We start from the raw sequence: 47,141 nt of genomic DNA on the forward strand, positions 1-47,141 counted from the left end.
TTAGTCTGTGTTCCTATAATAGGGCTTTTACGGGCTGTTAGTCACCTGAATAGGTTTCTTTTTTCCTCAAACTTTTTAAAGTGGGGTCTTACAGCCCGTTAATCTGCGGAAAGGTGATAATATGCAAATTCAACAATTAAACATACAGCTCGTCAATACAATAAATGAGTGGGATCCTTTTGGAATGGGTGCAGGCAATTATGAAACGGAAATTGCTGATATTGTTCAGGCAGTCCATGATTTAGATGATCAGAATAAGCTAGCTAGAAAAATTCAGGCCATTTTTGAATTTTCCTTTGAAAAGCTTCTAGCCATTGAGGAATGCTCAGAAGTCGCTCGTAAACTTCTGGCTATTAAAGATGATGGAGTGTGTACAATTTAGAGAAGGGTGACTCTTTTGCAGATTCACCCTTTCTTATTAAATTCCTTTATATATTGGAAAACCTCCTCCGGTCTTTCCTCTGGAAGGAGGTGGCCGGTTTCTTTTAAAACAATGAGCTTCGAATTATTTAGATCCTGTTGCAGCTGTTTGCCTATTTGCAGTGGAACTACTTTATCCTGCTCTCCCCAAATTAATAAGCAGGGTACTTGAATTTCTTTTAAGATATCTGCAGACAAATCTCCCTCGCGGTCACGGATTAGCTTTGCCAGGGCTAAGAATATATCGTCTTTTAAAAATGGGGCTAAATATCCTTCTGCCATTTCTTCATCGATTATAGATTGGTTGTAAACAACGAGCCGTAAATTATTTTCTAATCCTGAACGCTCCAGCCACCTCTTAACGAATAGGTGAGAAAATGGAAGATAAGTCGCAAGAACAAGCTGGAGCTTTGATTTTTTTAAATAGCCTGAGCTGCAAAGAAGTACCACTTTATCAATTAGATCTGGACGTAAATGAGCGATGTATAAGGAAATTTGTCCACCCATAGAATGGCCAAGTAATATGATTTTATTTAATTGTATACTTTCAATGAGCTGTATAACGGTCATCGCCATATTTTTATATGAATATTTGTAACGGCGGGATTTTCCGCTTTGCCCAAATGGGGGTAAGTCAATAGAAATGACATTATATTCATTTATTAAATATGGGATAAGCCTCCGGAAGCTAAAGCTTGAGGATAGAAAGCCGTGCAGCAGGACAACGGTTTTCTTTGAGGATGAGTGTCGCTGAAAGCTTTCATAGTAAATATGATTTCCATTTATATGTACGTCTTGTTTTTCCATAGTATTCTCCATGTATATCCCCTCAATGTCAGTATACCTTATTTTCACCGAAGGAATTGAAATCAACCAAACAAAAAAAGGACAACCCAAAGGATTGTCACTTCAAAAAGGGGGAATACTAGAAAGTCTTTAAGACCATCATGCCCAACAAGCCTTGCTTTCAAACATCAAATCACAAAAAACATCTTATCCAATAAAACTTGCCTGTTTAGATTAAATAATAATATTAATTACGAGCAAAATAGAGAATATCAAGACCGAATTAATTACTTTTTGAAAAAAGGCTTGAACTGTGGTATAATTTTTAATTGCGAATAAAAAGGATAAAAATTAATAGAAATTAGGAGTGTTTCCATGTCTGAAAAAATCGAAGTAGGCAGTGTTATTAAAGGTAAGGTGACAGGAGTTCAACCGTATGGTGCGTTCGTTGCGCTGAATGAGACTACTCAAGGGCTTGTTCATATTTCTGAGGTTACTCATGGATTTGTTAAGGATATTAATGAACATCTTAAAGTTGGAGATGAAGTAGAAGTTAAAGTTTTATCTGTTGATGAGGCATCAGGAAAAATTGGATTATCGATCCGTGCTACACAAGAAGCGCCAGTCGAGGCTGAAGTAAAAGCGAAAAAGCCGCGTAAACCTCGCCCAGTGGCTCCAATCCATGTGGAAAACGATACGGCACAAGGATTTAATACACTTAAGGATAAACTTCAAGAGTGGATTGACCAATCTCAACGTGAAGATTTGATTAAGAAATAAGAATGGAAACCGGGCTTAGCTCGGTTTTTTACTTTTTTTGGTCAAAGGGAACCTGAATACTTGCTTAATCTCTATCGAATAATAACTCTTGTTATTAGTAAGAAGGGGGAATTTCACATGGCAGAACAAACACTTTATGAAAAAGTCGGCGGTGAAGAGGCAATTGTAAAGGTTGTCGACTACTTTTATTCTGAATTAGTCCTAAAGGATCCAACGGTAAACCAATTTTTTGAGAATACAGATATGGAAAAGCAGCGCCGACATCAAACGAAGTTTATTAGCTTTGCCTTAGGTGGACCTAATCAATATTCGGGAAATTCGATGGCAAAGGCTCATAAAGGGATGAATCTGCAGCCCGAGCATTTTGATGCCATTGCCACACATCTGGGAGAGGCTCTCGCTCATTTTGGGGTTGGTGATGAAGATATCGCCCAGGCTTTAAATAAAGTCAATACGCTTAAAGACGATATTCTATATCAATGAAGAACAAAAACTCGCCAATCGGCGAGTTTTTTATATTCCCTTGGCTTCCTCTTTCCTAATCTGGTGCTTTTTAAGCCGATATTGCAGATTTTGCCGGCTCATGCAAAGAGATTTTGCGGCTTGGGTAATATTATATTGATGAAGCTGTAACACTTTTTCTAAATAGCTTTTTTCTGCTTCATCCATATAATCTTCCAAGGACTTAAATTGACTGCTTGATTCATTCTGATGATGTGTTAGGCTGATCGGTGTAAAAATATCATTTTTAAATTGCGGCTTATTGCGGAAATGGATCGGCAAATGAAGATAACCAATGTGCTCCTCATGAACAATTAAATTCATCGCACCTTCTATAACATGCTCTAGTTCCCGTACATTTCCAGGCCAATCATACTGTTCAAATACACTTAAAACATGATCGTCAATCCCTTGAACCTTCATGCCAAAAAGGTGATTGTATTTTTCAATAAAGAAACGGACAAGATCTTGAATATCCTTCCTTCTATCCCGCAAAGGAGGGATGAATAAAGAAACAACGCTCAATCTGTAATATAGGTCTTTTCGCAGTCTTCCATCGGAGATCGCATCGATAGGATCCTCGTTTATAGTAGCAATGATCCGGACGTCTACCTTACGATCTTTTGTGTCTCCAATTCGTCTAACCATTCGTTCCTGTAAAACCCTTAAAAGCTTCGCCTGCAAGGCTGGATTTAGAGAATTGATTTCGTCAAGCAGCAATGTTCCGCCTTCCGCCTGTTCGAAAAGACCTGGACGTTCAATCGCACCTGTAAAAGCCCCTTTCTTTGTCCCGAATAACAGCCCCTCAATCAAGCTATCAGGCAAGGCAGCACAGTTCTGAGAGATAAAGGGCTTTGAAGATCGATTGCTTCCATTATGAATGCTTTGTGCGAATAGCTCTTTTCCTGTTCCTGTATCACCAACGATAAGAATTGATGAACTAGTGCGGGTCGCTCTCTTGCTCGCCTCGATCACATTCTTAATTTCTTCACTGATTCCGATAATGCTATCAAATGTGTAGCGGGTGTTTCCTTTTTTATTCATATTTTCTCTAATCAGCTTTTCTAGTTTTGTCACATCGCGGGCAATTTCCATGGCGCCAATTCGAACGCCTTCCTCCGAAACGGGGAAGGTGTTATTAATCGTTGTTATTTCCTGCCCTTTATTATTAAAATAAGTTTGCTTAGCATTAATGATTTTCTCCCCGTGAGTTAAAGCTCTCAAAAGGGTGCTAGCCTCATCCTTATGAAAGGAGAATACATCCAATAGCTCCTTATCGAGGACATCTGAGTAATCCATTCCCTCCATTTCAGCCATTTTTTTATTATAAATTATCGTTTTGCCTTCGTGATCAACAACGTGGACTCCGATATCTATTTCTTTAAGTATCTGTTGGAAAAACGTATTAATTAATTTCATTTGAGCGAAATTTGGATTATTCATTGTCTTGCTCCTTCATCATTCTTTCCTTCATTTTATGTAAAGAATGGAAGGGGTGCAATGTTTTTTTGCTCCTTAACAGGTGTTGAGAGATCAAAATGCAAAATAATTTTGCTGTTAAGAAAGAAAAAACAACATTTGACGCGGTATACATATTTGGCACATATCTTGCAATGATATATGGATGTAATGAAAAAGTGCTAAGGGGGAAGGAATCATGGTACAAGCATACAAACATGAGCCATTCACAAATTTTAAGTTAGACGAAAACCGTGAGGCATATCTAACAGGCTTAAAAACGGTTGAAGGCTATTTAGGAAAAGACTACGATTTAGTCATTGGTGGAGAGCGTATTTCTACTGAGGAAAAAATTGTTTCTTATAATCCCGCAAATAAAGAAGAAGTGATTGGTCGTGTATCCAAGGCAAGCCAAGAATTAGCCGAAAAAGCCATGCAGGCTGCTGTTGAAGCGTTCAAAACATGGAAAAAGGTAAAGCCGGAAATTCGTGCGGACGTTCTTTTCAAAGCAGCTGCGATTATCCGCCGCCGCAAGCATGAATTCTCTGCTCTTTTAACAAAAGAAGCAGGAAAGCCATGGAATGAGGCAGATGCAGATACTGCAGAAGCGATTGATTTCTTAGAATATTACGCACGTCAAATGCTGCGTATTAAAGATGGTGTTCCAGTAAACAGCCGTCCAAACGAATATAACCGTTATGACTACATTCCATTAGGAGTGGGAATCATTATCTCTCCTTGGAATTTCCCGTTAGCGATTATGGCTGGTACGACAGTTGCAGCAATCGTAACAGGAAACACTGTATTATTAAAACCAGCTTCAACAACACCAATTGTTGCAGCGAAATTCGTTGAAGTCATGGAAGAGGCAGGACTTCCAGCAGGTGTTCTTAACTTCGTTCCAGGAAGCGGTGCAGAAGTGGGCGACTACTTAGTTGACCATAAAGACACTCGTTTCATCAGCTTCACAGGTTCTCGTGACGTTGGTCTGCGTATTTTCGAACGTTCATCTAAGCTGAATGAAGGTCAAATTTGGATGAAGCGTTTAATCGCAGAAATGGGCGGAAAAGACACGATTGTTGTCGATAAAGAAGCAGATCTTGAACTAGCTGCGACATCTATCGTTGCTTCTGCGTTCGGATTCTCCGGACAAAAATGTTCAGCATGCTCTCGTGCAGTAGTTGTAGAAGATGTATACGATCAAGTATTAAACCGTGTCGTTGAATTAACAAATCAATTAACACAAGGGGATCCAACTGATCCAAACAACTACATGGCAACGGTGATCGATCAAAGCGCTTATAATAAAATTATGAGCTATATCGAAATCGGCAAGCAGGAAGGTAAGCTAATGGCAGGCGGAGAAGGTGACGATTCGAAAGGCTACTTCATTAAACCGACCGTATTCGCTGACCTTTCACCAGAATCTCGCATCATGAAGGAAGAAATCTTTGGACCTGTTGTTGGCTTTACAAAAGCTAAAGATTTCGATGAAGCGATTGACATTGCTAACAACACAGAATACGGCTTAACGGGTGCAGTTATTACCAATAACCGTTTGAACCAAGAAAAAGCTCGTGAAGATTTCCATGTTGGAAACCTATATTTTAACCGCGGCTGTACAGGTGCTATTGTAGGCTACCAGCCATTCGGCGGATTCAACATGTCAGGAACTGACTCTAAAGCAGGCGGACCTGATTATCTGCTTCTTCATATGCAAGCAAAAACTACATCAGAAATGTATTAAAAAATTTCCTTTCAGGGTTTAAAGTGTAACAGCTTAACGGTACAATGAAAGGGATTACTCGGACATTAGGAGGAATGTATTCATGACAGCATTAACAAATACAAATTCATTGATTGAACAAACTGAGAAATATGGTGCAAAGAACTATCATCCGCTGCCAATCGTCATTTCAAAGGCTGAAGGTGTATGGGTTGAGGATCCTGAAGGCAATAAATACATGGATATGTTAAGTGCTTACTCGGCAGTAAACCAAGGACATAGACATCCGAAAATTATTCAAGCATTAAAAGATCAAGCAGATCGTGTAACCCTTACCTCTCGTGCATTCCATAATGATCAGCTTGGTCCATGGTATGAAATGATTTGTAAGCTAACAAATAAAGAAATGGCTCTTCCTATGAATACGGGTGCTGAAGCGGTTGAAACAGCATTTAAAGCTGCTCGCCGCTGGGCATACGATGTAAAAGGTGTAGCTGAAAATCAAGCAGAGATCATTGCATGTGTTGGAAATTTCCACGGACGTACAATGACAGCTGTTTCTCTTTCTTCAGAAGCGGAATATAAGCGCGGATTTGGTCCAATGCTTCCAGGTATTAAATTAATTCCATACGGAGATCTAGAAGCATTGAAAGCGGCAATCACGGAAAATACTGCGGCATTCTTAATTGAGCCAATCCAAGGGGAAGCTGGAATCATTATTCCTGAAGAAGGCTTCATGAAAGCTGCATACGAAACATGTAAAGAAAACAATATATTATTCATTGCTGATGAAATTCAAGCAGGTCTAGCGCGTACTGGTAAAATGTTTGCTTGTGAATGGGAAGATGTAGATCCAGATATGTACATCCTAGGAAAGGCATTAGGCGGCGGAGTTTTCCCGATCTCCTGTGTTGTTGCAAATAAGGAAGTTCTAGGTGTATTCAATCCAGGATCTCACGGCTCAACATTTGGCGGAAATCCAATGGCTTGTGCTGTATCTATTGCTGCTATGGAGGTTCTTGTTGAGGAAAACTTAGCTGAGCGTTCTTTGAAGCTTGGTGAGTACTTCGTTAACAAGTTAAAAGAAATCAAAAATCCGATAATTAAAGATGTTCGTGGACGTGGCTTATTTATTGGTGTTGAATTAACTGAACCAGCTCGCAAATATTGTGAGGCTTTAAAGGAAGAAGGCTTATTATGTAAAGAAACACATGATACAGTCATTCGCTTTGCACCTCCACTTGTAATTACAGAGGAAGAGTTAGATTGGGCAATTGAACGTATTAACAAAATTTTAAGCTAATCCAAACTCTGATTATAGATGGAATATAAAAAACAATAAAACTAATAATAATAATAGACTATTCTGTTGTTCGCTCCAACTAGAATATGATTTCGTTTTTCCGTCTACAATGATAGAACAAAAAATCCTTGTACTTATGTGCAAGGATTTTTTGCGTCTTTAGATAGGTCGCTATTTTCGACATTTTTCACTTTGACAGCTCATAAAATGTAAATAAAAGTAGATATATTACTAACGGATGTTTCTTGATTATACGCCTGCTTTCCGTTAAAGTTTAGTAGAATAAAATAGATACTGAAAGTAATCCGGTATGTTTTTATGAAATTACATAATTGGAGGATCAGACATGACATATGTTCGTTTTGATTACTCAAAGGCATTTGCATTTTTCAGTGACCATGAGCTTACATATATGCAAGATGCGGTAAAGGTTGCTCATCACTCTTTGCATGAGAATACTGGACAGGGAAATGAATTTTTAGGTTGGATGGATTACCCTATTCAATATGATAAACAAGAATTTTCTCGGATAAAACAATCAGCTGAAAAAATTATTGGAGATTCTGATGTTTTGCTCGTTATTGGTATTGGGGGTTCTTACTTAGGTGCCCGTGCAGCAATTGAAATGTTAAATCATAGCTTTTATAATGCACTGTCAAAGGAAAAAAGAGGAACTCCGCAAATAATTTTTGTCGGCAATAATTTAAGCTCTTCTTACATGAAAGATGTGATTGACTTTCTTGATGGGAAGGACTTCTCCATAAACGTTATCTCTAAATCAGGTACAACGACTGAACCAGCCATTGCCTTTCGGATTTTTCGCAAGCGATTGGAGGAGCTATATGGTTTAGAGGAAGCACGCAGGAGAATTTATGCAACAACAGATAGGGAAAGAGGGGCCCTAAAAACACTTGCAGACGAAGAAGGCTATGAAACATTTGTTGTTCCTGATGATATTGGCGGCCGATACTCGGTATTAACAGCAGTGGGTTTATTGCCAATAGCTGTTAGCGGTGCCGATATTGGGGAAATGTTGAAGGGTGCTGCCCTTGCCCGGGAAGAGCTGAGCAGTTCAGAGTTGCTTGAAAATATAGCCTATCAATATGCAGCAATTCGCCATATTTTATACAACAAAGGAAAGACGACAGAAATGCTCATTAACTATGAGCCAGCTTTACAATCCTTTTCAGAATGGTGGAAGCAGTTATTCGGTGAAAGTGAAGGAAAGGACTTAAAAGGAATCTACCCATCCTCGGCCAATTTCTCAACGGATCTGCATTCTATTGGTCAATATATTCAAGATGGACGAAGGAACCTGTTTGCGACAGTTATGAAGGTTGATAAACCACGTCAAGAGTTAATCATTGAAAAGGCAGATAATGACTTAGATGATCTAAATTATTTAGCTGGAAAAACGGTGGACTTTGTCAACAATAAGGCGTTTGAAGGGGCTGTACTAGCGCATACTGATGGCGGTGTGCCAAATCTAGTCTTATCCATTCCTAAATTAGATGCCTTTACCTTTGGCTATCTCGTATATTTCTTTGAAAAAGCCTGTGCGATGAGCGGCTATTTATTAGGTGTCAACCCTTTCGATCAGCCAGGTGTAGAGGCTTATAAAGTAAATATGTTTGCTCTTTTAGGAAAACCAGGGTTTGAAGACAAGAAGGAAGAGCTAGAAAAGCGGCTTAGATAAAAAAGGAGTGTTCGTTTAAACGAGCACTCTTTTTTTAATGAAACCTTTATTTTCGGGGAAACTATTTAAAAGAATGGAAAGGAGATATCCTAAATGATTGAAATTCCTTCAGAATTAGAGGGTAAAAGCTTTGATTTGTATAAATTAGAACAGAAGTTAAAACCAATCGGCTATTCAATTGGCGGCAATTGGGATTATGAAAAAGGCTATTTTGATTATAAGGTCGATAACAAGGAGGGCTATCAATTTTTAAGGCTTCCCTTTATGGCAATAGACGGGCAGCTTGATGCGAGAGGATGTACAGTCGAGCTTAGGCGACCGTTTTTGCTCTCACACCTATATGAGGATGGTTTGGACGACCATGCGCATACAGCGGTCATATCTGGATCATTTAACCAATTCTCGGAGCCAATCGAAAAGGATGCTGAACTCCCGGAGAAATTCATGGATCATGGGAAAGCGCTTGTCAAAGAATTGGAAGCAGTGCTCTTGAATGGTTAATTCGTAATGATAATCAATTGATCATTTTCGTGAATATGAAAGGGGGCTGGAGGATTTAATAGCGTTTCCTCCCCTCTTTTTACTCCGAGCAACAGAATTCCGTCTTTAATGAGTAATTGACTAAGTTCCATATAGGACATGTCCAATATGTCTGTTGAAGCCTGCTGAAACGTTAATTTTCGGTTATCCATCTGCCGTAATAAGTCCAAAAAGGATGTTACCAGCTCCTGTGAAAAGATGCTATTAATCATCACAAAGCTTGTTAAAATATTTGTTTGGACAACCTCATCGGCCCCAGCTCTTTTCGCGTTGGCAACTTGCTCTAATGTTAGAATTTCAACGATGCAGGGGACATGAGGTTTAAGCCCTTTTACAGCAAGCAAGGTTAAGATGGAGCCCATGTCAGCATGAAGCTCGCCCTTGTTTGGGTCAGCGGTTATAATCACTTTACTTGCTTCTAATATATTTGCTTTTAACAGCACATCATCAACGTTTGAACGGCCTTGAATAAAATGCACATTTCTGTCAGGCAATGGGTTTTTTTCGAGTGACTCATCAATTAAGGTGATCGCCATTTCTTTATGATTTTTACAAAGTGCCTGAAGAATTTCACGTGAACGTTCATTCCACCCGATAATAATTAGATGTTTTTTCCCTTTGAAAGCAAGCTTCCCTTCAATTAAATCATTCTGTCTTGTTACTGCAACAGTGGCTAGTGTGACAAAATAGGTGGCTAAAAATCCAGCTCCGATCATGATTAAAGCAATCCCGGCAAGTCTCCCAAAAACTGTCTTCGGTGCAAAATCTCCATAGCCAACTGTAGCTGCTGTGACTACAGCCCACCAAATACCTTCGAAAATAGTTTTAAATTGGTCTGGTTCTAATAAGTGAATTATCGTTCCAAATGTAAAAATCAGCGTAAGTGAAATAATTAATACTCGAAATATTAGCGGTAAACGCGCAAAGCTAGTAAATAAATTGTATGACAAAATATGACACCCCTAAAAAAGAATCTGTATTCAGTATGGACTAGTTAGAGGGATTTCATAAATTTAACTTCTATAAAATAGAAAAAAGAGCTAGATCTTCTAGCCCCAATTTAGTAAGAATTATAGGTTGATTAACTAGCTGAATGACCTCTATGGATAGTACGATCACTTAATGAAAAATGCAAAAGGTGAAGGTATATTAAACGGTCTAGCTTTTGGCTATAATTTATCGTTTCAACACTATTCATTCCGGTTTCATGTGCAATTCGGATCATTTCTTTTCTCATTATATTAATGCGCTTAAGGACTAATTTCTCTAATGAATACTTGTTCATCTTCATCTTCTCCTACTAATGTTTTCAAGTATACCTTTATTATAGGAGATATTTCATATTTCGAAATAGATTCGACAAAGGTTCTAAGAAAAAGACATTTTCCTTCATCTTTTACATAAATTTGGTAGCTTAATCAGGACAAAAGTCCTAATAAAATAGCTTCTCTCTGTAAAATATATGGGAGACATTTGTAGCCTTGATTCCTAAATCGCTTTTTGGGAGGAAAAAAGTATTTTTTTTAAAAAAAATCCTTCTCCATCATTCCAATAGGGAGAAGGAAAAGAATTAATTTACTAAGATAAATGGGATTTCAGGAATTCTATGACTTCTTTAAGTGCATCTTGGACAGTTGGGTTATGGAAATCCTTATCGAATACATGCTCTCCATTAGGGATGGTAATTAATTTGCTTTCAACGCTTGCTTTTGATAGGGCTTCGCTCATTAAAACAGATTGTTCGTAAGGGACGTCTACATCTTTCGTTCCATGTAAGAATAAAGTAGGCGGGTAATCCGCATCAATATTGTAAATGGGAGAATACTTTTGAATCGTTTCTTCGTTCATTTGCGGGTTAATTCCAGTTACTTCTTGAATCCAATCCCCAGTTTGTCGTGCATATAAATATAGAAGGAACCGGGGTTGAACAGAAGCTTCTGTAATTATTTGATTAGATACAAGCTGATCGGCAATCTCTTTTGGTACTCTATCTTTTTGGAGGTAGTAGCTGTTAGGGGTTGTAGCCCAATTAGCGCCTATATCTCCATATCCGTAGAAGGATACGATTGCACGCGGCTTGTTTGAAAGTGTACCGGTAGACAGTGCTAGAAATCCGCCTGCTGATCCGCCGATTACGGCTATTCTATCCGGATCAATTGAGAATTGATTAGGTCCTTCAGATTTTATCCAGTTCAGCGCATCTTGGATATCATCAAGGATGCCCGATAGTTTTGTTTCAGGAGCAAGTCTGTAATCAATAGAGAACACGGCAAAGCCATTATTTGTATAAAGCTGTATCATTTCAGCAGAAAGTTCTTTTCTTGTACCCCATAGGAGGCCGCCCCCATGTATATATACGACAACAGGAGCATTTTCACGATCCGGTTCATGGAAATCCGCTTTAAGCGCATAGCCGGCTTCCTCTTTGTAAATAACTGTTTTCATTTTAAAGATTCACGTCCATTCTAGTAGAGATTCTTCGGAAAGTATTTGTGTGTGAATTAACGATATACAGTATACCAAAAAAGAAGAGAAATGGTCATTTAGATGATACTGGAAATGAATGGAATAGGTAACGGTGATATACTCATGCTTCCAGTTTTTGGTGTTATTAAAGGAAAACGCAATTCATGGTGAGGGTTTTGGTAGGAGGAGCTTGAAAATGCTAACAATAAATGCTTCATGGTAAGGGTTTTAGTTGGGTGAGTATGAAAATGCTACCTATGAACGCTACATAGTGAGGGTTTTAGATAGGATAGTATGAAAATGATAATCATGAGAGCCTCATGGTGATGGTATGAAAACACTAGCTATGAGCGCTTCATGGTAAGGGTTTTAGCTAGTACGAAAATGCTAACCATGAAAGTCTCATAGTAAGTGTTATTAACTAAAGTAGTTTACAAAATGCTCAGAACGAACAAAAATAAAATAAAACGAAGGCATCATTCCAAAGACTTGGCTAACACCTTCGTTTTTCCTGAGTACTCAGCTATATGTTAGGGCATGAGTTACGCTTTCGCATATTGTATAACAGCCTCTTCTAAAACATCAATTCCAAGTAAAATGTCGTCTAAATCTGTGTATTCATCTGGATGATGACTTAATCCATCAACAGATGGTACAAAGATCAGCCCAACTGGACCAAGTCTTGTCATGTTCATCGCATCATGGCCAGCCCCGCTCTGCATGACTTCGTATGATAAATTTCTGCGATCACAAATGTTCCTAACTTCTTCAACAAGTTCTCCAGAAAGAATAACTGGCTCCTCTAAACTAATAACATTAGTTTCGATCTCGAGCTGTCTATTTGCTTTTACTGAGGCAATCGTTTCATAGACATGGTTTAACACACGTTCTCTTGATTCGGTAGACGTAGATCGAATGTCAATCTTAAGCTCAACCTCACCTGGAACGACATTCATCGCTCCTGAAGGAATATCCAAAACGCCAACTGTTCCAACAGTTCCGTACGCTTGTTCAAGCATTGCCGCTTTTTCAAGCTCTAAGGCAATTTCGGAAGCACCGAGGAGAGCGTCCTTTCTCATATTCATTGGGGTTGTACCTGAATGTGAGGCCTTTCCATAAATTTTTAGAAGAAGTCTAGCTGGTGCTGCGATCCCAGTTACAATCCCAATTTTTTTCTGATTATTAATGAGAACGGGACCTTGCTCCACATGCAGCTCGAAATATGCCTTGAATTCTTCGTTTGCTCTGCTTGCTTCATCAATACTATTAAAATCAAGGGCACATAGGGCTAATGCTTTTTCCATCGTAAGGCCATCGCGGTCTTTCAGATGCCTGTATTTTTCTTTATCTAGGAGTCCAGCCATTGCCTTACTCCCAAAAGTAGAAACGCCAAATCGGGAGGATTCCTCACAAGCGAAAGAAACGACTTCAATCGGATGATCTGTCACGACTCCCTTATCATTTAATCGCGAAATTACCTCCAACCCAGCTGTCACTCCAACTAAACCGTCATATTTTCCGCCTTGATACACAGTATCTAAGTGAGATCCGATCACAACTGGTGGAAGGCCCTTTATTTTTCCTTCCCTTCTTGCAATTAAGTTTCCGCAAGGGTCAAGGCGAACATCTAATTTTTCATCCATACAAAGCCTCATGAAGGCATGGGTACCCGCCTGCTCTTCATTCGTGTAGGCAACACGCGTTATACCGATATCACCCGAATTGTATTGATTCATTTTATTAAAAAGTATTTCATACCGTTCTCTCAAGTCCATAATGTATCTCCTATTAAAAGTAATATTTGATCGAATGATTAATACATAGATTATATCTATTATTTACTGATACTAAAAGAAAAAACGCAACACGATTGCTGCGTTAATTCAAGAATAATCCATTATGATGTTTTCGAATAAAAACTTTGCATCATCGCCAACCCCTAATAAAAGAGCAGAGCCTCGCCTATGCTGCCAGGGCAGGCCAAGAAAATACAATCCGTCTATATTTGATATTCCTCGTTCGTGAATTACTTTTCCTTTTTCATCAAAAATCTGCGGGAAATCCAACATGGAAAAATTAGTTTCAAAACCCGTAGCCCAAATAATATTATCAGCTTTTAAAGTGGAAGTATCTGTAAATAGGATTTCATTTTGTTTGATGCCAATTGTTCTTCCCTTCATAGATACTTTCCCTAGTTTAATTTTCTCTTTTAATTCCAGACCAAAAATAGGATCGCCTTTTTTCCGAAGCCATTTTGCTATTTTAGAAGTTGAGTTTGCCTTTAATATCCCTAATTGATCTAGCCACCAAAATATACTTTTATTTGTAAGGGTTAAAGGGAAGAAGTGCAGAGCCTCTCCTACTGAAAGATAAGTAGGAAGGGATTTGGAAAGTTCAACAGCAATTTGCGCACCGGAATTACCACCCCCAACGACTAGAACGTTTCCTTCTTTCAGCTGTAAGGGATTTTTATATTGTGAAGAATGTAGTTGTATGACATCTCCCTGAAGCCCTTTTGAAAAAGCAGGAATTCTTGGATGGTGAAAGGGACCTGCTGCGATAACCACTTTCTTGGCCAGAAGAGTAGAATTTTGAGTAACAATATTAAAATATTTATCTGTTCTATATACTTGTTGAACTTTTGTATCAAGCTGTATGGGCAATTGAAAGGTTTCAGCATACTTCTCTAAATAATCAGCTACTTCATTCTTCGTAGGAAACCCATCTGGATCTCCCTCCATCATTAAGCCATGTAAGGAACTATAAGAACGTGGGGTAAACAAGACAAGGGAATCATATCTATTTCTCCATACGTCACCGATGCGCTTATGACTATCAATAATAAGAAAGGACAAGGATGATTTTTTTAAATAGTATCCCATGGATAAGCCAGCCTGGCCAGCTCCGATAATTAACACATCGTAAATCATTATAGACACCTCAATTAATATATGAATATATGCTCATATATAATATACAAGAGAATGAAAAATCTGTCAATAAAGTAATTCATTTGAATAATACATTGACTGCAAAGGCTTATTTTATATTGAACGTCTAGGAGTATGCCTATATACTGATGGAGGTAAATAGAGATAGTTGGGGGTTCACGATGTTTTCAATTATTATAGCAAGTATAATCTTTTTAGCCACTTTAACCTTAGTCATCTGGCAGCCGAAAGGATTAGGAATTGGCTGGTCTGCTTGCGGGGGAGCTGTGCTGGTACTTATTGTCGGAGTCGTGGACTTTCATGATTTCATAGATGTGATATTAATTGTTTGGAATGCCACATTAACGTTAATTGCCATTATAATTATATCGCTTATTTTAGATGAAATAGGATTTTTTGAATGGGCCGCCTTAAATATGGCGAGAGCAGCAAAGGGAAATGGGATAAGAATGTTTGTATATATCACCATTCTAGGTGCTATTGTTTCCGCATTATTTACTAATGACGGAACTGCGCTCATCCTCACACCTATTGTATTATCAATGGTCCGAAATCTGCAATTTAATGAAAAAATGGTTTTTCCGTTTATCATAGCCAGTGGATTCATTGCAGATACAACATCGCTTCCCTTAGTTGTTAGTAATCTTGTTAATATCGTTTCTGCCGATTATTTTGGAATCGGATTTAATGAATTTGCATCAAGAATGATTATCCCAAACTTCTTTTCTCTTGCTTCTAGTATTTTGGTATTATATCTTTTCTTTCGTAAGAGCATTCCAAAGAACTACGACTTATCGGACCTAAAAAAACCAGTAGAAGCAATACGGGACGAAAAAATGTTTCTATTGTCATGGTATGTACTGGCAGTCCTCCTTATGGGGTATTTTGCTAGTGAATTTACTGGAATTCCAGTCTCTATCATTGCTGGGGTTGTAGCTGTTTTCTTCCTATTCATGGCAAGAAGGAGCCATGCGGTGAATACAAGGACTGTCATGAAAGGGGCTCCTTGGGCTATTGTCTTTTTCTCAATTGGGATGTATGTGGTTGTTTATGGTTTGCGAAATGTGGGGTTAACGAATGTTTTAGCTGATGTTATTCAATCAGCTGCCGATCAAGGATTATTTGCCGCGACACTCGGGATGGGATTCATTGCTGCGCTGCTTTCATCTGTGATGAATAATTTGCCTACCGTGATGATTGATGCTTTAGCGATTTCAGACACAAATACAACGGGAGTCATAAGAGAAGCACTCATTTATGCCAATGTCATTGGTTCGGACTTAGGTCCCAAAATTACACCAATTGGTTCTCTAGCCACCTTATTATGGATGCATGTTCTTTCCTTAAAAGGTGTAAAAATCTCATGGGGAACGTATTTTAAAACGGGGATTGTCTTAACGATTCCAACTTTATTTATCACATTGGTTGGTTTATATATTTGGCTGCTATTTATTCATTAATAACGGAGTTAAAATCATGACTAAAAAACAATTTATTTTCTATGTACAGGCAATTCATGCCGAAGCCCAATGGCAGAGGGCTAGGGGAAGAAGTATTTGGCTGATGATTGGAATGTTTATAGTGCAGGAATTGAGGCGTATGTCTTAAACCTAAATGCTGTAAAAGCCATGGATGAAGTGGGAGTAGATATTTCAATTCAAACCTCGGATATCATTGATGCAGAAATTCTTAACAATGCTGATTTAGTTGTTACTTGAAATTGAGGAGATAGTTAAGAGATTTGCAGAAGAAAAGTGATAGCTATTGAAACGCATCTAATATGATGCGTTTTTTTTATGTGCTTTACAAGAATAAGTTATACAACAAAAATATTCTAAAATAACAATTAATTATAACTATAAAAAATATTTAAAATATTCTTTTGTATTAAAGTGAATTATGATAGAATCATAAACAATTACAGTGCAGCAGTAAAAATTCTTCATTTATAGAAAGGGATTTAGTAATGAAGGAAATTTTTGAAAAAATTAAGCAATTACGATTTGAACAGGGAATGACTTTAAAAGAGCTGAGTGAAAAGACGGACCTTTCCGTAAGTTTTTTATCACAAATAGAAAGAGGAACATCTTCACTTGCTATTACGTCATTAAAAAAAATTGCTGATGCTTTTGGTGTAAAGATGATTCATTTTTTTGAGGAACCTGAGAATTTAAATTATGCAGTTAAAAAGGAAAATCAAAAATCTTTTAAGATTGAAAGCTCTGATTCTACTTATATTCGGCTCAGCAATAATTTTACTGACAGAAAGATAGAGCCTTTTCAAGTTACAATGCAGCCGCATCAAAGGGATATAGAAATGGCCAGGCATCCTGGGGAAGAATTTTATTATGTCCTAAAGGGTGCAGTATTAATTACGGTTGATCAGAATGTTTATTATTTGCGTGAGGGAGAAGCAGTCCACTTTCCGTCCACACTCCCCCATATGTGGGAGAATCCGCTTGATCAAGAAACGATTTTATTATCCGTAATTACACCAGTTATTTTTAACTAATAGATTGATAGGAAACCTTGAAGGGAGGAATGCATGTCAATTGCATATACTTAATGTTTTGGCCAACATCCAAATAGGGTTTTAACAGGGAATACAACATAAAAGATGTATTGAAACCGAAAGGGAGGAAGCAAAATGTCGCGTTATCGTCTTGGAGTAGATATTGGAGGTACTTTTACAGATTTGGTTGTGTTTGACCGTCTGAAAAATGTCTATCATACGAAAAAAACTTTAACAACTCCGCATAATCTAGCTGAAGGTGTTTTAGAGGCCATAAGCCATTATATAGGGGATTTATCTGAAATCGAATACTTTGTTCATGGAACAACATCTGGATTAAATGCTTTCCTTGAAAGAAAGGGTGCAAATGTAGCCCTTATAGTAACGAAAGGATTTAGAGATGTGTATGAAATCGGCAGGGCAAACCGGACTGAAATGTACAATATTCAGTTCAATAAGCCAGCTACTTTAGTGGAGCGAGAGCATATTTATGAAATCCAAGAAAGAGTGACATTTGACGGCTCTGTCGTGACACCATTAGATGAGGGCAATCTACACCAAATCATTGGAGAATTAAAGGATAAAAACTATGATGCAGTGGCTGTGTGCTTAATGCACGCTTACCGTAATCCAGATCACGAGGATAAAATCCGCAGCTTCATCGAAAAAGAGCTTGATATTCCGGTCTCGCTTTCTAGCGATATTGCCCGTGAGTGGAGAGAATATGAGCGTGTAAGTACAACGGTTATCAATGCATATATCGCTCCTATCGTAAAAAAATACTTAAATATTTTAGAGAAGGAAGTAGAGAAGAGAGGCTTCAAAAAAGATATTTACATTATGCAGTCTAATGGAGGGGTTATGACATCCAAGATTGCTCAGCGTCTTCCATTGCAGACACTTATGTCAGGACCAGTAGGCGGAACGATTGGCGGAATGAATTTAACAAAGCTGACAGGCGATCCAAACTTAATTTGTGTGGATATGGGAGGAACGAGTTTTGATGTAAGTATGATTATTGATGGACAGCCAGACATTACAGCTGAAATTCATATGGAAGGCTTCCCGATTTTATCACCTATGGTTAATATTCATACGATTGGAGCAGGAGGCGGATCCATTGCATGGGTAGAGGCAGGCGGATTGCGTGTAGGACCGAAAAGTGCAGGCTCCTCACCAGGACCGGCTTGTTATGGACAAGGGGGAAAACAGCCGACTGTGACAGATGCAAATTTAGTACTAGGCCGTATCGATGAAAATAACTTCTTAGGCGGCGACATCAAGCTGGATAAACAAGCAGCGATTGAAGCAGTGAAATCGGTTGCAGATCAAATTGGACTTTCTGTTCAAGAAACAGCTGAAGGAATTTGTGATATTGCGAATGCGAAGATGGCAGATGCTATTCGTACATTAACGGTTAAACGCGGAATTGATCCTCGTGATTTTACATTAGTTGCATTTGGCGGCGCAGGACCAATGCATGCTGTGTTAATTGCAGATCTATTGGATATGAAGAAAGTATTTGTACCGAGCGTATCCGGAACATTCTCTGCATGGGGCATGCTGCAAACAGACATCCGCTTTGATACAGTGCGAAACTATGTATCTAGCATCGAAGAAGTGAATTATAGCCAGCTTGAATCCTTATATGAGGAAATGAAACAGGAAAGCATTGCAGTGTTAAATCAGCAGAACATTCAAACTGAGCATATTCGTTTCCAAAATAGCATTGATGTCCGCTATGCTGGTCAGGAATATACGGTAAATATATTAAACGAAACAAATAATCTTAAGGAAATCGAAGAGGACTTCCATAAAGCCCATTTAGATATTTACGGACATAATAATCCGAAAGGGTCAATAGAGATCGTGAACCTTCGTGCTACAGCCTTTGGAGATCTTGAAAAGGTAGAATATGTGAAGTCGGACGAACGATCTGAAAAACAAGCGGTGCCATCATCAAAACGAAATGTAGTTTGGAATAATGTTGAAGAAGAAACAAAGGTATATTCAACTGAGGAGCTATCCTATGGAAACTATTTCAATGGGCCAGCGGTTGTTGAAGATAAAAACTCAACTTTAGTTATACCGCCAAAACACTATATTCGCATTGATGAATATCAGAATATTGAAATTGTTAAAGAAACAGCTGAACAGGAGGTTTTGGTATGAGCACTCAAACACCAGTATATTTAGAAAATCCGGTTACAACGGAAATTGTAAGGAATGCCCTTATCTCGGCTGCGGATGAAATGAACGCAAGTCTAGCGAGAAGCGCATTTTCACCGATTATTTATGAAATGAAGGATTGTAGTGTTTGTATTTTTAACCGCGATGTAGAGCTATTAGGACAGTCTGCCGGATTGCCAATATTTCTCGGAAACATTGATGAATGTATAAAAGTAACTACCAACGTAATCGGCGGAATTGAAAACTATAAAGATGGAGATGTGTATATTTTAAATGATTCATATATTGGCGGAACGCATTTAAATGATGTTACGGTTTTCTCTCCAATCTTCTTAGAAGGTGAGCTCGTTGGCTTTACAGCAAACCGTGCCCACTGGTTAGATATTGGCTCGAAAGATCCTGGGTATCCAATGGATGCAACAAGTATTTATCAAGAGGGTATCCGAATTCCTCCTACTAAAATTTATGATCAAGGGAAGCCAATCGAAGATGTAATCCGCTTAATTGTTTCGAATAACCGTTTCCGTGAAGCTGCATTGGGAGATTTAAATGCGCAAATTGCAGCCTGCCGGACAGGTGAAAAAAGATTCAAGGAATTAATTGTCCGCTTTGGCATCGACCGAATTAATCGCTGTATTCATGACATTTTTAAACAATCAGAAGAAATGGACCGCAGCGTTATTCGCAATATTCCGGATGGCGTTTATGAGGCAGAAGGATACCTGGATAATGATGGGGTCAAGGATGAACCGATTCTTGTAAAGGTTCAAGTAAAGGTTGAGGGCGATTATATTACGATTGATCTTACAGGCTCTAGCAAGCAGCGCTTCGGACAAACGAACTGCGGCTATGCTCAGACGATTTCAGCCTGCCGTGTGGCATTTAAAGATTTAATTAGTCCGAATTCTCCTGTAACTGGCGGGAACTTTAGAACAATGAAAGTTATTGCTCCAGAAGCAACAATCTTCCATGCAGTAGAGCCTGCACCATGCGGCTGGTATTTTACTCCGCTAGGTTTATTGATTGATTTAATTATTAAAGCACTATCCCCTGTCATGAAAGATAAGGCCGCTGGTGCTCATTACGGAGATTCCATGGTAGTGACATTTGCAGGAATGGATGAAAGAACAAATGAGTCATTTTTAAGTGTGGAAGCGACTGCCGGAGGATGGGGTGCATTCCATTCTGGAGACGGCCAATCAGCATTGATCAACCATGTGAGTGGGGACTTCAAAAACTTGCCAATCGAAGTATTTGAGTCAAAGTATCCGATTAGAATCAATCAATATGGTTTAAGACAAAACTCTGGAGGAGCCGGCCAGTATCGCGGCGGTCTTGGGGTTGAAAGAGAATACGAGATTCTTAGTGAAGATGCGACAGTTTCTCTATGGTTTGAAAGATCCAAGACTCCAGCATGGGGATTATTTGGAGGCCTGCCTGGCGCAAAGCCTGATGTAGAAATTATTTCAGGCAGAGGGGTTGAACATCTACTGAAGGTAAACGGAAGAAAAGTACGTAAAGGCGATATTGTCAAAGTCATGACCGGTGGCGGCGGCGGCTTTGGGAATCCGTCCGAAAGATCTTCTGAGGATGCCGAAAAAGATTTAAGAAATGAATATGTTACCGGAAAATAAACAAAAAAGCAGCGAGTAAAGAATATGCACCTTGGGCTCATGGTTGAAATGGGAAGGAAATTCTTAAAAGAATGCCTTCCTCCATTTTTACCTAAATATTACAGATAATTTAGAATTCACTGGAAATATGAACTTAAGAGGATGTGCAGCAGCGTTGAAAAGAATAAGATTTCGGTTTGAAGGCGGGGGAGAGATTTCAGCAACTTTGCTTGAGGGGAGGGCCCCATTAACTTGTGAGAGGATTTGGAATGCTCTTCCGTTAGAAAGTATCGCTACTCAATCAAGATGGTCAGGCAGGGAATTCAACTTTACCTATAACAAACAGGACTTGCCACCAAGAGAAAATCAGACCATTTATACAAGTGTTGGAGAAGTGTGTTATTGGCGGGATTGGAATTGGGAGGAAGAAGGCGCTCTCCCGCAGGCTTTAGCCATTTACTATGGTGCTGAGCTGGCAAGAAGCCACAAAGGCAGTGAGCCTGTTAACGTTTTTGCCCAAGTCGATTATTCGGAATTTGACAAGCTTGTTCAAATTGGCGAAAGAATTTGGCTTGAAGGGAAAGAGAAGATTTATATTGAGAGATTGGAAGACTAGCTAACTAAATCTCGTTTAAAGAATCAACTTTTAAAATTGCTGAGTATTCAGTTTCAATGGGAGATGAAAATATATGTCCAATGCTGCGTTGAAAGCTAAAGCTGAGTCAGTTATGCAGGTGGGAGAATTATTTAAGGATATGCCATTTAATAGCCGACACGCATTTGTAGGAATGGTTCTATTCTTTGCATTTGTAGTCGAAGCATGGGAAATGATGATTATCATCTTCCTAAGTGGAGCGATTGCAGCTGAATTTAATCTAACAGCGGTACAAACAGGTTCAATCATTGGGGCTATATTTCTAGGAATGATTCCTGGGGCTTATATATGGGGATTCATTTCGGATAAAATTGGCCGTAAAAAAACAATGATGTACAGTTTATTGCTTTATACTTTATTTTCTTTAATCAGTGTGTTTTCTGTTAATTTTGAAATGTTGTATGCAGGCAGGCTATTAGCAGGTTTAGCATTGGCAGGAATGCTAGTTTGTATTTTCCCATATTTTGAGGAAATGCTTCCTGTGAAACAAAGAGGAAAATACGGCGGTTATTTATCAGCAGGATGGCCGATTGGAGTCCTTATTGCTGTAGGAGTTACGGTTTTATTTATGGAGGTTGAAGGTGCTCTTGGCGGCTGGAGAGTTGTCCTATTTATCAGTTCTTTAGGTGGATTATGGGCGTTTATGTTACTGAAAATACCTGAGTCTCCATACTGGCTGGCTGGAAAAGGAAGGCAGGAGGAAGCAAGGGAAGTAATTAAATACTTAAGTAAAGGTCAAATTGTTCTTGATCCAAATACAAAATTAAATGTTTTAAATGTAAAACAAGCCAACTATTTTGAGATTTTTAAAGGGAAATGGCTAAAGTTAACCTCATTGCAAACAATTGTAAACTTTACTCTTGCATTTGGTTATTGGGGATTGTATACATGGATTCCGACATTGTTAATGGAAAAAGGGTTATCCATGTCACAAAGCTTAGGATTCCTGGCTTTAACTTCCATTATGCAGATACCAGGTTATATGGTTGCCTCCCATCTGACAGCTAAGTTTGGAAGGAAAAAGATATTGTTCCTATTTGTAACTGGTGCAGCCATCAGTGGTTTCTTATTCGCCTTTTCATCCAATATGGTTGAGCTATATGCATTTAACTTTCTTCTTTCTTTCTTTAATCAAGGGGCATGGGCCGTGTGGAATACATGGTTTGGCGAAGTTTATCCGACAAATGTCCGCGGTGCTGGCTATAGCTTCGGAGCAGCATCACAGCGCTGGGCAAATACTTTTGCGCCATCGATAATCGGTTTTGTCATTGGAATGGGATGGACATTTGGGGCAACCGTTTCATTCATAGAGGCGTTTGTTGTGGTAACAATGATCACCATACTGTTTATTCCGGAAACGGAAGGGAAGATACTAGAGTAGTGGTAATGTAGGCGCAATATGTAGTTAATATAGGCATTATCACTAGAGAACTTGCTTGAAGCAGGTTCTTGTTTTTATTACTGTTAGACAAGGAGTTGATGGAATTAATTGATAAGATTTAATTATTAAAATTATCTTTAAATTTATAATTAATTATGATATTATGAAAAATATTATAGTAACACTATAAAAAATAAGGTAAAACCTTAAAATTATAGTTTAACTATAAAAAGTGTGTGAAGAAAGGATCACCTAGATGGACGAAATTAGTGCAAAGGTTAAAGATCTTAGATTAAAAAATAGTGCTACATTGAAAGAGTTAAGTGAAAAAACTGGACTTTCTGTAGGATTTCTTTCTCAGGTGGAAAGGGGGACATCCTCGTTAGCTATCACTTCGCTTAAAAAAATTGCAGATGCATTTGAAGTAAATATGACTTATTTTTTTGAGGATCAGCATGGACAAAACTATGCAGTCAAAAAAGCTGATCAAAAAACTTTTAAAATGGAAGGTTCTTCTTCCAAATATGTAAGGTTAAGTGGAGAAATTCCAGGCAGACAACTTGAGGCTTTAAGAGTAACCCTAGCGCCGAATTATAAAGACAGTGAGGTATTTAGCCATCACGGCGAGGAGATCCACTACGTGTTAGAAGGGACGGTTATTTTCAGAGTAGGTGAAAAGGAATACCTTTTAAATGCAGGAGAATCTATTCACTTTCCATCTGAGAAACCGCATCAGTGGGAAAATCCGCTGAATCAAGAAACTGTATTATATAGTGTTTTGACGCCTGTAATTTTTTGAAGATTTTGACTTGTGGAAAGGATGGGGAAAAATGAGAGTTGCAACTGATATTGGCGGTACTTTTACTGATTTAGTATATGTAGATGAACAAGGAAGGTTTGGAGTTGCAAAAAGCCACACAACACCTCCGAATTTTGAACAAGGTGTAATCGATGTCATTTCAAAAAGTGAAGTAGACCAAGAAGCCATTACAACCTTTATTCATGGTACAACTGTTATTATTAATGCGCTTACTGAGAAAAAAGGAGTAAAAACAGGTCTCATTACAACTAAGGGCTTTAGAGATGTACTGGAAATTGCCCGCGGAAACAGACCTGATTTATTTAATGTGCGTTATAAAAAGCCTGAACCTTTTGTAGAGAGAGCTTTAAGGAAGGAAGTAGAAGAAAGACTCAATTATAAAGGTGAAATACTAACACCCCTTAATAGTGATCAAGTAAAGGAAATTATTGAATATTTCAAAAGGGAAGAAGTAGAAGCAATTGCAGTAGCATATTTGCATTCATACGTAAACCCAATTCATGAGCAGAAAACTGTAGAACTAATTAAAGAGCTTTGGCCAGAAATCGCTGTAACGGCTTCCCACGAAACAACAAAAGAATGGCGCGAATATGAGAGAACAAATACAACCATTCTGAATGCTTATGTTCAGCCGATAGCTTCTAGTTATATAGAGCGTCTCCAGAATAAACTTGAGGAAAATCAAACGAATAGCAGGAACTATATTATGCAGTCAAATGGGGGAACGACAACATTTGATCAAGCAAAAAAACTTCCAATTAACATGGTTGAATCTGGTCCAGTCGCTGGAATTTTTGGAGCAGCGGTTCTAGGAGAACTGATTGGCGAAAAAAATATTATTGCCTTTGATATAGGCGGAACAACAGCAAAATGTTCATTAATTGAAGATGGTGAAGTAAAAGTAACAACTGACTACTATATTGATCGTAATTCTAGGAGTGCAGGGTATCCAATAAAAGCGCCTGTAGTTGATATTGTTGAAATTGGAAACGGTGGAGGATCTATTGCGTGGATTGATGATGCAGGTTCTTTAAAGGTAGGACCACAGTCAGCCGGAGCATTGCCAGGACCAGTTGCGTATGGACAGGGAGGTACTAAACCTACAACTACAGATGCAAATCTATTTACAGGAAGACTTTCAGCTAAAAACTTTGACTATAAGGTAGATATTTCAAGGGTAAAACAAGCCATTGAAGAAAATGTTGCCAACCATTTTGATATTAGTCCAGAAGAAGCTGCACTTGGCATCATCCGTATTGCTAACTCTAATATGCTAAATGCATTGAAGTTAATTTCGATCAGAAAAGGGCATAACCCTAGAGAATTTACATTAGTCGCTTTTGGAGGAGGAGGATCTATGCATGCTCCTGCCCTTGCAAAAGAACTAGGGGTAAAAAAGGTGGTTATTCCATTAGCATCTCCTGTATTTTCAGCTTGGGGTATGCTGATGACAGACCTCCGACATGACTATATTAAAACATATATAAAACGAATCAATGCTATTGATTTAAAAGAAATAGCAAATGAATGGCACACGATTGAAAGTAATGCATTCCTGCAATTTGAAGAAGAAGGCGTTGAAAAACAGAGAGTGATGTTTACTAGATTTGCTGATATGCGTTATGTGGGACAAGAACATACTGTGAAAGTTCCAGTGCCTGGCGGTGAATGGACTAATGAAGATATTCATGAAATAGTAGACAAGTTCCATGAATTGCATGAGAAAAACTTTACCTTTAAATTGTTGAATGCACAAACAGAAATAGTAAGTCTTCACGTAACGGCCTTTGGAAAAGTTACAAAGCCAGAATTACAACAGAATGAAAAGGAAGGCAATATTGAAGAGGCACTTAAAGAGATTAGACCAGTCTATTTTGAGGAAAGAGGCTGGATAAATACAAAAGTATATGATCGTAGTAGTTTGCCAACAAATGAAGTGATACAAGGGCCTGCTATTATTGAAGAGAAGTCAGCCGTTACGGTTATTTATGAAGGGCAAAATCTTTTTGTAGATGGTTATGGGAATCTAATCATTACTACGGGGGTTGAGTAATTATGGTAAAGACAAATGTGAAGGTAGATCCATTTACTTTAGAAATTGTAAAAGATTCCTTACTTGCTACAGGGGATGAAATGTTTTATGCACTTGCACGCACTTCAATGAGCCCTATTATTTATGAAGTTCTTGACTACGCAAGTGGGTTAACAGATTCTAAAGGACAGCTTTTGACCCAGGGGAATGGCGTAACCGGATTTATTGGAATGTTAACCTTTATGGTCAAACAAACAATCGAGAAATTTGGTAAAGACGGCAACCTAAAACCTGGAGATATTATCATCATCAATGATCCATATGGCGGCGGCGGATCTCATTTATCGGATGTTGGATTAGTCATGCCAATCTTTCACGAAGGTGAATTGATCGCATTTTCAGCAAATAAAGCTCACTGGACGGAAGTGGGTGGGAAAGATCCAGGCTCATTCACTAATGATGCAACGGAAATTTTTCAAGAGGGACTCCAGTTTCCATGTGTGAAACTATTTAGTGAAGGCATTGTTAACCAAGGACTTGTCGATGTATTAGAGGCAAATGTTCGCTTTCCTGAACTTTCTCTTGGAGATATGTGGGCACAGGTTGCAGCATTGAAAACAGGTGATAAGAGGGTAAGGGAATTATGTGATAAGCATGGACGGGATATTATCCAAGCTTCAATCGATTATTTACTCGATCATGGGGAACAATTGGCTAGAAAAGAACTTGCTAAATTGCCAAAAGGTACCTTTGAAGCTGAAGATGTAATTGAAACAGACGGAATTGGTAATGGACCGTTTCCTATTAAAGTTAAGGTAACGATTACTGATGACGAGTTTATTTGCGATTTCCGCGGCAGCCATCCGCAAGTGCCTGGAACTGTGAATTGTTCATATACTGGTCTTGTGTCAGCGGTACGAGTTATTTTTCTTGCGATGACGAATCCATCACAAGATGTCAATGATGGGGTATTCAGACCATTAAAAGTATTGGTAGACCGGAAATCTATTATGTCAGCAGAGCGGCCAGCTCCTGTTTCTAATTACTTTGAAACACTTTTAGGCAGCTTAGATTTAATCTGGAAGGCGATGGCTCCACATTTACCGGAAAGACTTGCAGCAGGTCATCATTTATCTGTATGTTCCGTAACACTGACAGGATTACATCAAGATACGAATGAACCGTTTTTAATTGTGGAACCTTCAGTCGGCGGTTGGGGTGCAGCAGAAGGACAAGATGGTGCTGCTGGACAGTTCTGTGTGGCTGATGGTGAGACATACAATGTTCCTGTTGAAGTAGCTGAAACTCGTTATGGAGTTTTAATAGATGAATATAGTTTGAGAACAGATGGAGCAGGATCCGGGAAGGCAGTTGGCGGTTCTGGAGTTATTCGTTCGTACAGAGCTTTAACAGATGGTCAATCTGCTACTATTACTTACGGAAGAAATCAAACAAAACCTTGGGGTGCGAATGGAGGCATGGATGGGTCCAATAATGAGTTCTATATTGAAAAGGCAACTGGGGAAATTGAAGGACCATTTGGAGTATATGCCCGTTATCCATTGAATAAGGGTGATGTCGTTAAATTAATGACTGGTACAGGAGGGGGCTATGGAAATCCTCTTGAACGTCCAGCCCATCTTGTTGCTAAAGATGTAAAAAGTGAATACATTACGCCAGAGCAGGCACGAGAGGTCTTTGGAGTAGAAGTAGATTTACAAACAGGAGAATATAAAGAATTAAGCATTCGCAGTTAGAATAGGAGGGAAAGAAATGAAAGTTGTTCAAGAGACAAAAAGTTTTGATGCTACTAAAACGATCATGGATACCTTTTTTCATGATGAAAGAAAACATGCAGATATCCAGTTTGGAAAAGTAAGTATTGCACCAGGGGAACGTGTTCCAGTCGAAGGATTGTCTTGCCATGAAGGAAATGAATATTCATTTATTGTAAAAGGAAGCCTAAAGGGTGAAAGTGGCGGGGAATCCTTTCAGATTCAAGCGGGTGAAGCAACCTTTATTCCAGCAGGTGAAGAACACTGGTGTCTTAATACAGCACAAGAACCTTGTGAAATTGTATGGGTATTAGTTAAAGAATAATAGAAAGACATGGGGGCGGCTATTATTGCTTAGGATGAGTGCAAGTCTATTAAATTAATTGACAAGCGCCCCCTCAATATATGAATTTAGCTCACATAACGCTAATGATCTTACCTAGATAACCTCCTTAAGGAGGGCTCCTTTCATAGTTCTGCAAAAAAATTAACATTTCACCAGGTCCAATACACACGATAATTAATTCATCCAGAATGATATTCATAATAACTTTGAATAGAAGAGAGGAATTAACGTGAGTAAAAGAATTCTATGGATCAATCCAATTACTACAGATTTATTTAATCAAACTTTTGCAGAGGAATTCCAAAAAGTAAAACAGCCTGACACAATAGTTGATGTTGTATCTTTAGTTCCTGCAAATGGTCCCATTCATCTTGAATATAACTGTTATGAAGTAATGATTATGCCAGAATTACTAAAATTAATTAAAAAAGCTGAAGAGGACGGATATGATGCTGCGATAATTGGCTGTTTTTATGATCCAATCTTAAGGGCTGCTAGGGAAGTTTCAAAGAAAATGGTAGTCACAGCACCAGCAGAGGCCAGCTTGCATATTGCGACAACATTAGGTGAAAGTGTTTCTATCGTAGTTGGGAGAAGAAAATGGATTCCAGAGATGAAAGAAAATGTCCACAAATATGGATTTGCAGACAAATTAGCCTCATTCAAATCAATTGATTTAGGTGTCCATGATTTTCAAAAAGACCATCATGAAACATCTAGCCGCATAAAACAAGCTGCAAAAGAGGCGGTAGATAAAGATGGTGCAGATGTCATAATCCTAGGCTGCACAATGGAATTTGGATTTTATAATGAGGTTCAAAAAGAAATAGGTGTTCCTGTTATTGATGCAAGTTTGGCACCGCTAAAATATGCAGAATTCTTAGTTGAAATTAAGCAAAAGTTTAATTGGAGCCATAGTAAATTAGTAGGTTATCAGTCTCCACCAGAGAAAGAAGTTTTCCAATGGGGGCTATTTTAAGGATTGCTGTCAGTAAAAAGAAGGGCAAAAAACGAAGATAAATTACTGAAAATTCAGTTATAATTGGGGGTTTTTACCATGGTAAATGGTGCATTAAGAAAAAAAGCTGAATCAGTGGTGCAGGTAGGCGAACTATTTAAAGACATGCCATTTAACAGCCGACATGCTTTTGTAGGGATGGTTCTATTCTTTGCCTTTGTAGTTGAAGCGTGGGAAATGATGATTATTATCTTTCTTAGTGGGGAGATTGCAGCTGAATTTAGCTTAACAGCAGTACAAACAGGTTCAATCATTGGAGCTATCTTTTTAGGAATGATTCCCGGGGCTTATATTTGGGGATTCATTTCCGATAAGATTGGCCGTAAAAAAACAATGATGTATAGTTTATTGCTTTACACTTTATTTTCTTTAATCAGTGTGTTTTCTGTTAACTTTGAAATGCTGTATGCAGGCAGGCTATTAGCAGGCTTAGCATTGGCAGGAATGCTAGTTTGTATTTTCCCTTATTTTGAGGAAATGCTTCCTGTGAAACAACGAGGAAAATATGGCGGTTATTTATCAGCAGGTTGGCCAATCGGAGTCCTTATTGCTGTAGGAGTTACGGTTTTATTTATGGAGGTTGAAGGTGCTCTTGGTGGCTGGAGAGTTGTCCTATTTATCAGTTCTTTAGGTGGATTATGGGCATTTATGCTGCTGAAAATCCCTGAATCTCCATACTGGCTGGCTGGTAAAGGGCGCCAGGAGGAAGCGAAAGCGGTCATTAAATTTTTAAGTAAGGATCAAATCAATCTAGATCAAAATACGAATTTAGAAGTTTTAAATGTAAAACAAGCCAACTATTTTGAGATTTTTAGAGGGAAATGGCTAAAGTTAACGTCATTGCAAACAATTGTAAACTTTACGCTTGCATTTGGATATTGGGGATTGTATACATGGATTCCGACATTGTTAATGGAAAAAGGGTTATCTATGTCACAAAGCTTAGGTTTTCTTGCATTAACTTCCATTATGCAGATACCAGGTTATATGGCTGCTTCCCATCTTACTGCTAGGTTTGGCAGAAAAAAGATATTGTTCCTATTTGTAACTGGTGCAGCCATCAGTGGTTTCTTATTCGCCTTTTCATCCAATATGGTTGAGCTATATGCATTTAACTTTCTTCTTTCATTCTTTAATCAAGGGGCATGGGCTGTGTGGAATACATGGTTTGGCGAAGTTTATCCGACAAATGTCCGCGGTGCTGGCTACAGCTTTGGAGCAGCATCACAGCGCTGGGCAAATACTTTTGCCCCATCGATAATCGGTTTCGTCATTGGTATGGGATGGACATTTGGGGCAACCGTTTCATTCATAGAGGCGTTTGTTGTGGTGACAATGATTACCATACTGTTCATTCCGGAAACGGAAGGGAAGATACTAGAATAGCACTAGATTTTAAGGATTAATCTCATAAAGTCACTAAAAGTAGTTTAATTTGAGTTTATGGAAGAACTTGCGTGTAGCAAGTTCTTCTTTTTAAAATTAGGTGGTGTGGTTATGAGGTTCACAGTGAAAGAAATGCTAAGTTATAGTAATATACCTTAATATTATTTTCTTATCCTCATTAAAAATAGATTCAGTAAAGGAAAACTTTGGTTGGGTATTATTGATGCGGTAGTGGTGTGTGAGCACTTGCACGGCTAACTTTAATATGGTGGGAGGCAAGCGATTCACCTAAAAATTTGTAATGTTATGAATAATTAATTAAGATAGAGTACAAGAAAAGGGTTTAGATGTTTTTTCTACCAATATAAATAATTTTAAAGGAGTATCCTTGATGAACTTTCATATGACTGAAAATGGATTTGTAACGGAATGTGCCTACGGAGAACTTAATGTTCTGGTAATGACCAATATGGATTTCGCCCATATCAACTTCTTGTTTCATCTATTGCCGTTTGTAGCGGAGGAACTTTACGAAAAGTTTTAGAAAGAATGCGAATTTCCTATCAAGATATTATTATTCAAGCGGATGTAGAAAGAAATGAAAAGGCAGCTAATCGAATAGAAAAGATTCACCTCCATTTTGTGATTTTAGGAGTAGAGTTGAATGAGACAAAGATAGAAAAAGCTTTAATCGTCGCTATGAAAAATTGTTCCATGGTTCAATCTGTGAAAAATAGCATTGAAATTACTGAGTCCTTTGAAATAGAAGATACAAAATGAAAACATGATATTTTATTTTTTTTTGGCAAGTCCCCTAGTCTGGTAAAGTGTTACCGAACTGGGGGACTTGTTCTTTTTATTGCCAGCAAACCATTGAACTGCAATGAATTTTGTCAGGATCAAGAGGTAAAAAAGATTATTGATGTCTTTTATCGTAGTTACCCGGTAATCAAGAAGGCTTTATAATGACCTTACACGCCAAATGAACGTCTATGTATACTATGTATTAAAAGATTCCGGGTATATGCATATTGATCGTTATCAAATAGGTAGTGGTGATAAGAGATACAGGATCGACATCAAAGGAGAAATTGTTACTGCTATTATGATGGGCTTAAACTACGACAATATCAATGCAACTAATCACAGCAATCTAGCCATCCTCTTTGAAACGAAAGGAAATCAAGAATTGGAAATCTAGGACAAAAATCAAACGGGCATTTAGTCAAACAAAATTTTCTTGGATTAAAGGCTTTACTTTACGGCTTAGCCACAGGTGAAGTAGAAAAGGTTAATCCAAACCGTTGGATGAAGAGATTCCTGCTTACCCGCTAGCTAGCTATCAAACAGACTCTGGAATTATTTCAGCAGCAATTTATTAAGAAAATTACAAAGTCTTATAAGGAGGTATATTGCTATTACAGGAGAGCTTTTGCTTTTTTACTGTTAAATTCGGGAAAAGAAAAGGGATATCACAGAAAATCAGTCTTCACTGACTTTCTGGATCTCCCTAGTATTTTTTGTCAATTTCATCGAGTACAAGAATAAAATTCCGATCTTACTCAGTAAGTCCCACGGGACAAATTTTGCTAATTCTATCCACACCCTTTTAACTCCGCAAGTTCTTGCTTGACAGCAGTCGGGCGTTCGAAGTCTCCGGGGGACGTTACGGTCCAACTCAGCAATTTATTGAGCAACCCAGCAAGTTGTGATTTGAGTCTACAAGTTTCGTGCAACGTCACCATTCATTAGAAATGTCCCAAAAACGAAAGAATACAAATGATTATGAATTCTCATTTCTAGGGAGTTCCACATCTAATTCCTTAAACAAAAAAGTCAGTAAGTCGGTTTGTTCCTCAATTATTTTTAATGTAGGCTTTCCTTCTCCATGCCCAGCATTTTTTTGCTCTTTATATAGGATGGGATTCGGCCCTGATTGTACTTCTTGTAAAGTAGCTGTAAATTTTTTTGCATGTATAGGGACAACACGGTCATCACAGTCTGCTGTTGTAACAAATGTTGGTGGATAAGCTGTACCTTTTTTTACATTATGCAAAGGAGAATATGGATATATAAATTTAAAATGGTCTGCAGTTAATTCAGCATTGCCAAATTCATTTAACCAATATCTTCCAAACGTAAACTTATGAAAGCGAAGCATATCAGTAACCGGCACTAAACATAATGCTGCTCCAAATAAATCTGGACGTTGGATAATACAAGCGCCAACAACTAACCCACCATTACTTCTCCCCATAATTGCTATTTTCTTAGAATTCGTATAGTTGTTTTCTATTAACCATTCTACAGCAAATATAGCATCATCAAAGGTGTTTTGTTTCTTTTCCAATATAGCATCTTCATGCCATTTTTGACCAAATTCTCCACCTCCACGAATGTTAGCTAGAGCGTAAACTCCACCAGCATCTAACCATGTCATAATTTCTGGGGAAAATGTCGGCGTTTTACTAATTTTATATCCTCCATATACAGAAAGGAGTACGGGATTATTGCCTTTTAATGCTATGTTTTTTTTATGAATTAAATACATGGGTATGATGGTCCCATCTTTTGAAGGATATGAAACTTGTTTTGTTTCATATTCGGATTTATTGATCCTAGGAGCTTCGACTGTAAATATAGCAGATAACTCATTTTTATTTATCTGATATTTCATAATTTGTGTAGGTTGGAAAAAGGAAGTATAAGCTACTAAAATTTCTTCTTTAGTTTTTGTAGCACCTACCCCAGTAACGGTAACATGATCTGGGAGAGGGACTTCCTTATGGAAAGCACCATCCATCGTGTATAAGCTTAATTTTCCATTGACATTATGCATGGAAGACACAATGAAATAATCATGCAATTTTGTTACAGAAACCATTGTTTCTTCTTGTTCAGGAATAATCTCAATCCAATTATCTTTTTGAGGCCGTTTAAAATTAATGGCAACGACCCTTCCATTTAAAGCGCCTTCACTTGTTAAATAATAAAACAGATCTCCCTCATTACAAATAAAAGTATAATTTGCTTTATCGTCTTCAAAAAGCCGAGAAAACGAATTAGGTTTTTCTAATTCAGTAAAATAAATTCTACTTACAGGTTGTGGACCATTATGAGCTCTTAACAATAAATACTCGTTATTATTGGAAATGAACGGTTCATAAGCAAGTTCTTTCTGTTCAGGATCTTCAAAAATAAGCACATCTTCTTCTTGGGAAGTTCCAATCTGATGCCAAAAAACCCTATTATGGTAACTTGCCTCTTCGTTTGCTGGTCCGTTCAAGATCGGGTAATTACTATAATAAAACCCATTATTCTTTTCAACCCATGCGATAGATGAATGCCTTCTTAGCTTCAAAGAGTCAGGATAATCTTCACAAGTCTCGAGATTTTTCACTTTAATTTCTCTGCCATCACTTCCATTTCGGGACAGGGCATAAGCCATCCATTTACCGTCTTTACTAAATGTTACATTCGTTAATGCAACTATTCCTTCTTCGCTTAACAAGTTAGGGTTAAATACAATTTCGAGCTCCGTATCATGCAAATTTTTTGTACGGTAAAAAATCGGTTGATTATGTAGACTACTATTTTTGTGAAAATAGTAATAATCTCCAATTAATTGTGGAAGTGAGTATTTTTCATAATTTAGCCTATTCGTAATACTCTGTTTAATATACTTCCGGTCTGGGAAGCTATTTAAGTAATCTTCTGTATTTTGATGTTGCTCTTCCGTCCACTTCTTTGTTTCTACTGAATCAGCATTCTCTAACCACCTAAAAGGATCTGTTACTTCTGTACCATGGAAATTATCCACCACATCACTTTTGTTCATTTGACATAAACTCCTTTTGATTTTTAATAGAAATAACATGCAAGAAATATACCAGAAATAGGACTCAATATGCTTGTTGGTAAGCTATAAAAACTTCAGGAAAAGCTTGCTTGAATTAAGGGTAATCCCTTTCCCCATAACACCTACAGTATTAACAAAATTAACAAGTACTTCAAAAGGACCAGCTTAAAAGTTACTATTTTATTTTTTATCTCTTTCGTCACTTCCCTATATTAAACTTCCAAAAGCCCTTGTTTCCTCAATAATACTTAAACATCCTGTTAAAGAATTTTTGAGTAATTAAATGAGAGATCATGAGTTCTCAATATTTAAACATATGGGAACCCATCCTAATGACAAGATTGTTTTATCAAGGTAAAAGGTGGTATAACCGTGCGTGTTTTCTCCACATTGCATATGGTCGCTTTCTCTGCCCCTTTCATGGGGATCTCATCCCTATATTCCTTCATCGTCCTTCGTATCCACAAGGTGAAGGCCAGATATACTCTTCTAAGCAGGACTTTTGCCCGTGTGGAATAAATAAGCATCAGCTCTGTATTGTTGGTATTTTTACGAAAACTAAAATTAATTGGTTATTTGTTACGCTACAATCTTAAGCAAAGTTCTACTAGTCAAGCTCTGACCCAGCAAGTTTCTGCCACGATACCACTAGTCGAAATTTAGTCAGAAGAAAATTATGTTTCTATTTTAAAGTATCAAATGTTTAAAAATTTATACTTTATAAAATCACATTTAAAATATTTTTACATTCTATTCTAAATTAATTTTTTAAATATTTTTACGCTTTATTCAGTATTTGTAAAAAAAAATTTACATAAATGCATTTTTATCATTATTATTCTCAATTTAATTTCCAAAGTTTATTTTTTCATATTGTGTAATTTTGTAGAATTTTCTATTTTATCGCTTATTTCGATTTGCAACTTCGAAGAAAGCGAAATTAGAAAAAAATTTTGGCATGTTAATTGCATGTTTATATGTGAAGTAAGCATAAAGGTATTAAATGTTTAAGTAGTGAATGTAAGCGTTATTAAATAGCTTACAAAATTCCTACGCACCTACCTGGATTAAAAAACGAAAAGGGGGAGTATCGTATACCGTAATTTCATCGAATTATTGCTTTGGAGAAATATTAAATAGAATGAAAAATCACTCGAAATTTATAGTGGATTAAAAAAGAATGACAATTCCCTTAACAAACCATTGAATGTAAAGGGAGATAAATCTCTAAAAATATAAACATAAAGTAATTCCAACTTGCTTACAGCAGATTAAATGTAAGGGAATACAAACTACTTAAAATACATAATGTAAAGGAATTTAAGTCCGCTTGAATATGAACCTGTAATACGATTTAAAAAATCTAAATATTAGGAACATTATAAACAAAGGGTTTTGTGAGGAAGGGGTGTTTTTTTGATTCGATTAATTGCAACAAGACTGGTGCAAATGATTTTTCTACTTATTGGAATATCATTTATTGTCTTTCTAAGTATGCATATTACACCAGGTGATCCTGCTACGATCATTGCAGGTACCGAAGCTTCAGCAGAAACGATAGAGCAAATTCGAATAAATATGGGGTTGAATGATCCTATACTAGTTCAATACGGAAATTATATGTTAGGTCTTTTACAAGGAGATCTAGGATACTCTTATCAATCGAGCCAAGATGTTGCACAAGCCCTATTTAGTAGATTCCCAACAACTTTGAAATTAACTATTTCAAGTATTATTGTTGCCACTTTCATCGGGGTTACCATGGGAATAGTTTCAGCACTAAAACAAAACACTTGGTTAGATTATGCTAGTACAACTACTGCATTAGTTGGTGTTTCCATTCCTAACTTTTGGTTTGGAACTGTACTAATATTACTATTCTCTGTTAACTTACAGTGGTTTCCGGTAACTGGTATGAGTAATCCGTGGTACACATTGCAGGGTTTCAAAGAAATGGTATTGCCTAGTATTACTTTAGGGACCGCATCCGCAGCAATGATTGCGAGAATGACAAGATCAGAAATGCTAGAGGTAATAAATGCCGACTATATTCGTACAGCAAGAGCAAAAGGTGTGAAAGAAAGTAAAGTTATTTTGTTGCATGCATTTCGAAATGCGATGATCTCTGTATTAACGGTGGTTGGCTTGAACTTTGGTATTTTACTAGGTGGAACGATCATCGTAGAACAAGTTTTTGCTATTAATGGTTTAGGGCGTTTAATGATTGATGCGATATCTCAACGGGATTCGCCAATGGTGCAAGGTGGAGTTTTACTAATTGCAACTTTGTTTGTCGTTGTGAATCTCATTGTCGACTTACTATATGCTATGGTAGATCCTCGAATCAAGTATGAATAAAAGGAGTTGATGAAATAGATGTCAGCAGGGGAGATTTCGACTGAAAAATCAAGTCAAATAAAAAGCCCGAATGCTTTTATTGATTTATTAGGTAATCTATTAAAAAACCGTCTTGCAATTATTGGGATTAGTATTATTGCTATCCAAATAATTTTAGCAGTATTTGCTCCTTTTATAGTTTTCTATGAACCAACCCACCAGAATTTAGCAGCTTCTCATTTAAAAATTGGAAGTGAAGGACATTGGCTAGGTACTGATCAGTATGGAAGAGACGTCTGGAGTCGCCTAGTTTATGGTGCCCGCATTTCTTTATTTGTTGGTGTAGGAGCAACAGTATTGGGACTAATAGGAGGTGTTGCATTAGGTTTAATATCAGGCTATTATAGCCGCCTGGATGGAATTATTATGCGTATTATCGATTTAATGTTTGCATTTCCGAGTATTTTATTAGCATTATTGATTATTTCAATTTTAGGAACGGATCTAATTAACGTAGTATTTGCAATTAGTATTTGGACTATGCCGTCTGTTGCGAGGCTAATAAGGGGAAATGTCTTAAGTATTAAAAAACAAGAATATATTCTTGCCTTAAGGTCGATGGGTGCGAATGATTTCAGAATTATCTTGAAACATATTTTACCAAATTGTACCGCTCCAATCATCGTTACTGGGACAATGAAAACGGCAACAGCAATTTTATCGACAGCTGCTTTAAGTTTCCTAGGCCTTGGTGCCCAACCACCAACTCCAGAATGGGGAGCGATGATAGCAGATGGTCAGATCCATATGTGGAATTCGCCACACTTAGTACTCGTTCCAGGAGTCGCAATTATGTTAGTAGTATTTGCATTTAATATTGTGGGCGATGCTCTCAGAGATGCATTAGATCCAAAAATGAAAAAAATTTAAAATAAGAAGGAGATAATAAAAATGAAGTCAACCTTGACAAAGATGAAACTATTTACTTGTTTATTAGTATTATCTATTTTGCTTATTGGTTGTAGCTCTACTGAAAGTGTAAAAGATGTTAATACAGAAAAAGATGCTCAAGAAGATGTTGTACAAGAAATTGTAGTAGCCATTGAAGCCGATCCTGTTGGATTATCACCTACCAGGATCTCGGATATTAACTCCTATCAAACTACAAATCATATGTATGAAAACTTATTTCGCAGAGATTCTGAAACAGGGGAAATTGTTCCTCATTTAGCAACATCTTATGAGAATCCTGACGATAATACTTGGATATTTGAATTAAGAGAAGGAGTGAAATTCCATGATGGCACTCTATTTAATGCGGAAGCAGTTAAGTACACTTTTGAACAACTAGTTGATCCTGATACTGCTGCTCCTGGTGCGCATTACTTGAAATTTATGGAGGGTATCGAGGTAGTAGATGAATATACTGTGAAAATGACTACTAATAAACCAAATGCCGATGTACTCCCTGTTCTTGCGCTGTCTACATTAGCAATTATTAGTCCAGAATCAGATCAAAATCAAAACTTAATGGAAAAACCTGTTGGAACTGGTCCATTTAAATTTGAAAGTTGGACACGTGGAGACCGTGTCGTAATGACGAAAAATGAAAATTATTGGGGAGATGAACCAAAGTTAGATAAGCTTACATTTGTTACCGTTCCAAATGCTTCAACAGCTTTATCCATGCTAGAAACTGGGGATGCAGATGTAGTGGCTACTGTTGAAGTAGAAAATATATCTCGAGTGGAAAGTATGAAGAATGCTAAATTATTTCAAACAGAGGGATCTGGTTCTTACTTCTTTACTTTTAATATGGAAAAAGAACCAATGAACGATTTTGAGTTCCGTAAAGCTGTTGCAATGGGAATTGATGCAAAATCATTTGTAAATCAATTAGGCGGAAATGGTTTTTATTCCCCTACATTATTTGGACCAGCTGTAACTTACTATGATGAGTCTGTTTTAGGAAATGAATATGAATATGATCCAGAAGCTGCTCGTAAAATTATTGAAGAAAAGGGTTATGATCAATATGAGCTTACACTATACACGACATCAGACCGTCAGGCTTATAAAAGAATGGCAGAAGTTACTCAAGCTCAGTTAAGTGAAATTGGGTTAAATACAAAAATTGAAATGATGGAATGGGGAACATTCCTTGAGGCAACTGGTGAAGGAAAACAAGATTTGTTTGTCATTAATACTTCGAATTCAATGACTGGGTTAGAAACAATGTATGGTTTCTTCCACAGTGATGGTATTGGCGGGAATAACCGTAGTCAATATAGTAACCCGGATTTTGATGAATTAGTTTTTCAAGCAAGACAAACACTTGACGAAGAAAAGCGTCAAACATTAATTAATACAGCGCATCAACAAGTCATTAAGGATATCTTTATGGTGCCAATGTTTCACTCAAAAAATACACTTGGTCTTAATAAATCTGTTGAAGGTGTCATTGTTTTACCTAACGGAGTAATTAACTTAAGCGAAGCATATAAACAGTAAAAATATATTTACCAATACATGAGATTAAGACTTTGACAAATATGGATGGTAGGCATCGAAAACGTTAATAAGGCTTGAGCCCTTCTTACAAGGCTCGTTTCATTACCCAGAAACGTCATGAAATATTTTACTTTTTCCTTATGAAGTTTACGGCGCTTACTGTCACATTTTTTGATAAAGTGAACAAACGATTTACATGATTATTGTTAAAATTCGGTAAAAGGGAGAGTGATCTTACATGATTCAAGAGAAAAAGGAGGAAGTTATGCGCTTATGGTTATTAGGTACAGGAACTCCGGACCCTTCACTAAACAGGGCTTCTTCTGGATATTTAATACAAATAGATGATGATTACATTATCTTCGATCATGGGTTTGGTGCTTATCACAGACTTCTACAGCTTGGTGTACCAATAACAAAAATAACGCATGTCTTTCTTTCTCACTATCATTTTGATCATATTGGTGATCTACCTAGACTACTGCTTACGCATTGGGATCAAGGAGCAGGTAAGGTGGATGATTTGAACATATATGGACCACAACCGTTACAACAAATTATCGACGGTTGTATTTCGATGGACGGACTTTTCGGGCCAGATTTAGTCGCTCGAACAAACGCCAAAAGTAGCTTACAAGTTTATGCTTCACGTGGAGGGGATGGTACCCGTGCAAAGCCAAATCCAAAACTACAACAATTAGAAAAAGGCGATATAGTTAGCGAAGAAAACTGGACAGTGAAAGTAACAGAGGGTTATCATCAACAGCCATATTTAACTCCTTTAGCATTTCGTCTAGAACATGGTGGAAAATCAATCGTTTATTCCGGGGATAGCGGTCCAAAGGGGGGATTAGAAAAATTTGCACAATCTTGTGATGTCCTCATCCACATGTGTCATTACATTAACGGAATGATGGATAAAGATGAAGACGTCATGGGGCATATAGAGCTTGCCCAACTTGCAAATAATGCGAATGTTAAGAGTCTCGTGTTAACCCATATGAATGAAGCATTATTTGATCAACCTGGAATAAAGGAAAAAGTACTTCAAGAAATGGGCGAAATATATAAAGGGAAAATATATTACGGTGAAGATTTAATGGAAATTCCTGTGATCTAAATAATGTTGAAAGGTTGTAGGATTCACGAATGATCTCATAAACTACCTACTCATCTAACTTAACAAGATATGGAGTGATCAAATAATGGGCCAGATAAGCCGTGAGAATGTCCCGATAGAAGAAACTTGGGATTTGACGGATATTTTTAGTTCGGATAAAGAATGGAAACATTCTTTATCGGAGTTGGATGAGAGGGTAACGGAAATGAATTCACGTCCTCTCTCTATAAGAAATTCCAAAGATTTATTGAAAAGCTTACTTGAGTTTAATCAACTTTTAGCAGATCTAAATCGTACGACTAGTTACGCATTTAATAAATTTTCTGAGGAAGAGTCTAATTCGAATAATCAGAACATGCTGGGTATTTCGAATAATCTAGATAATAAAGCAAATGACGTAAAGATCAATTTTGTTAACACTATTTTAAGTATACCGAAACATGTAATTGATAAGTACATAGAGGAAGAAAAGCATTTGAAGCCATTTCAGCGATTTTTAGAGAGAATTAATGAAATTCGCGATCATTCTTTGTCCGAAGAATTAGAAAATGCACTAATCATTTTAGATGACACGCTAACAGCGGCTGAATTTATTTATAAAATTATCAATTCTTCTGATTTAGCATTCGAATCTGTAAAAGATAAAAATGGTAAATTAGTCCCTATTTCTTTGCATACGTATATGGCACAAATTGAAACATCACCAGATACAGAATTACGTAGAAACGCATTCAATTCATTAAAAAATGGATTAGTAAAACATCAACATGGTATAGCCAAAACGTTGGCAACAGAAATTAATAAACATGTTGCGTTAGCGAAATTACGAGGGTATCCATCCGCTATAGATATGCTACTTCAACATTCAACCCCTTCTAAAGATTATTATTCAATTGATGGGGTTAAAGCAGAATTTTTTGAAGAGATTTTAGATACATTCCAGCAAGGATTATCTTCTCATTTTCAAAGATATGCCAAACTTAGAAAAAAACAACTTGGATTAGATAAGTTATTATTCTCAGATGTTAAAGCACCATTGGATCCTGAATATGATCCTTCTATTACCTTTGAAGAAGCTGGAAAAATTAGTGTAGAAGCGGTCAGTGTACTTGGGGAAGAGTACCGTGAGGAAATGCGACAAGCATACAATAATCGATGGATATATCATGCAAATAATAAAGGCTGTAGAATGATTCCGTTTGGAAGAGGCACATATAATGTGCACGGATATTCATTTTATCCTTGGGGCGGTAATCTGTTCGATATGCTCCTTTTAGGTCATGAGCTCGGACATGCGATTCATTATTCTTTATCAGGAAAGCATCAACCAGCAGTTAACTTTTCCCAGTCACAATACTTTGCTGAAGCACCGTCTACCATGGTAGAACAGTTAATCGTTAATTATTTAAAAGAAACTAGAAAAGACGATGTAAGATTACAACGATGGTTAAACATGTATTTAATGATGAGTTACCATCATAATTGTGTAACCCATATTTTAGAAGCGGAACTATTACGCAGATTATATAAAGCCGCTGAAAAAAATATTCCATTAACTACTACCTTTATCAGTGAAACAAAAGGTGCAATTTTATCAGAATTTTGGGGAGATACGGTCGAGATTGATGAAGGTGCCAAGTTAACTTGGATGAGACAAAATCATTATTACATGGGCCTTTATCCATTTACCTATTCCGTAGGAATTACTGCTTCAACTATCATTGCCCAAAGGATTAAAACAGAAGGAGTTTATTTAGGAGAACAATGGACGAATGTACTGAAACAAGGCGGTAATAAAAACGGCTTTGATTTGTTTCAAATGGTCGGTTTAGACATGACAACAATGGAGAACTTCAAGAAAACAGTTGATCATATTGGAAAAATTGTCGATGAATTAGAAAAAAGTTTTTAAAACATACTCCCAATCTCGTTTGCATGTAGATTGCTAATCTAATCTAAAAATCTTAATCTATTTCCAAAAAATAGATTTGAAAATAGATAGTTTGAAAAATAAATCTTAAAAGCAGGTGTCGGAATGACGTTAATATCTTCCATACAAAATAAACTGAGAGAAAATGATGTAGATGCAATACTGATTACGAATGCGCTGAATCGACGTTATGTTAGTGGGTTCACTGGTTCTGCGGGAATTGTCATTATTACAACAACAGATGCCATTTTTATGACGGATTTCCGTTATGAAAATCAAGCATATGAACAAGTAAAAGGCTTTGAAATTATAACGTACAAACAGTCAGATGCCATGTATAACAATGTCATTCGAAAAATAGATCAATTAAATATTGATAGACTAGCGATTGAATCAGATGATCTGAACTATGAAAAATTCATCATGCTATCAGAAAAAGTGAATGCAACATTAGTCCCGATAAGTGCATTTTTAAGTGAATTTCGTGCCATTAAAACACCAGAAGAAATTGCTAAGTTGAAAAAGGCAGCAGAAATAACAGAAAAAGCGTTTGTCGAAATTTGTGAATTTATTCGTCCTGGTCTAAGCGAATTTGAAGTGGCAAATCAACTTAACTTTATTTTAAGAAGAGAAGGCGGAGACATGGACGGGCGACAAATGACGGTTGCTTCAGGATACCGCTCGGCACTTCCACATGGAAGACCTAGTAACAAAATCATCCAAGATAATGAAATGATTATTTTAGATTTCGGTGCGCTCTACCAAGGGTATCACTCTGATATTACAAGAACGATTGCGATCGGGAATCCACCTGAGGAGTTAAAAAAGATCCATGGCATTGTATTAGAAGCATTAACATATAGTAAAGAAAATATTAAAGTGGGCATGAGTGGGAAAGAAGTAGATGCTTTGGCTAGAGATTATATTCATGAAAAAGGATATGGAGAATATTTTGGCCATGGTGGTGGTCATGGATTAGGGTTAGCTATTCATGAAAATCCATTTTTCTCATCAACTTCCGACCATATTCTTCAAGAGAATATGGTAATTACCATTGAGCCAGGTATTTACATTACTGACCTTGGAGGCGTTCGTATTGAAGATAATCTCATTATTAAAAAAGATACAGCCCATGAGAACATTACGAACTCCCCAAGGAATTTAGTGTTTTTTTAGACAAGTAATTGGGCTGTAACAGCTTCCCCTAAAATTAAAATACGGTATCTTTCAAAATAAGTATGTCAATTCTGAGTTAAATAATATGTTCAAGGAGATAAGGATTCATTGCATCTGTAATAAGCTATAGAGGGGTTGTGGACTTTCAGTAGCTCCTCCAACTTATACTAAACTGGAAAAGCAATAGGTCATCCGATAGAAAGTAGGGATTAGATGAATCAAAGTTTACTAGAAGTAGAAAATTTAACAACTAAATTTTCAACATCTAAAGGCGATGTAACAGCAATAAACAATATTTCTTTGAAAGTTGACCGCGGAGAAACAGTTTGTATCGTAGGTGAGTCGGGCTGTGGGAAAAGCATGACCGTTCTATCCATTTTGGGCCTACTACCTAAAAACGGAAAAATAGCTGCAGGAAAAGTTAAATTTCAAGGCAAAGAATTGAACACATTATCCAAAGAGCAAATGAGAGAAATTAGAGGAAAGGAAATATCGATGATATTTCAAGAACCGATGACGGCACTTAATCCAGTGTTTACGATCGGTTTTCAACTTAGAGAGTCGTTAATGATACACACTAAGATGACTAAAAAGCAGGCAAACGAACGCGCAATAGGACTTTTAGACAAAGTAGGTATACCTTCTTCCAAAAAAAGACTAGAACAGTATCCACATGAACTAAGTGGTGGTATGAGGCAACGTGTAATGATTGCGATGGCGCTAGCTAGTAATCCTGCACTATTGTTAGCAGATGAGCCGACGACCGCACTTGATGTAACCATTCAAGCACAAATCCTAGGTTTAATTCAAGATTTGAAAGATCAATATAATATGGGATTGCTGCTGATCACTCATGATATGGGAGTAGTTGCCGAAATCGCCGATCGAGTCATAATAATGTATGCCGGGAAAATCGTGGAAGAAGGGACCGTAGAGGAGATTTTTACATCCCAAAAACACCCTTATACCGAAGGACTATTAAAATCAGTTCCCGATGTAGACAATCCTGATTTTAAACTCCAACCAATACCTGGAACATTACCTAATATATCAGATGAAATACCAGGATGTCGGTTTCATCCACGTTGTAAATATGCGATGGATATATGTAAAAAGAAAGATCCTATTTCCTTTACATTTAGTCCAGATCATTATACAAATTGTTGGTTATACGAGAAGGATAATCAAAGTGATGTTCATAAGTCCATTTCTAAACTTAGTGCAATATAGGTTAAGATGGACATCCTCCTTTAATGAATAGGAAAGGGTGGCAGTATGGCGAAAGAAGAGAAAGTATTAGTATCATTAAAAAACGTTAAAAAGTATTACCCAGTTAAAAAGAAGACATTATCTTTTGAAAAGGAATATGTAAAAGCAGTAAACGGGGTAACTTTGGATATAATTGAAGGGGAAACAATGGGAGTGGTTGGTGAATCCGGATGTGGAAAATCAACTCTTGGCAGAACAATCATTCAATTAGAGGAAATAACAGATGGCGCTGTTTTCTTTAATGGGGAAAACATTCATGAAAAATCAAACGCAGAATTTAAGAAATTAAGAAAAGATATGCAAATGATTTTTCAGGATCCATTCTCTTCACTAAATCCAAGACAAAAAATTGGCAATGCATTAAGAGAACCAATGGATATTTATCATCAATATTCTAAAAAAGAAAGACAGGAAAAAGTCATAGAATTATTGAAAGAAGTAGGATTGAAGGAAGAGTATGCAAATAGATATTCCCATGAATTTAGCGGAGGGCAAAGACAACGTGTCGTTATTGGAAGAGCCATTGCGTTAAACCCTAAATTTATTGTCTGTGATGAGCCTGTGTCCGCACTAGATGTTTCCATTCAAGCGCAAATTATTCAACTACTTCAAGATCTGCAAGAGAAACATAATTTAACATATATGTTCATTTCTCACGACCTCGGAGTAGTTCGCTATATATGTGATCGTGTTCTAGTCATGTATAGGGGGAATATGGCAGAATTAGCACCAGTAAAACAATTATACGAAAACCCAAAACATCCATATACCAAAATTCTTTTATCCGCGATTCCACGTGTCAATTTAGATAAGAGAAGACAAAAGGTAGTGGAAAAAGAGAATAGTTTAGATCTTTCCACTTCTTCCAACGGATGTGTATTTGCACCCCGTTGTCCTTTAGCAACCTCAAAATGTAAGGAAGTGGAACCAGAGTGGAGAGAACTGGAACCAGGGCATTTTGTTGCATGTCATGAAGTGTAGTGAAGCGAGCAAATGCAAAATGTCCAAACCTATGGCAATTGAAACCCAGATCCTGCAGAAGAACGCTCTATAACTCGAGTCGATTCCATGGCTGTTCCGGCTCCTTTATATACGAGAAAAGTACAGACGATAATTACGATCAACAGAAAAAAAGTGGACAATAGTCGGCTCCAATGCTACGGCAGATGTGCATTAATGATGTCCACTGCAATATGCCCCTTCATCCGCAAAACATCCGCTCCTGCATAAGCGTCTAATAATCCCCACCTGTGCATACGGATGGGGATTCGATTAATATTTAGGTAACTTGTTAAATGCAATATTATGCGGGGCAGTGAATCCAGGACAGATGGTGTTGTATCAGCATGGTAAAACTTTAAAATAAGAGGGTGTTATTATATGAACCACTGGCATCTCTTTTTAGCTTTTTTCCGGTCGGGTATGCTTGGATATGGAGGTGGTCCTTCTTCCATTCCCCTTGTTCATAAAGAGGTAGTTGAGCGTTATAAATGGGTTAATGATGAGGAATTTGGGGATATTCTTGCACTGGGAAATACTTTACCAGGACCAATTAATACTAAAATGGCAGGTTATATTGGATATCGTGTGGCTGGTCTGCTAGGCATGTTAAATGCTATACTGTCATCGATTTTGCCTACTATTCTATTAATGGTTGTTTTACTCACTTCCTTAGCTTCCTTTAAAGACTTACCTTGGGTAGCGGGGATGACAAGAGCGGTAGTACCGGTAGTCGGTGTTATGCTAGCTGTGTTGACATGGGACTTTTTCAATAAATCAAAAAAGAAAATGGGCTGGGGGAAAAGTATAGGCCTTGTTGCTTTTAGTTTGGTGATTATTCAGTATTTAGGCATTCACCCCGGTATTGTGATTACAGGCATATTAGTATATTCCCTTACAAGAAAAGATAGAGTCGTACATGAACAGAAGCTCCCTAAGAGGGGGATTAGTTAATGATTTACTGGCAAATTTTTTTAGCTTTTTTCATCCCCGGAATTTTGGGGTATGGAGGGGGACCTGCTTCAATCCCCCTCGTTGAACATGAGGTCGTAGACAAATACGGATGGCTCACTGTGAATGAGTTTGGGGAAGTACTGGCAATTGGAAATGCACTTCCCGGACCTATTGCAACCAAAATGGCCGGCTACATAGGCTATATGGAAGGAGGTATCCTTGGATCCATAGTCGGCGTATTCGCAACTGTGGCACCTTCACTCATATTAATGATTGTTCTACTACAAATATTGTATAAACATAAAGAATCTCCAAAAGTTCAGGCATTGACCAACTTGATTAAACCCACAATCTCTGTTCTTCTTGGAGTAATGACATACCAGTTCTTCCGAAACTCTTTTTTGGATGCTGGCTGGATTCACACTTTATTGCTAATTGCTGTAAGCTTTATCCTATTGGAAAAGCTTAAAATTAGACCTGCTTTTATTATTGTAGGGGCGTTGTGTTATGGGGCTATTTTTTTGAGTTACTAAATAACTTTATAGATACAAAATAAACTAGATTAATTGGTAATGAAAAAACAAAGCGCTTACAGTGATAAGCGCTTTGTTCAGACTGTAGGCAAACTCGA

38 protein-coding genes and 2 pseudogenes are annotated in these 47,141 nt (G+C 37.4%); 32 read left to right on the forward strand and 8 right to left on the reverse strand.

Going from position 1 to position 47,141, the window contains the following annotated elements; all coding sequences use genetic code 11:
* Window positions 1-121 precede the first annotated feature (121 nt).
* Complete coding sequence (locus V7127_RS10750; RefSeq protein ID WP_335354667.1) at window positions 122-382, forward strand: DUF1871 family protein; 261 nt, start codon at window positions 122-124, stop codon at window positions 380-382.
* 23 nt (window positions 383-405) lie between these two features.
* Here the strand turns inward: V7127_RS10750 and V7127_RS10755 are convergent, their stop codons facing one another.
* Window positions 406-1,239: an alpha/beta fold hydrolase gene (locus V7127_RS10755; RefSeq protein WP_335354668.1), complete on the reverse strand. Its 834-nt coding sequence runs from the start codon at window positions 1,237-1,239 to the stop codon at window positions 406-408.
* A 342-nt stretch (window positions 1,240-1,581) separates the two neighbouring features.
* On the opposite strand from V7127_RS10755, the gene yugI reads away from it, so the two are divergent.
* Both yugI and V7127_RS10765 read left to right on the forward strand, forming a co-directional pair.
* Window positions 1,582-1,986 (forward strand): S1 domain-containing post-transcriptional regulator GSP13, encoded by a 405-nt coding sequence (gene yugI, locus V7127_RS10760; protein ID WP_335347266.1) that lies wholly within the window; start codon window positions 1,582-1,584, stop codon window positions 1,984-1,986.
* Window positions 1,987-2,103: 117 nt separating this feature from the next.
* A complete protein-coding gene (locus V7127_RS10765; RefSeq protein WP_335347267.1) occupies window positions 2,104-2,469 on the forward strand; it encodes a group I truncated hemoglobin in 366 nt (121 codons plus the stop codon).
* A 30-nt stretch (window positions 2,470-2,499) separates the two neighbouring features.
* Here the strand turns inward: V7127_RS10765 and V7127_RS10770 are convergent, their stop codons facing one another.
* A complete protein-coding gene (locus tag V7127_RS10770; RefSeq protein ID WP_335347268.1) occupies window positions 2,500-3,930 on the reverse strand; it encodes a sigma-54 interaction domain-containing protein in 1,431 nt (476 codons plus the stop codon).
* 214 nt (window positions 3,931-4,144) lie between these two features.
* Between V7127_RS10770 and pruA the strand changes: the two genes are divergently transcribed.
* The 4 genes from pruA (at window position 4,145) to V7127_RS10790 (ending at window position 9,171) form a co-directional block, all read left to right on the forward strand.
* Window positions 4,145-5,692: an L-glutamate gamma-semialdehyde dehydrogenase gene (pruA, locus tag V7127_RS10775; RefSeq protein WP_335354669.1), complete on the forward strand. Its 1,548-nt coding sequence runs from the start codon at window positions 4,145-4,147 to the stop codon at window positions 5,690-5,692.
* Between the two features lie 82 nt (window positions 5,693-5,774).
* Window positions 5,775-6,974 (forward strand): ornithine--oxo-acid transaminase, encoded by a 1,200-nt coding sequence (locus tag V7127_RS10780; protein WP_335347270.1) that lies wholly within the window; start codon window positions 5,775-5,777, stop codon window positions 6,972-6,974.
* 346 nt (window positions 6,975-7,320) lie between these two features.
* On the forward strand, window positions 7,321-8,670 hold the full coding sequence (locus V7127_RS10785) for a glucose-6-phosphate isomerase (protein WP_335347271.1): 1,350 nt from the start codon (window positions 7,321-7,323) through the stop codon (window positions 8,668-8,670).
* A 93-nt stretch (window positions 8,671-8,763) separates the two neighbouring features.
* Window positions 8,764-9,171: a YugN-like family protein gene (locus V7127_RS10790; RefSeq protein WP_335354671.1), complete on the forward strand. Its 408-nt coding sequence runs from the start codon at window positions 8,764-8,766 to the stop codon at window positions 9,169-9,171.
* Here the strand turns inward: V7127_RS10790 and V7127_RS10795 are convergent.
* From V7127_RS10795 to V7127_RS10815, 5 genes are all read right to left on the reverse strand, one after another.
* On the reverse strand, window positions 9,168-10,160 hold the full coding sequence (locus V7127_RS10795) for a potassium channel family protein (protein ID WP_335354672.1): 993 nt from the start codon (window positions 10,158-10,160) through the stop codon (window positions 9,168-9,170). The genes V7127_RS10790 and V7127_RS10795 overlap by 4 nt on opposite strands.
* A 131-nt stretch (window positions 10,161-10,291) precedes the next feature.
* Complete coding sequence (locus tag V7127_RS10800) at window positions 10,292-10,495, reverse strand: aspartyl-phosphate phosphatase Spo0E family protein (protein WP_335344265.1); 204 nt, start codon at window positions 10,493-10,495, stop codon at window positions 10,292-10,294.
* Window positions 10,496-10,788: 293 nt separating this feature from the next.
* Complete coding sequence (locus tag V7127_RS10805) at window positions 10,789-11,655, reverse strand: alpha/beta hydrolase (protein ID WP_335354673.1); 867 nt, start codon at window positions 11,653-11,655, stop codon at window positions 10,789-10,791.
* 563 nt (window positions 11,656-12,218) lie between these two features.
* The gene (locus V7127_RS10810) at window positions 12,219-13,451 is read right to left on the reverse strand and encodes a M20 family metallo-hydrolase (protein WP_335485798.1); all 1,233 of its coding nucleotides are present in this window, start codon (window positions 13,449-13,451) and stop codon (window positions 12,219-12,221) included.
* A gap of 108 nt (window positions 13,452-13,559) precedes the next feature.
* Window positions 13,560-14,606: a flavin-containing monooxygenase gene (locus V7127_RS10815; protein ID WP_335485802.1), complete on the reverse strand. Its 1,047-nt coding sequence runs from the start codon at window positions 14,604-14,606 to the stop codon at window positions 13,560-13,562.
* A 182-nt stretch (window positions 14,607-14,788) separates the two neighbouring features.
* Here V7127_RS10815 and V7127_RS10820 point away from each other — a divergent pair, with 182 nt between their 5' ends.
* From V7127_RS10820 to V7127_RS10890, 15 genes and pseudogenes are all read left to right on the forward strand, one after another.
* On the forward strand, window positions 14,789-16,087 hold the full coding sequence (locus V7127_RS10820; RefSeq protein ID WP_335485805.1) for an arsenic transporter: 1,299 nt from the start codon (window positions 14,789-14,791) through the stop codon (window positions 16,085-16,087).
* Window positions 16,088-16,117: 30 nt separating this feature from the next.
* Window positions 16,118-16,342: pseudogene (locus V7127_RS10825) on the forward strand (arsenate reductase); the annotation flags it as partial.
* A gap of 251 nt (window positions 16,343-16,593) precedes the next feature.
* Window positions 16,594-17,139 carry a helix-turn-helix domain-containing protein gene (locus tag V7127_RS10830; RefSeq protein WP_335485808.1) on the forward strand — a complete coding sequence of 182 codons (546 nt, stop codon included), beginning with the start codon at window positions 16,594-16,596 and terminating at the stop codon, window positions 17,137-17,139.
* A 135-nt stretch (window positions 17,140-17,274) separates the two neighbouring features.
* Window positions 17,275-19,311, forward strand: coding sequence for a hydantoinase/oxoprolinase family protein (locus tag V7127_RS10835; protein ID WP_335485811.1), 2,037 nt, complete (start codon window positions 17,275-17,277; stop codon window positions 19,309-19,311).
* On the forward strand, window positions 19,308-20,963 hold the full coding sequence (locus tag V7127_RS10840; protein ID WP_335485815.1) for a hydantoinase B/oxoprolinase family protein: 1,656 nt from the start codon (window positions 19,308-19,310) through the stop codon (window positions 20,961-20,963). The genes V7127_RS10835 and V7127_RS10840 overlap by 4 nt, the downstream gene beginning before the upstream one ends.
* A gap of 154 nt (window positions 20,964-21,117) precedes the next feature.
* Window positions 21,118-21,558 carry a DUF3830 family protein gene (locus V7127_RS10845; RefSeq protein WP_335485818.1) on the forward strand — a complete coding sequence of 147 codons (441 nt, stop codon included), beginning with the start codon at window positions 21,118-21,120 and terminating at the stop codon, window positions 21,556-21,558.
* Between the two features lie 73 nt (window positions 21,559-21,631).
* Complete coding sequence (locus tag V7127_RS10850) at window positions 21,632-22,978, forward strand: MFS transporter (RefSeq protein WP_335485821.1); 1,347 nt, start codon at window positions 21,632-21,634, stop codon at window positions 22,976-22,978.
* Window positions 22,979-23,234: 256 nt separating this feature from the next.
* A complete protein-coding gene (locus V7127_RS10855; RefSeq protein ID WP_335345083.1) occupies window positions 23,235-23,777 on the forward strand; it encodes a helix-turn-helix domain-containing protein in 543 nt (180 codons plus the stop codon).
* A 31-nt stretch (window positions 23,778-23,808) separates the two neighbouring features.
* A complete protein-coding gene (locus V7127_RS10860) occupies window positions 23,809-25,851 on the forward strand; it encodes a hydantoinase/oxoprolinase family protein (RefSeq protein ID WP_335485824.1) in 2,043 nt (680 codons plus the stop codon).
* A 2-nt stretch (window positions 25,852-25,853) separates the two neighbouring features.
* Window positions 25,854-27,587 (forward strand): hydantoinase B/oxoprolinase family protein, encoded by a 1,734-nt coding sequence (locus V7127_RS10865; RefSeq protein ID WP_335345085.1) that lies wholly within the window; start codon window positions 25,854-25,856, stop codon window positions 27,585-27,587.
* A gap of 16 nt (window positions 27,588-27,603) precedes the next feature.
* Window positions 27,604-27,930 carry a cupin domain-containing protein gene (locus tag V7127_RS10870; protein WP_335345086.1) on the forward strand — a complete coding sequence of 109 codons (327 nt, stop codon included), beginning with the start codon at window positions 27,604-27,606 and terminating at the stop codon, window positions 27,928-27,930.
* Between the two features lie 250 nt (window positions 27,931-28,180).
* Window positions 28,181-28,930 (forward strand): aspartate/glutamate racemase family protein, encoded by a 750-nt coding sequence (locus tag V7127_RS10875; RefSeq protein WP_335345087.1) that lies wholly within the window; start codon window positions 28,181-28,183, stop codon window positions 28,928-28,930.
* 78 nt (window positions 28,931-29,008) lie between these two features.
* On the forward strand, window positions 29,009-30,355 hold the full coding sequence (locus V7127_RS10880; protein WP_335345088.1) for an MFS transporter: 1,347 nt from the start codon (window positions 29,009-29,011) through the stop codon (window positions 30,353-30,355).
* Window positions 30,356-30,746: 391 nt separating this feature from the next.
* Window positions 30,747-31,135 (forward strand): annotated as a pseudogene (locus tag V7127_RS10885) (OsmC family protein).
* A 202-nt stretch (window positions 31,136-31,337) separates the two neighbouring features.
* Window positions 31,338-31,556, forward strand: coding sequence for a hypothetical protein (locus V7127_RS10890; protein WP_335485829.1), 219 nt, complete (start codon window positions 31,338-31,340; stop codon window positions 31,554-31,556).
* 582 nt (window positions 31,557-32,138) lie between these two features.
* Here the strand turns inward: V7127_RS10890 and V7127_RS10895 are convergent.
* Entirely contained in the window at window positions 32,139-34,232 is a 2,094-nt protein-coding gene (locus V7127_RS10895) for a prolyl oligopeptidase family serine peptidase (protein ID WP_335485832.1), read from the reverse strand.
* A 1,398-nt stretch (window positions 34,233-35,630) separates the two neighbouring features.
* Between V7127_RS10895 and nikB the strand changes: the two genes are divergently transcribed.
* The 10 genes from nikB to V7127_RS10945 all read left to right on the forward strand — a co-directional run bounded on the left by nikB (window position 35,631) and on the right by V7127_RS10945 (window position 47,043).
* Entirely contained in the window at window positions 35,631-36,572 is a 942-nt protein-coding gene (nikB, locus tag V7127_RS10900; protein WP_335485835.1) for a nickel ABC transporter permease, read from the forward strand.
* A gap of 18 nt (window positions 36,573-36,590) precedes the next feature.
* Window positions 36,591-37,481, forward strand: coding sequence for an ABC transporter permease (locus tag V7127_RS10905; RefSeq protein WP_335485839.1), 891 nt, complete (start codon window positions 36,591-36,593; stop codon window positions 37,479-37,481).
* 21 nt (window positions 37,482-37,502) lie between these two features.
* The gene (locus tag V7127_RS10910; protein ID WP_335485843.1) at window positions 37,503-39,062 is read left to right on the forward strand and encodes an ABC transporter substrate-binding protein; all 1,560 of its coding nucleotides are present in this window, start codon (window positions 37,503-37,505) and stop codon (window positions 39,060-39,062) included.
* Window positions 39,063-39,300: 238 nt separating this feature from the next.
* Window positions 39,301-40,182 carry an MBL fold metallo-hydrolase gene (locus V7127_RS10915; RefSeq protein ID WP_335485846.1) on the forward strand — a complete coding sequence of 294 codons (882 nt, stop codon included), beginning with the start codon at window positions 39,301-39,303 and terminating at the stop codon, window positions 40,180-40,182.
* Window positions 40,183-40,267: 85 nt separating this feature from the next.
* Window positions 40,268-42,094: a M3 family metallopeptidase gene (locus V7127_RS10920; RefSeq protein WP_335485849.1), complete on the forward strand. Its 1,827-nt coding sequence runs from the start codon at window positions 40,268-40,270 to the stop codon at window positions 42,092-42,094.
* A 123-nt stretch (window positions 42,095-42,217) separates the two neighbouring features.
* On the forward strand, window positions 42,218-43,288 hold the full coding sequence (locus V7127_RS10925) for a M24 family metallopeptidase (RefSeq protein WP_335485852.1): 1,071 nt from the start codon (window positions 42,218-42,220) through the stop codon (window positions 43,286-43,288).
* A 213-nt stretch (window positions 43,289-43,501) separates the two neighbouring features.
* Window positions 43,502-44,518, forward strand: a complete 1,017-nt coding sequence (locus V7127_RS10930) for an ABC transporter ATP-binding protein (protein WP_335485855.1) — start codon at window positions 43,502-43,504, stop codon at window positions 44,516-44,518.
* A 45-nt stretch (window positions 44,519-44,563) separates the two neighbouring features.
* Window positions 44,564-45,538: an ABC transporter ATP-binding protein gene (locus V7127_RS10935; RefSeq protein ID WP_335485859.1), complete on the forward strand. Its 975-nt coding sequence runs from the start codon at window positions 44,564-44,566 to the stop codon at window positions 45,536-45,538.
* A gap of 399 nt (window positions 45,539-45,937) precedes the next feature.
* Window positions 45,938-46,510 carry a chromate transporter gene (locus V7127_RS10940; RefSeq protein WP_335485862.1) on the forward strand — a complete coding sequence of 191 codons (573 nt, stop codon included), beginning with the start codon at window positions 45,938-45,940 and terminating at the stop codon, window positions 46,508-46,510.
* Window positions 46,510-47,043: a chromate transporter gene (locus V7127_RS10945; protein ID WP_335485865.1), complete on the forward strand. Its 534-nt coding sequence runs from the start codon at window positions 46,510-46,512 to the stop codon at window positions 47,041-47,043. Before V7127_RS10940 ends, V7127_RS10945 begins: the two co-directional genes overlap by 1 nt.
* Window positions 47,044-47,141 lie beyond the last annotated feature (98 nt).

The organism is Bacillus sp. JJ1773, assembly GCF_036962035.1.
In the GTDB taxonomy this organism is placed as follows: domain Bacteria; phylum Bacillota; class Bacilli; order Bacillales; family Cytobacillaceae; genus Cytobacillus.

Coding starts and splice junctions, on each gene's coding strand:
- V7127_RS10750 (WP_335354667.1), top strand. CDS start 122: ATGCAAATTCAACAATTAAACATACAGCTCGTCAATACAATAAATGAG.
- V7127_RS10755 (WP_335354668.1), bottom strand. CDS start 1,239: ATGGAGAATACTATGGAAAAACAAGACGTACATATAAATGGAAATCAT.
- yugI (WP_335347266.1), top strand. CDS start 1,582: ATGTCTGAAAAAATCGAAGTAGGCAGTGTTATTAAAGGTAAGGTGACA.
- V7127_RS10765 (WP_335347267.1), top strand. CDS start 2,104: ATGGCAGAACAAACACTTTATGAAAAAGTCGGCGGTGAAGAGGCAATT.
- V7127_RS10770 (WP_335347268.1), bottom strand. CDS start 3,930: ATGAATAATCCAAATTTCGCTCAAATGAAATTAATTAATACGTTTTTC.
- pruA (WP_335354669.1), top strand. CDS start 4,145: ATGGTACAAGCATACAAACATGAGCCATTCACAAATTTTAAGTTAGAC.
- V7127_RS10780 (WP_335347270.1), top strand. CDS start 5,775: ATGACAGCATTAACAAATACAAATTCATTGATTGAACAAACTGAGAAA.
- V7127_RS10785 (WP_335347271.1), top strand. CDS start 7,321: ATGACATATGTTCGTTTTGATTACTCAAAGGCATTTGCATTTTTCAGT.
- V7127_RS10790 (WP_335354671.1), top strand. CDS start 8,764: ATGATTGAAATTCCTTCAGAATTAGAGGGTAAAAGCTTTGATTTGTAT.
- V7127_RS10800 (WP_335344265.1), bottom strand. CDS start 10,495: ATGAACAAGTATTCATTAGAGAAATTAGTCCTTAAGCGCATTAATATA.
- V7127_RS10805 (WP_335354673.1), bottom strand. CDS start 11,655: ATGAAAACAGTTATTTACAAAGAGGAAGCCGGCTATGCGCTTAAAGCG.
- V7127_RS10810 (WP_335485798.1), bottom strand. CDS start 13,451: ATGGACTTGAGAGAACGGTATGAAATACTTTTTAATAAAATGAATCAA.
- V7127_RS10815 (WP_335485802.1), bottom strand. CDS start 14,606: ATGATTTACGATGTGTTAATTATCGGAGCTGGCCAGGCTGGCTTATCC.
- V7127_RS10820 (WP_335485805.1), top strand. CDS start 14,789: ATGTTTTCAATTATTATAGCAAGTATAATCTTTTTAGCCACTTTAACC.
- V7127_RS10830 (WP_335485808.1), top strand. CDS start 16,594: ATGAAGGAAATTTTTGAAAAAATTAAGCAATTACGATTTGAACAGGGA.
- V7127_RS10835 (WP_335485811.1), top strand. CDS start 17,275: ATGTCGCGTTATCGTCTTGGAGTAGATATTGGAGGTACTTTTACAGAT.
- V7127_RS10840 (WP_335485815.1), top strand. CDS start 19,308: ATGAGCACTCAAACACCAGTATATTTAGAAAATCCGGTTACAACGGAA.
- V7127_RS10850 (WP_335485821.1), top strand. CDS start 21,632: ATGTCCAATGCTGCGTTGAAAGCTAAAGCTGAGTCAGTTATGCAGGTG.
- V7127_RS10855 (WP_335345083.1), top strand. CDS start 23,235: ATGGACGAAATTAGTGCAAAGGTTAAAGATCTTAGATTAAAAAATAGT.
- V7127_RS10860 (WP_335485824.1), top strand. CDS start 23,809: ATGAGAGTTGCAACTGATATTGGCGGTACTTTTACTGATTTAGTATAT.
- V7127_RS10865 (WP_335345085.1), top strand. CDS start 25,854: ATGGTAAAGACAAATGTGAAGGTAGATCCATTTACTTTAGAAATTGTA.
- V7127_RS10870 (WP_335345086.1), top strand. CDS start 27,604: ATGAAAGTTGTTCAAGAGACAAAAAGTTTTGATGCTACTAAAACGATC.
- V7127_RS10880 (WP_335345088.1), top strand. CDS start 29,009: ATGGTAAATGGTGCATTAAGAAAAAAAGCTGAATCAGTGGTGCAGGTA.
- V7127_RS10890 (WP_335485829.1), top strand. CDS start 31,338: ATGAACGTCTATGTATACTATGTATTAAAAGATTCCGGGTATATGCAT.
- V7127_RS10895 (WP_335485832.1), bottom strand. CDS start 34,232: ATGTTATTTCTATTAAAAATCAAAAGGAGTTTATGTCAAATGAACAAA.
- V7127_RS10905 (WP_335485839.1), top strand. CDS start 36,591: ATGTCAGCAGGGGAGATTTCGACTGAAAAATCAAGTCAAATAAAAAGC.
- V7127_RS10910 (WP_335485843.1), top strand. CDS start 37,503: ATGAAGTCAACCTTGACAAAGATGAAACTATTTACTTGTTTATTAGTA.
- V7127_RS10915 (WP_335485846.1), top strand. CDS start 39,301: ATGATTCAAGAGAAAAAGGAGGAAGTTATGCGCTTATGGTTATTAGGT.
- V7127_RS10920 (WP_335485849.1), top strand. CDS start 40,268: ATGGGCCAGATAAGCCGTGAGAATGTCCCGATAGAAGAAACTTGGGAT.
- V7127_RS10925 (WP_335485852.1), top strand. CDS start 42,218: ATGACGTTAATATCTTCCATACAAAATAAACTGAGAGAAAATGATGTA.
- V7127_RS10930 (WP_335485855.1), top strand. CDS start 43,502: ATGAATCAAAGTTTACTAGAAGTAGAAAATTTAACAACTAAATTTTCA.
- V7127_RS10935 (WP_335485859.1), top strand. CDS start 44,564: ATGGCGAAAGAAGAGAAAGTATTAGTATCATTAAAAAACGTTAAAAAG.
- V7127_RS10940 (WP_335485862.1), top strand. CDS start 45,938: ATGAACCACTGGCATCTCTTTTTAGCTTTTTTCCGGTCGGGTATGCTT.
- V7127_RS10945 (WP_335485865.1), top strand. CDS start 46,510: ATGATTTACTGGCAAATTTTTTTAGCTTTTTTCATCCCCGGAATTTTG.